The following is a 56,519-nucleotide window of genomic DNA, read 5'->3' on the forward strand; positions in this document are numbered from 1 at the left end:
CTTGCAGGGTTGCGCTGGTGTTGGACACACTTTTCGCACCCTGCTGCTTCGTACGTGACGCTTTCTATGACACGCTCCGTAAACACACGAGATGGATAGGTAGTGCCCAGCCGAACCGTCTGATACTGCGATCGGTCGGTACTCCCGGCTTGCAGGATTCCCGCCCTGAGGTCAACGAGATCGTTCCGGACTTCCTCGAAGTGCTGGAACTCCACCTGTGCGTTCTCCTGCGGAACGACCTGCACCTGATACAGCGACAGCGCGAGGATCAGGAACCCGAACAGGATCACCGTTCCGATCACGACCGACTGGCCTCGACGGTCGCGACTGAAGCGCATTACGAGATGTCGACGTCGGACGGGTATAAAAGCCTCCGTCCGGTCTCTCAGTCGCGATAACCGCCCGTCGGTCGATAGAGGCGTCAGTCATCCAGTTCGGTCACCGCCCATCCGCCGCGCCGTCAGCCACGCCGACGCGACGGCGACGGAGCCGGCGAACCCGCCGAACAACACGGCCTGGGTCCAGTTGAACCCGAGCAGCGTCCCCGCGATCGGCGTGACAAGAAGGAACGTGATCACGAGCGCGCCGATCGATGAGGCGAGTGAGCTAGCGGCGTCGCCGGAGTCGCTCATGCCAGGATCAGCCACTCCCGGGCGATAAACCGGCCGATCGACCGGCGTCGGAGAGGCTGCCGAGAGAGGCGAGGCAGTTGCACTGGTTCCACTATAAATCCCATTCCGCGATATCAAATCGGCTTCACGGGCGCGCCCCGGCGCCCGACCGGTCCGTTTTTGCGCGCGGCGAGTGTGTCCGCGCGTATGGCGAAACAGCCGCACCTGCTGGTCGAGGAGGGCGACGTCCACGAGATCGCGATCATCCCTGGCGACCCGGGGCGCGTCGATCGGATCGCGGACCTGTGTGACGACAGCGAGCTCGTCGCGCAGAACCGCGAGTACAAGGTCGTGAACGCGAGTTACGAGGGGACCGACCTCACGATCTGCTCGACCGGAATCGGCTGTCCGTCGGCCGCGATCGCGGTCGAGGAGCTCTCGCGTGTCGGCGTCGAGACGTTCCTCCGCTGTGGCACCTGCGGCGCCCTGCAGGCCGACATGGAGGTCGGTGACATGGTGGTCGCGACCGGCGCGGCCAAAGAGGAGGGGACGAGCAAGCGCTACGAGTCGGTCGAGTATCCCGCGGTTCCCGACTACGACGCGCTCACCGAACTCGTCGGCGCCGCCGAGGACAACGACGAGGAGATCCACGTCGGGCCGATCGTCTCCGACGACGCGTTCTACAACGAGGACGACGAGTACGTCGAGGACTGGAACGACGCGAACCTGCTCGCGGTCGAGATGGAGGCGGCGACGGTCTTCTCGCTGGCGCGTCGCAAGGGGCTGCGGGCGGGCGCGATCTGCACCGTCGACGGCAACCTCGTCGCGGGCAGCCAGAAGGGCGCGGACTCGGACGACGAGCTGCCGGAGAAGGCCAAGGACAACGTCGAGCGCGCGATCCGGATCACGCTGAACGCGGTCACCTCGCTGTAAGCGTCGATTCCGAGAATCGGTCGTTACCCGTCTTCCGCCCGGAACTCCACCAGCGTCAGGTCCCGGTCGAGCGCGCAGGTGTCGTGCGGCGGCTCGCCGAGCACCTGGTCGATCACCCGTTCGTCGTCGAAGTCGGCGCCGTCGGGGACGCAGTAGCCGTGGCTCGGGCACTCGGTGTGCGGACACGGGCCGGCGAGCGAGACGCGCCCGCCGGCGTACGCCTGCTTGGACGGGACGTTCGCGGGGACGGGCGCGGGCTCGACTTCGACCGCGCGGACCCCGGCGTCGTGGACGGCGCAGTCGAGCGTCTGGGCGTTCTCGCGGATCCCGGTCACGCGGTACCGGGTTCCCTCCGAGAGATTGAGACACTGGCTCCGGTAGGGACACCCCTCGCAGTCGGGCGACTCCCCCTGATAGACGAACTCGCGACCCGTGTCCGCGAGCCGCGTGCCGATGAGCGTGACCGTGGTCATGCCCGGAGAAACGCGCCGGGAGTCCGTAAGCGTCCCGCCTCGGGCGGCGGGGGAGAGGGCGACCGGGAGAGGGTGGCGGGACCGGAGGGCAAGACACATCCGCTCCCCCCGGCAACGACGACCGAACGATGATCGCGGCGCTGGCGCGGGACGCGAAGCGGGAGGCCGAGGCGGCGAACGAGCGGCGCGTCCTCGTGTTCGCCGGCGACCGCGACCGCGGGTTCGACGCGGCCTACGACGCGATCGAGGGGGTCAATCCCACGTCGACCGCTATCGTCTCCACGCGCGACGGGTTCCGGTTCGAGGAGCATCGCCCGCGAAGCGCAGACGAACTGCTCGGCCGCACCCGCGAGGTCGTCGTCCTCGACTGTCACGAGCAGTTCGTCCCGAACGCGCTCGGTCGATGCGTCGGTGCGGTCGACGGCGGCGGCCTCCTCGTTCTCCTGACTCCCGACCTCGACGCGTGGCCGGCGATTCGCGACCGCTTCGACGACTCGCTCGCGGTCCCGCCGTACGAGGTCGACGACGTGACGGGGCGGTTCCGCGAGCGCTTCGTCGAAACGCTTCGATCGCACCCGGGGATAGCGATCGTCTCGCTCGGAGAAGCCGGATCGGAGGGCGACGCTGTCGAACGCGACGGACTCACCGGCCTGCGGGACGGCCCGACCGCGGAATCGACGGCGCAGGCGACCGCGGAGAGACCGACCGCCCCGCCGAACGCGACGTTTCCGGCCGCCGCCTACGAGGCCTGTCTCACCGGCGATCAGGTCCGGGCGGTGAGGGCGTTCGAGTCGCTCGCGACGCCGGGGAACGCGGTCGTCGCCGAGGCGGACCGCGGGCGCGGGAAGTCGAGCGCGGCGGGGATCGCGGCGGGGGCGCTCGCGCTCGCGGGCGCCGACGTGCTCGTCACGGCGCCGGCGTTCCGCAACGCGACGGAGGTGTTCGCGCGGGCGGGAGAACTGATCGAGGGGAACAGTGATAACGGCGAGACAGAGGACAACGCCCACCGACTCGACGCGCCGGGAGGTGGGCGGGTCCGTTTCCTCGCGCCCGCCGAGGCGGCCGATCTCCCCGACGACCCGGACGCGGTGATCGTCGACGAGGCGGCCGCGCTCCCGGTGCGGCTGCTCGAACGGTTTCTCGACGCGCCGGCGGTCGCGTTCTGCACGACGGTCCACGGCTACGAGGGGGCCGGTCGCGGGTTCTCGATCCGGTTCAAAGAGCGCCTGCGAGCGAGCCGGTTCGCGGTGCGGGACGTGCGGCTCGACGAGCCGATCCGATACGCGCGGAACGACCCGGTGGAGGCGTGGGCGTCGCGGGCGCTCCTGTTAGACGCGCGTCCGGCGGTCGACGAGGCGGTCGCGGGAAGCACGGTCGAGGACGCGACGTACCGAAGGCCGTCCCCTGAGGAACTGCTCGCGGACGAGGCCCTGCTCCGGGAGGCGTTCGGGCTGCTCGTCGCGGCGCACTACCGCACGGAGCCGAACGACCTCGCCCGGCTGCTCGACGCGCCGAATCTCACCGCGCGAGCGCTCGTCGCCGAGGGGCGGGTGGTCGCGGTCGCGCTGCTCGCGCGCGAGGGCGGACTCGACGCCGAGACCCGCCGGGGAATGTACGAGGGCGAGCGCGTCCGCGGCAACATGGTGCCGGACGTACTCACGAGCCAGCTCCGCGACGAGAGCGCCGCCGCGCCGAAGGGCGTGCGGACGGTCCGGATCGCGACCCATCACGCACTCAGGGGCGAGGGGTTCGGCACTCGCCTGCTCGACGAGGTACACGCGGAGTTCGGCGGGGAGCGCGGTGGGACCGGCGGGGACCGCGACGGCGACGCCGTCGACTACTTCTCGGTCGGCTACGGCGCGACGCCGCGCCTGCTCCGCTTCTGGCGGCGCGCGGGCTACCGGACGGTTCACCTCTCGACCTCCCGCAACGACGCCTCCGGCGAGTACTCCGCGATCATGCTTCGGCCGACCGACGATGCGGGGCCGGGGGGCGCCCTCCTCGACCGCAACGCGACCGCTTTCCGCGACCGCGAGCGCGACGGGCTCTCGGACGCCCACCGCGACGTGGACCCCGACGTGGTCGTCGGGGCGCTCCGCGCCTGCCCGGCGTCGGTGTCGATCGACCTGACCGAGGTCGAGTGGCGCTCCGTGGTCGGCGCGTCGTTCGGTCCGGGGATGTACGACAGCGCGCCCGGCGCGTTCCGAGACCTCGCGCTCGCGGCGTTGATCGGCGGGGACGAGGGGAACGAGACGGGCGCCGACGCCCTCGACGACCGCGAACAGCGCCTGCTCGTCCGGAAGGTCTTACAGGGTCGCCCGAGCGAGTCGGTCGCCGACGAGCTCGGGTACGTCTCGACCGCCGCCTGTATGCGCGCGCTCGGCGACGCCTACGAACCCCTCGTCGAGCGATATGGGACCGACTTCGCGCTCGAAGAGCGAGACAGGTTTATAAGCGACTGAGCAAGAGGATTGAGTCAGTACTTAAATACCGCTTGCGGTGGCGCGTGCCGACGAACGCCCGGAGGGCGTGAGTCGCACGCGCGAGGTCGCCGGCGCTGCGCGCCGGCCGCCAGAGGGACTTCGGTCCCTCGCTGGAGTCGGTCGCCCGGAGCACCGCGGAGGGCGACCGACGAGGCTGGGGAGGCGTGAGGCTGCTGCCGTGCGGGGGGACTCAGAGGTGCAGCCGGCGAGGCGGACGCAGGCGTTCACGAGAGCAAAGCCCTCGTGAGCCAGTCAGAACGCTTCGCGTTCTGATGACGACGCAAACACTGGAAGGAGCGAGCAACGCGAGCGACTGAAGCGCGCAGCGAGCGTGCGTCCGCCTCGCCGGTTGGGGCTTTGGAGGTGTTCACCACCGATCCATCGGTGGCCATTTATAAACAAGCGACGGAGATCGTAAAGAAGCTCACCATCCGACCAGCGCCAACATCAGCCCAAGAACGCCGATCTAGATCCGGTTCTCGCGGCCGGGATCGACGTCGATCGCGTCGACGGGGCAGACGTCCACACACAACATACAGTCGATACACTGGTCCTCGTCGGCGGGATTCGCCTTCCGCTCGGACTCGGGGTGACCGGGGGTGTCGACCCACTCGAACACGTCGACCGGGCAGTCCTCCAGACACGCGCCGTCGGCGAGACAGATGTCGAAGTCGACCGCGACGTGGGTGCCGCGGATCCCCTGCTTCTCCGGCGGCTCGACGGGCCCCCAGACGGCGACGCCGTCCTCCTCGCCGACCTGCTCCCGGTTCTGTTCGAAGTTCGAGTCGATGGCCATCTTGCCCGTAGTTCCGGGGCTCGCTATTTAACCCCCGCGGCAGGCGGTTGCGAGAACCGCGCGCGAGACACGCGGCGGTTCCAAAGAGGCCGGTTACCTGAATTGAGGCGCTAAGGCCCCTTCCTCAACGAACGAGCGAAGCGAGTGAGTAGGGAGGGGATACAGCGCTGCACAGTTCTCAAACACGTTCATTGCTCGGCCCACAGACCCACGCAATCGCAATTCTTATTTGTGTATTTTGTGTATTATGTGGTGTGGCAACGCGCAAGAACATCTCTATCCGAGACGACCAAGCCGAGTGGGTTGAGGAGAACCACCTCAATCTCTCGTCGTTCGTCCAAGAGAAACTTGACGAACTCATCGAAGAACGCTCGTAGATGAACTACAACAACAGGTATCGACTCCGACCGTCCGACGCTCTCGCAGAACAGTTAGCGTGGACTGTCGATACCTGTAGGCAGGTCTACAACCACTTCCTTCACCGACTCAACCGCACCGACAACACCTCGGCATACAGCGAACAGAAACTCCTGCCGAGTCTCAAGAAGTGGTGGAACGACCTGAAACAAGTTCACTCGAAAGTTCTTCAGAAGGTCGTACAACGGCTGTACGATAACCTCTCGACGCTCCGAGGGCGAAAAGATAACGGCTACCGTGTCGGGACGCTCAACTGGAAAGCACCGGGCGAGTACCGCAGTTTCACCTACAGTCAATCCGGCTTCAAGCTCAAGAACACGAGCGGTCGGACTCGACTGTGGCTCTCGAAACTCGGTGAAATCCCTATCACCCTCCACCGCGACATCCCCGACGACGCCGAAATCAAGACCGTCACGGTCAAACAAGAACCGACCGGTAAGTGGTACGCTATCTTCGGTGTCGAAACTCCGGACGACCCGCCCGCGAAGCCGGAGAATCCCGAGAAGTGCGTTGGCATCGACGTGGGGATTCTCAAGTACGCCCACGACACGGACGGAACCGCCGTCGAATCTCTCGACCTGTCCGACGAGCGCGAACGCTTGGAACGCGCCCAACGCAACCTCTCGCGGAAACAGCACGGGTCTGCGAATTGGGAGAAACAGCGCCGAGTTGTGGCCGAACGCCACGCCGAGTTGAAGAACAAGCGCCGCGACTTCCTCCACAAGTTGTCGAACTACTACGCCCGAGAATACGACCTCGTGGCCGTAGAGGATTTGGACGCAAAGGGGTTGGTCGAGCTACCGGGCAACTCTCGGAACCGCGCAGGAGCGGCGTGGGGGATGTTCCTACGGATGCTCGAATACAAATGCGAGCGCGAAGGCACGCACTTCGTCGCCGTAGACCCGGCAGGAACGACCAAGGAATGCGCGTCCTGCGGTGTTTCGACGGACAAGCCGCTGTGGGTGCGCGAACACTCGTGTCCGGCGTGTGGGTTTGAGGCGGATAGAGACGCGAACGCAGCGTGGAACATTCTTTCTCGCGGTATCACGAAGCGGTTAGGAGCGGGACGCTCCGAATCAACGCCTGTGGAGACTGCGCTCCCTACGGACACCGATTCGGTGTCTGCAAAGCGCGTCGTGGAAGCAGGAAGCCCCACCCTCAAGGAGCGAACCGCGTCAGCGGTGAGCGAGTAGGGTGGGGTAGTTCACGGGTGCGCGTAGTACGCGAGCAGGTCCTCCTCGCCGTTCGGCCCGTCCGGCTCGTCGGTCGCCTCGGGATCGAGCGCGTCGATCCGGGCGAAGCCGACGCGCACGAACTGGACGACCGTGTCGGGCTCGACCTCGGCGAGCGCGGGCTCCGCGATTCCCCGCACATCGCCGGTAACGGTGCGGAGGAGGGTGTCGAGCCCCTCCTCCGCGGGCGCCCAGTGGATCACGTCCACGTCGCCCTCGCGGACCACGTCGATGTCGGCGTCGACGAAGACCAGTTCGTCGCCCTCGTGCCGGACGCAGCCGTACCCCTTGAGCCAGACGCGCTCGCCCTCGCTCGGGAGGTCCGGGGACTCGACGGCGATCCGGCCGGCGGGCACCTCGCGGTCGCCGCGGTCGGCGTGGTCGGGGTGGAGCGGCGGGTGGCCCGCCTCGGGCGCGGGCGCGTCGCCGTCGACGACCGGCAGCTCCACGGCGGGCGCGTCGTCGCGGTCGCGCACGAGGAAGTACCGGTTCGCCTCGTCGTCGACCAGGTCGCGGTTGTTCGCGTACACAGACGACATCGCCAGATCGACGTCGGAGGTGGACATCCCGAGTTCGGTCATCGAGTCGACGAGGGCCTGCCCCTGAATGCCGCGGCGTCGCATCGACCGAATGGTCGGGGCCCGCGGGTCGTCCCAGCCGGTCAGCTCGCCGGTTTCGATGAGTTCCTTGATCGTCGAGGTGGAGAGTTTCACGTCGTACTCGTCGACCTGCACGTGGCCCCAGTGGAGCACCTCGGGGTACTCCCAGTCGAAGTAGTCGTAGACGAACCGCTGGCGCTTCGCGGAGTCCTGCAGGTCGATGCCGCGGATGATGTGCGTGACGCCCGTGAGGTGGTCGTCGACGCCGGACTGGAAGTCGAGCATGGGCCAGCAACGGTAGTCGGCCGCCTCCTCGCGCGGGTGGGGCGTGTCGATCATCCGGAAGGCGACCCAGTCGCGCAGCGCGGGGTTCTTGTGCTCGATATCGGTCCGGACGCGGAGCACCATCTCGCCGGCGGAGTACTCGCCGTCGATCATGGCGTCGAACTCCTCGTGGACCGTCTCGCTGTCCTTCTCGCGGTGCGGACACGCCTCGCCCGCGTTCTTCAGTTCGGAGAAGTCGTCGCCGGAACACGAGCAGGTGTACGCGCCGCCGGCGTCGATCAGGTCGCGGGCGTGGTCGTAGTAGGTCTCCAGCCGGTCGGACGCCCGGAGCACGCGGTCGGGCTCGAAGCCGAGGTACTCGATGTCTTCGAGGATGGCGTCGTACGCGTCCAGGTCGGGCCGCTTCGTCTCCGGATCGGTGTCGTCGAACCGGCAGATGAACTCGCCGTCGTAGCGCTCCTTGTACGTCCCGATGACGGCGGGCATCCGGGCGTGGCCGACGTGCCACGGGCCGTTGGGGTTCGGCGCGGCGCGCATCACGACCTCGCCCGCCTCGGCGTTCGGGAGGTCGGGGAGGACGTGCTCGTCCGCCTCGTCGTCCGCCTCCAGCTCCGCGAGCTTGTCGGGCGCGAGTTCGCCGAGCCGCTCGCGGCGCTCGGCCTCGTCCATACCGGCGACCCGGTTCACGACCGGCGCGACGACGCCGGGAATCTCGTCGCCGTGCGGTCGAAATTCGGGGTTCTCGCCCATCAGCGGACCCATAATGGCGCCCACGTCCGGATCGTTGCCGTGTTTGAGCGCGTTGAACAGCGCGGCGGCCTCGCCGGCCGCCTCGACGCGCTCGCGGAGTTCGTCGTCCATGCCCTTCGGTTATCGGGGTCGGCTCAAAAGCGCCGCGGAACGGCGGCCGAGGAGGCGACTCGGCGAGATGCGGTCAGGCGCGGCCCGGTCCGGTTCGAGCGGGCCGAGCCGGATCGATACCCCGGCGAAGCGGGGCCGCGGCGGAGGGGTCCGCGGGTAGGGGCACGTGTCACCTGCGCGCGAACTGACTTAAACGGCCGAGACCGTTCACGCGGTAGCTCGCCGTTACCGGCGTGAACGGTCGAGAGATTTATGAAGAATGCGAGGCGAACACCCACGGCTGTAGCCGTGGGAGGGTGTTAATAGGGAGCTATCGACCGGACGCTGGTCCGGCTCCGCCGGGTTGATATCGGGGCGAGCCGTGGGTGGCCCATGGACACGGGAGCGATCGGACGGCGAGCGCGGACCGCGGGGGGGTCGGCGTGGTAGGACCCATGTCGGAGGCGGAGCGAAACGCCGGGAACCGGCGCATAAAGGCCGTTATCCTTCTCATCGTGGCGGTGTCACCGCCGCTCATCGCGCTCCAGTTCGGCCCTTCGCCGATCGAGCTGCTCGCCGCGCTCGGCGTCGGCGTCGCACTGGGACTAATCGTCGTGTGGTACCTCGGACGATTGGGGAAGGAGTTCACCGGGGGATCGCGTCGGCCGGGGCGGCGACGCTGAGACGACGACGCTGAGACGGCGGCAGAGAGAGTATCGCCGGTCAGTCCTGCTCGATCCGCGAGGCCGCCGACTCGGGCGTCGCCGGCCCTCCGACGACCTCGCCGGCGCGGTCGCCAGCGATCGACCGCGACGACGACAGCGGCGAGATACTCACCTCGCCCTCGACGGCCGCGAGCCGGTCAGAGCCGGGGTCGTCGGGGACGTCGCCGCGGAGGAACTCCCGCCAGAAGCGGTCGCGGAGCTCCATCCCCATCTCCCCGCGTCGCTCGTTGAACTTCCAGTCTTCGGGGACGTTCTCCTCTTCCGGGGCGTTCCCGCCCTCCGTACCCTCCTCTCCCGGGCGAAACTCGATCACGTCGAAGCCGCGCGCGGGCTCGGTCAGCCGGTAGGTCGGGTCTTCGGCCGCCTCGTCGTCGGCAGCGGGGACGTTGACGTTCAACACGTCGGCGCCGAACGGGAGGGCGAGGTCGACGTCGCCCTCTCCGTCGCCGGTGCCGCGTTCCGCGCGGTCGATCAGGTCGGCGACGGCCTCGCCGGCGACCGCGAAGTCGCTGCTGTCGAGGGTCGGCGGAACGGGGAGGTTACCGCGATCGTACAGCGACACCGCGATCGCCGGGGTGCCGAGGAACGACGCCTCCATCGCGGCGCCGACCGTGCCGGACTGCCCCAAGATATGTGCGCCGATGTTCGGTCCGTGGTTACAGCCGGAGACGACTACGTCGGGGTCGAGCCCGAGCGCCACGTCCGCGACGGCGACGCAGTCGGCGGGAGTGCCTTCGACCGCATAGCCCGCGTCGGTCTCCGTGTACTCCACTGTCGTGTCCCACCACGAACGCGCGCCGCCGACGCCGGATTGGTTGCTCTCGGGCGCAACGACGGTCACGTCGTGCTTGCGCGAGAGCGCGTCGGCCAGCGCCCGGATCCCGACGGCGTCGATGCCGTCGTCGTTGGTGAGGAGGATGTCCGTCATGGCAGTCACTGCGAGGAGACGGGGGAAAACGTCGCCGGTCGCAGTCGGACGGAAACCGACTGCCGAGCGTGGGAAGGGAAACCGCGGGCGTCGGCTCTGTGGTACTCGGGGTGGTCAGCGAGAGGGCGCGATCAGCGAGATGGCGCGGTCAGCGATGAGTCGCGAAGCGCGGGGAAGATAGTGCGTGGGTCCGGGTCAGTCGGCCGCGACGGACGGCGTCGATCGCGCCAGCTCCAGCACCTCGTCGAAGAAGCCGAGTGAGTCGTGCGGGCCGGGGTTCGCCTCGGGGTGATACTGGCGGGTGATGACGTCGAGTTCCTCGCTGTCGAGCCCCTCGACGGTGTCGTCGTTGACGTTCACCTGCGTCACCTCCAGCGGGCCGGTGTCGTCGACCGTGTAGCCGTGGTTCTGGGTGGTCATCACGACCTTCTCGCTCCGGAGGTCCCTGACGGGCTGGTTGACGCCGCGGTGACCGAACGCCATCTTCTCGGTCGAGCCGCCGAGCGCGCTCGTGATCACCTGCTGGCCGAGACAGATGCCGGCCATCGGGAGGTCACCGGCGACGGCGTCGACGACCTCCTGGGCGGCGACGAAGTTCTCCGGGTCGCCCGGGCCGTTCGAGACGAACAGCACGTCGGGGTCCACGTCGGCCACGTCCTCGGGAGTCGCGTCGTACGGGAGGACGTGGACGTCCGCGCCGCGCTCGGTGAGCGAGGAGATGATCGAGCCCTTCGCGCCGCAGTCGAGCAGGGCCACGTCGGCGTCGCCGTCGCCCTCGTAGAACGTCGGCTCGGTCACCGACACCTGCGCGCCGATGTCGACGTGGTCGCTCATCGGCTTGCACGCCTCCATCTCGTCGACCGCGTCCTCGGGAGTCGCGTCCGGGCCGGCTGCGATCCCGCAGGCCATCGCGCCCTCCTCGCGGACGGTGGTGACGATCTCGCGGGTGTCGACGTGGTCGACGGCGGGCACGTCCTCGTCGGCGAGCCACTCGGCGACGTCGTCGGTCAGCTCGCGGGCGATCGCCGCGCGCGGCTGGACCGAGTCGGACTCGAATCGCTCGGATCGGACGCCGTAGTTCCCGATCAGGGGGTACGAGAAGGTGAGGATCTGTTCGGCGTAGGAGGGGTCGGTGAGCGACTCCTCATAGCCTGTGTACGCGGTCGTGAACACCAGTTCGCCGCGGGTGCGCCCCGGCGCACGAGCGCGCGCTTCGAGCACGCGACCGTCGGCCAGCGCGATGTAGGCGTCCGACATTACGAGATACGTACGTGCAAAGGGTAATAAATGCGTCGTTCGTAGCTTCGTTACGATATTCGTAACGAGTAAGTCGCCGGGACGAGAGAGGCGAGTATGGACGACCTCGATCGCCGGATCCTCTCGATACTGCGGCGAGACGCGCGAACCCCCTACACGGAGATCGCGGACCGAGTCGGCACCTCGGAGGGGACGGTGCGAAACCGCGTCGACCGAATGACCGAGGAGGGAATTATCGAGCGGTTCACCGTCACGACTCGCACCGGCAACGTGAAGGCGATGATCGAGATCTCGGTGGAGATGAACGTCGACACCGCCGCCGTCGGCGAGCGGATGGTCGACTGGGAGGAGGTGGACTTCGTCTGGCAGGTCTCCGGCGAGGACGACGTGGTCCTCGTCGTCGACGCCGTCGACACGCGCGCGGTCAACGAGCTCATCTCGCAGGCCCGCGAGATGGACGAGGTCAAGTCGACGAAGACGCGACTCATTCTGGACGAACGGCTGGGATAGACGCAGCGGAGAAGTCGCTCCCCGGTTCTGTACGCCGTAGACACACTGACGGTGACGACTCGTCGGCGTCGGGAGACAGATCAATCCGAGCTGGCGATCGAAAGTTCCGCCCGAACCGCGAGCGCCGATCAGGTCGACTCGGAGCCGGCGGCTTCGACCGATCCCGTCGTCGCGTCGGTTCCCGTCGCTCCGCCGCCCTCGCCGTCGAACGTCCGCCGGTTCCGGACCGTGAACAGCACGAACAGAGCGAGCCCGACACCGCGCAGAGTCACGTCAAGCAGGAGCGCGTTGACGGAGACGGTCACGCCGACGAGCCCGAGTACGTCGAAGACGGACGTAGAGAGCAGCCCCGGCGCCATCAGCAGGAGAGAGCTGAGCGCGAACCCGATCCGACCGACTCGGCCGACGCGGGTGTACAGCGTTCCGATGATGGTCGCACCGAGCGCGATCACGCCGAGGAAGACCCCGACGACGGGGATGATGATCTCGGGCACCGAGTACGACAGCTCGGCGAGGTCCTCGAACCCGATCACGCGGTACCGCTCGCGGAGGGGCAGTTCGGCGGCGTTCGACTTCTCGCGCAACAGGACGATCCCCGGCGCGAGCACGAACGCGAAGGGGACGATCGCCTTGTTCAGCGACAGCGAGAACGCCTTGACGCCGGTCTCGAAGGGATCGGACTTGGCGACCCCGCTCGCGGCGTACGCCGCCACGGCCACCGGCGGCGTGATGTCGGCGACCACGCCGAAGTAGAGGATGAACAGGTGGGCGGCCAAAAGCGGGATGCCGAACTCCACGAGCGGCGTCGCGAGCATCGAGATGAGGATGATGTAGGTGACCGTCGTGGGCATCCCCATCCCGAGGATGATGCTCGAGACGGCCGTCACGAGCAGCATGACCACGATCGACCCGCCCGAGAGCGCCAACAGCAGCGAGGTCAGGTTGGGGCCGAGCCCCGAGACGCTGATGACGCCGGGGATGATCCCCGCGGCCGCGACCGCGACCACGACCGGGACCGCGGTGCGCGCGCCCTGCTCCATCGACGTGACCACGAAGGTGCCGAGCTTGAACGGCTGGCTGTCCTCTAGGTCCCGGTCGGTTCGGTCGCCGATCGTCTCGGCGGTGTCTCGGACCGAGGGGTTGAGTTCGAGCAGCGACGCGTCGAGGTCGGGCTTCGACAGCAGCGTGATCACCCCGGCGAGCATCGCGTACCACTCGATCCCCGCGAGGATGGCGCTGAACGACTCGGCGGGCGGAAGCCCCTGACCGCCGGCCCCGGTGAGGAGACCGACGACGTTCACGCCGGCCACCGCGTGGCTCGCCAGTTCGACGCCGACGATCGCCGTGAAGACCGCGAGGAGGCGCAGCCGCGTCTCCTCGCTGTACGCCGAGACGAGCGCGATCAGCGCCACGAGCGCCACGAGCGTGAACCACGCCGACCGGGAGACCGAGAGCCGCTCGATGATGAGGTAGTACAGGAGCAGCCCGATCGGGACCAGGTAGAACCACCCGCGCTTGAGGTGGTGCCAGAGGTCCACGGTGTCCTCGCCGGAGACGCCGCCGATCCCCTCCTCGACCGCCTTGAGGTGGACCATCACCCAGACGCCGAAGAAGAAGACGATCGCCGGAATCGTCGAGACGATGATGATGTCGGCGAACGGCGTCGCGGTGTACTGGACCATGAGGAAGGCGGCCGCGCCCATCACGGGCGGGAGGATCTGCCCGCCGGAGGACGCGGACGCCTCGACGGCGCCGGAGAACTCGGGCGAGTAGCCCGACCGCTTCATCAGCGGGATCGTGAACGCGCCGGTGGTGACCGTGTTGGCGATCGACGACCCCGAGATCGTCCCCATGAACCCGCTGGCGAGGATGCTCGCCTTCGCCGGGCCGCCCTTCCGGTTCCCGGTGAGCGCGTACGCGAGGTCGATGAACCACTGACCGGCCCCGCTCATCTCGAGGAACGAGCCGAACAGGATGAAGATGTAGATGAAGCTCACCGACACCGTCACCGGAATGCCGAACACCCCGTTCTCGGTGTTGTACCAGAGGTTCTGGACGATGTCCGGCCAGGTGAGTTCCGGGATCGCGAGCAGCCCGAGGAAAGGCGTACTCGAACTGATGAGGTACCCCCAGCGGGCGTAGACGATGAACGTGGCGACGATGATCATCAGCGGGAGACCGAGCGTCCGGCGGGTGGCCTCCAGGACCAGCAGGACGCCGGTCACGCCCAGGATCATCGCGTAGGAGTACTCGCTCACGAACGGGACGCCGCCGAGCAGGGGTTGGAGGAACGCGTACACCTCGGTGACCGGTCGCCCCGAATCCACCCCGAAGACGCGCATGTTCTGGATCTCAGCGAACTCCGTCAGGAAGTAGAACGCCGACAGGAACGCCGCGGCGATGAACACCAGATCGATAGGCGCCACGCGGTCGAGGTCGGGGTCGAGGAACGCCCAGCGGAAGCCCGCCCGCCCCCGTTCGAGCCCCCGTGTGACGGGATTCTCTTCGCCGAGACGCCGGGACGCCGCCGGCACGATTCGAGCGAAGTTCCGCGAGACGATCCCGTCGCCGGTGCTCACCGGAAACAGCAGGAAGGTGAGCACGAGCGCGAAGGCGACGTGGATCGCGTTCGCCTGCAGGAGCTGGAGCGAGATCTGCCAGGGGGCGAGCGAGATCCCCGCGATCTCGACGGTCGGGAGCCAGACCGTGAACGTGAAGCTCCGGGCGGCGAGGAACAGCTGGAAGACCGAAAACGCGATTCCGATGAGCGCGACCGCCACCGCGGCGGGCCCCCGCAGCGAGCGCCGGCGCTCGATCTCCTGTATCAGCTCGTCCGCCTCCTCGCGGGAGATCTCCTCGTCCGTCCCGTCGTCCGGGGGCGTGTCGGAGTCAGAGGCCTCCGGACCATCGCCGGGGCCTGGGTCTCGCGAGCCGCCGTCGTTCGGATCGTCGGTGCCACCGTCCGTTCGGTGAGTCGTGGTCATAGAATCATCTCAAGGAACGACCGTTGTTCAATGTAGAGCGTGACGTCGTTACCATCGGTCACCGCGACGAGGTCGTGTTCTCGCCCGTCGACGATCAACGTGTGACCGGCGATTCGACCCGGAGAGACCGAGAGGCGCTCGAGTTCCGTGATCGGTTCCGCGGGTTCGTACACGAGGGTCCCGTTCACGTTCGTGACGTTGACGCGCGCGGGGAGCCCCCACCCGTACGACTCGAACTCCATCCGCGTGTTCACGAGCGTCTCGCCGTCGACACGGTACTCGTCGTACACGCGGGACTTCTCGACGCTATGGGTGTACTCCAACGCCACGGTGCTCCCGGAGTCGACCGGCTCCGAGAGGTAGTGTTCACCCGTCTCGATGTCCTCGACGACGAGCACGGCCCCGACCGGGGCCGTCGCCGCGACGCCGACGAGAACGAGCACCGCGATCCCGAGGATCGCGGCGCCCGCGGTCGAGTGAGAAAGGTGACCCATATGGTTTCGGGTGATTGTCGTGGACCGAGTTTGAAACGGTTGTGAAACGGTCCGCGGACGAGTCGGGGCGGGCGGACCGATCGAGGCTGTTCGCAGCGAAGCGAGTTAGGCGTCGAAGTACGTCGCCGCGCCCTCGTGGAGCTCGATGGACATCCCGTCCTGCGCGCTGTCGACGGTGATGAAGTCGGTCTTGATCGTGAGCTCGTCGAGGTTATCGAAGATGGCCGCGGTGACCGTCTCGACGGTGTCGGCCGGAACCTCGGCGTTCGTGGCGATCATCGCCTGCACGGCGACGGTGTCGACGTCTTCCTCGACGCCGCTGTAGGTGCCGCCCGGGATGGTGTCGTCCGCGAACCAGGAGGCGTCCTCCTTGACGGCTTCGCGGTTCTCGCCCGCGATCGGGACGATCTCGATGTCGTTCGTGTTCGCGAGGTCCTCGATCGCACCGACCGGCCAGCCGCCGACGACGAAGGCGGCGTCGATGTCGCCGTTGGCGAGCTGTTCGGACGCCTGCGAGAAGCCGGCGTTCTGCTCGTTGTAGTCGCTGACTCCGAGCGATTCCAGGATCTGTACCGCGTTGACCTGCGTCCCCGACCCGAGGTCGCCGGTGTTGATCGTCGCGCCGCTGAGGTCGTCGACCGTGGAGATGTCGTTCTCCGCCAGCGTGACGAGCGTGATCGTCTCCGGATACAGCGTCGCGACGCCCTGGAGGTTCTCGATCGCGTTGTCCTGGAAGGCGTCGATACCCGTTCCGTTCTTCGCGAACGAGGCGATGTCGTTCTGGATCAGCGCGAAGTCGGCCGATCCGTCGGCGAGACTGCCGACGTTCTCGACGCTCGCTCCCGTCGACTGGACGTTCAGCGAGAAGTCGGTGTTCGCTTCGACGATGGTCTTGATCTCGTTCGAGAGCGGGAAGTAGGTCCCGCCGGTTCCGCCCGCGTGCCAGCTCAGTCGGCTTTCGGCGTCGCCGCCGTCGGACCCGTCGCTTCCGTCGTCACCATCGCTTCCGTCGCTTCCGTCGCTTCCGTCGCTTCCGTCGCTTCCGTCGCTTCCGTCACTACCGTCGCCGCCGTCGCCGCCGTTTCCGCTACAGCCGGCGAGTGCGGCAACGCCAGCGACACCGGTTACTTCGAGGAATTTACGTCGTGTTCTGTGTGAAGACATACGTTAACCGAATACGAAGGCGAGTATATATATCTGAGGATGTAGTAAGCGAATATTCACAGATACGCATATGGCTAGCTATAATTTATTATTATCTCTATTTGTAATATATATCTATTAACGATCTCCTATTTTCGACGATAACGCAGTCGGTCGAGACTGGAGCAGCGCTCGGCGGGATCGCCTCGATACCGGGAAAACGAAGATGAGCGCGGTTCGAAACCTCGCCTAGGCCAGCTCGTCGATCTTGTCGACGACGGCCTCGGCGAACTCGCTCGTCGCGAGCTTCTCGCCGCCCTCGATCTGCCGGTGGAGGTCGTAGGTGACCTGTCCGGACGAAATGGTCTCCTCGACGGCGTCGCGCACGAGTTCGGCGGCGTCGGACCAGCCGAGGTAATCGAGCATCTCGCGGCCGGAGAGGATCATCGCGGTGGGGTTCACCTTGTCCTCGCCGGCGTACTTGGGCGCGGAGCCGTGGACGGGCTCGGCGAGACAGCGACCGTGGCCGAAGTTGGCGCCGGGCGCGATGCCGAGGCCGCCGATCTGCGCGCCGGCGGCGTCGGACATATAGTCGCCGTTGAGGTTCATCGTCGCGATGACCTCGTACTCGTCCGTCCGGGTCAGGAGCTGCTGGAGCATGTTGTCCGCGATGCGGTCCTTGACGACGACGGTGCCCTCGGGCCGTTCGCCGTCGTGGTCCTCCCAGAGGTCGTCCTCGGTGATGACGTCCTCGCCGTACTCCTCCTCGGCGACCTCGTAGCCCCAGTCGCGGAACGCGCCCTCGGTGAACTTCATGATGTTCCCCTTGTGGACGAGGGTGACCGAGTCGCGGTCGTTGGCGAGCGCGTAGTCGATCGCCTCGCGGATGAGCCGCTTCGAGCCGAACTCGGAGATGGGCTTGATGCCGATGCCGACGGGGCCGTCGTGGATCACGTCGGCGACCTCCATCTCGTCTTCGAGGAAGTCGCGTACCTGTTCGACGTCGTCGGTGCCGGCCTCCCACTCGATGCCGGCGTACACGTCCTCCGTGTTCTCACGGAAGGTGATCATGTCCATCGCCTCGGGGTTCTTGACGGGCGACGGCACGCCGTCGAGGTGGTAGGTCGGCCGGACGTTCGCGTACATGTCGAGCGTCTGGCGGAGCGCGACGTTCAGCGAGCGGAAGCCGGCGCCGACGGGCGTCGTCAGCGGGCCCTTGATCGCGACGCGGTGGTTGCGGATCGCCGAGACGGTGTCCTCGGGGAGGTTCTCGTCGTACTTCTCGCGCGCGCTCTCGCCGGCGTAGACGCGCATCCACGCGATGGAGCGGCCCGTCGCCTCCGCGGCCGCGTCCAGTACCTTCTGGGCGGCCGGTCCGACGTCGGTGCCGATCCCGTCGCCGTGAATGATCGGGATGATCGGGTTCTCGGGGACGTTCAGCTCGCCGGTTTCCTCGTCGGCGAGCGTGATCGCCTCGCCGTCGTCGGGGACGTCGACCTTATCGTAGCTCATGAACGTCCGTGCGTTGTCGGACCCGCGTAAAGTGCCTGCCGCTTTGCCGCTGGGCGCCAGAGACCCCGGAATCGGGCGTTTTTGCCGGCCTCACGAGGGAGCCGGTCTCACGCGGGAAGCACCTCCACGTCGAACAGCGACCGCCACCGGTAGCGCCGGCCGCCCCAGACGAACGTCCGGCGCGCAAGCGCGTACGCGAGGAACAGCGGCGCAACGAGGACCGACGGACCGGCGAGCAGGAACGTCGCCCGGCGGATCCCGAACCGGGCGTACACCGCGGCCGAGATCGCGGTGACGAGCGTCACGCCGACCACCGGCGCGAACAGACACAGCGCGGCGAACGCGGCCGCGAAGGCGACGTCGAACGCGGCCGCGCGGGGAGCGTGGAACCGCACGATCCGGAAGAACCGGACGAACCGCTCCACCGATCCGCGGAGGGAGCCGCCGCACGGGACGGTCCGCGTCCGGTTCGCGGCCGTCACGTCGATGTGCTCGGTGAGCGTTCCGTCGTCGCTGACGGTCCGGCGGAGGTCCGCGAGGAACGCGTCCTGCCCGTCTCGGAGGTCGCCGCGCTCGAAGACGACCGCGCCGCCCCAGGCGATCCCGCCCGCGAACACCGCGGCGGTCCCGCCGATCGCATAGGCGGGCTCGAACAGCCGAGCGAGGGGGTCCCTCCCGACGAAGACGGGGATCTCCGTCGTGGGTCCCCGTCGCTCGTAGTCGGCGTTGAGCGTCGCGAGCCAGTCGTCCGGATGCGCGAAGTCGTCGTCGGTCCAGACGATCCGATCGTGTGCGGCCGCCTCCATCCCCGCGGCGATTGCGTTCGCCTTCCCGGAGCAGCCCTCGGGCTCGCCGGCGAGGACGATCCGGACGCCGTCCGGCGTCGTCCCTCGGCGATCGGCGACCGGGTCGTCGTCGGTGTCGCAGATCACGAGCAGCTCGTCGCGCTCGCCGAGCTGTCCGGCCACCTCGTCGCAGGCGTCGGCCCAGCGCACGGTGGGGAGGAGGACGGAGGTCGGCTGGCGGTCTCGATCCGTGCTGGTCACGTCGCCCGCTTCGGGCGGGGGACTCATAAGTGGTCACTCGGAAGTGGTCACTCGGAAGTGGTCACTCGGCCTCCCGGTCGCCCTCACCTCACCGACACTTGCGCGTGCCGATCTCCCGAACCCGCACCTCGTCGCTCCCCGAGACGTCGACCGCGACCGACGAGACCGTCACCGATTCCGTCTCCGCACCGGAGAACCCCGCCGCGCGGTCGCAGAGGTGCGCGAGCGTCGCGTCGACGCGATCCGGGTCGTCGACCGGCAGCAGCGAGAAGTGCTTCCGCCACCGGGCGGTGGGGTAGCCTCGGGCGTCCGATGGGGGACGGTCGACCGCGACCGGATCGCCGTACAGCGCGTCGATCCGGTCGCCGTCGGCGGTCGTCGCCGTCGCGAGCACGAGCGAATCGGTCGACGGCGGCCTCGGCGCGAACATGTCCCAGTCGCTCTCGGCCGGGTCGGACACCGCCGCGACGGGCTCCGGCGCGCCGACGACCCCGAGTCCCATGGCGGTCCACGCGAGCAGCGAGACGAGGAGGAGCGCGGCGACGGCGGCGAGGATGCGGTTTCGGATCGCTCGGTCGGGAGCGATCCCGGAGAGCGGGTCGGCGGCGGTCGATATCCGGCCCAGCGACTCGAAGAGCCCCTCGACCGCCGATCGAGATCGTCCGATCGCCGGAGCGGCCGACAACTCGATCCGGTCCCAGACGAACGGCGGCAAGAAGGGCAACAGCGCGGTCGCCGACGCCACGGAGAAGACGCCGATCTGCAGCGCGAGCGCCATCGAGAGGTGGGCGACGACGAGGATTCCGGCGAGCGCCGCCCGGACCCGCCCGGCGGCCGCGACGAGCAGCGGCGAGGCGACGAGCAGCGCGAGCCAGCCGTAGGTGGCGGCCGCGAGCAGGGCCGAGTTCTCGGGCATCAGTCCCCCGAGCGGGCCGTGGAGGTACGTGAGCCGGAAGACGGTCTCGACCGCCTCGCCCGCGGGCCACGCCTCGCCGCGGAGCTTCACGACCGCGTTCGAGACGTAGACCGCGAGGACGACGGCCAGCAGGAGGGCCGAGGCGGGACCGACGAACCGGCCGTTTTCGGGCGGAGGTCGTTCTCGCACTCCTGCCCGCCCCCGGACCGCGTCCACCGACCAGCGCGCGCCGAGGGGACACAGCAGACCGGCCCCGAGCACCTGCCAGAGCAGCGTGTCGCCGGCGTTGAGGACGAACGGGTTCCGCGCCTGCAGCGACGCGAGCAGGAGCAGCGAGACCGCGGCCGCGGCCCGAGTCCGGTAGCCGACCGCGAGCGCGACGGCGGCGAGTCCGGCGGCGAGAAACAGCAGGCCGACGGCCCGCGCGTCGCCGGAGAGCGCGTACAGCGAGAAGCGCGCGAGGGGGTACGACTCCGCGAGCAGCGGTCGGGGGAGCACGCCGGCGTCGGTGTAGAAGGCCGTCAGGTTCCGGGCGCGCAGCGCGAGGTCGACGAGGAGGACGACGCCGAGCGCGATCCGGAACGCCGCGAGCGCGCGCACGTCGATCCCGATACGGCGCCGGAGCCCGGCGCGGAGACGGTCGGGGACCAGGGAGTCGAGCGTGTCGCCTGCGGCGTCTCGGCGTTCGGCCACGATAGTGACGACTCCCCCAGCAGCGTGGATAGGTCTTGCGGCGGCGAGAGGGAGAGAGGTGAGACGCGGGGGCGGATGGACCCCACCCGCTTTCCGGGCGCTTATCCGGACGCCGCGAGACCCCAGCGTATGCGCGTCATCGCTCACGGCGGCGCCGGGGGGAGCCCGGACGAGCCGGCTCCCAGACAGGCGACGCTCGACGAGGCGACTCGCCGCGGCGTCGACGGTGACACTCCCCTCGGCGCGGTCGAGGCGGCGCTCGGCGTCCTCGAGTCGGACCCGCGGTTCAACGCCGGCGTCGGCGGCGCGGTCCAGTCCGACGGCGTCGCCCGCACCGACGCGGGCGTGATGACCTCGGACCGCGAGATCGGCGCCGCCTGCTCGATGCCCGGCGTCGAGCGCGCGGCGAGCGTCGCCCGCGTCGTCCACACTGAGACGCCGCACGTCTTCGTCTCGGGCGAGCACGCGGTCGACCTCGCCGACGGGTTCGGGATCGAGACGGGCGTCGACCTGCTCACCGACGAGACGCGCGAGCGGTACGAGGACGAGGACCCGCCGCGGGGCGGGCCCCGAGAGCACCTCGACTGGCTCGCGACGCGGTTCGGCTCCGGCGACGATCGGGCGGGAGGGGGTTCGGCGGACGGCGGGGAGGGACGCGAGGGCGACGACGGGAAGCGCGACGCCCCCGACCACGACACCGTCGGCGCGGTCGCGACCGACGGCGGGACGTTCGCCGCGGCGACCTCCACGGGCGGCCGGTCGTTCGCGCTCGCGGGACGCGTCGGCGACGTGCCGCAGGTCGGCTCGGGCTTCTTCTGTACCGCGGCCGGCGGCGCGAGCGCGACGGGCGCCGGCGAGGATATCGCGCGCGTGACGCTCTCGCGGCGGGCCGCGGGGTATCTCGACGACGGGCTCGGCGCGCAGGCGGCGGCCGACAGGGCGATCGACGAGTTCGAGGAGATTACGGGGTCCGGTGCCGGCGTGATCGTTCTCGGGGAGGACGGGGCCGGAAGCGCGTTCAACACGGACGGGATGCAGACGAGCATCGCTTATAAGTAGTCAGTGGTGTGCCAGTCGGTCGCTTATAAACGGTCAACACCGCGGTGACCGCCTCCCGAGCCCCAGCCGCGACGACTCGCGCGGCTTGCTGTCGTTCGAGACGCCGAAGGCGTCTCGTGATGACGAGAGAGCGAAGCTCTCTCGAACCACGCTCCTCGTTCAGTCGCTCACGCTCCTTCGCTGCGGTGTCGCCGGCGGCGGAGCCGCCGGCTTGCCGTGACGCCTCGCGCCACGCTGCTTACAGCGCCGTGCTTCGTCCTTCCGGAAGACTCCGTCTCCCGTCTTGTCGCTCTCACCCTGTCGCTGGCGCCGTCGACGCCAGCGACTCCCTCGCGCGTGCTGACTCGCGTCCTCCGGGCGCTCGCAGACACGCGCCGACCGTAAAATCGGTTGAGCATCGCCGACCATTTATAAACGAATCCACTGCGTCCCCTCCGATCCGCCTCGTCGCCCGCGGAGGCGAGGATACAAATCCGCCCGCCGCCTTGCGCCGGTATGGTCACGTTCCTCGCCGGCGGCACGGGGACGCCGAAACTCCTCGACGGGGCGACCCGCGTGTGGGACCCCGCGGAGATCGCGGTCGTCGCCAACACCGGCGACGACGTCGAGCTCGGCGGCCACCTCGTCTGCCCCGACGTCGACACCGTGCTGTTCGCCGGCGGCGACGTCCTCGACCGCGAGACGTGGTGGGGGATCGCGGACGACACGACGGCGACCCACGAGGAACTCCGCCGGCTCGCGGAGGCGGCCGGACTCGAAACCGGCCCCCGCTACCTCGACGACGCGGCGCAGACGGCCGGCCGCGAGATCGCCCGCTGGCGGCGCTTCTCGGGCGTCGGCGAGTTCATGGAGATCGGCGACCGCGACCGCGCGGTCCACGTCACGCGCACGAGCCTGCTCGACGAGGGGAAGTCCCTCACGGAGGCGATCCGGACCCTCGCGGACGCCTTCGGCCTCGACGTCGACCTCCTCCCGATGTCCGACGACCCGGTCGCGACGCTGATCCACACCGAGGCGGGCGAACCGATCCACTTCCAGGAGTACTGGGTCGCGCGCCGGGGCGAGCCCGCCGTCGCCGACGTGGAGTTCCGGGGCGCGGCGGACGCGGAGCCGACCCCTGCGGTCCGTGAGGCGCTCGACGACCCCGTCGTCATCGGCCCCTCCAACCCCGTGACGAGCGTCGGCCCGATGCTCGCGCTCCCGGGCGTCGAGGCGGCGCTGTCGGAGACCCCCGTGGTCGCCGTCTCGCCGTTCGTCGGCGACGAGGTGTTCTCCGGGCCCGCCGCCGACCTGATGGAAGGCGTCGGCCGCGAGCCCTCGACCGCGGGCGTCGCCGACGCGTACCCGTTCGCCGACGCGTTCGTCCTCGACGACGGCGATCCGACCGATCTTCCCGATCGGCACGTCGAGCGCACCGACACCCGAATCGACGGCGCGGACGACGCCGAGCGCGTCGCTCGGGCGTGCGATCGGGCGCTGGCGGCGGTGGCGGATACGGACGCGGAGCCGGAGGTGGCGGAGTGACGGCGACCGACGAGGAGGTCCCATCCCCGCCCCCGTTCCTCGTCGCGGCCAGCCTCAGCGGCGCGGCCGACGCCGAGTGGGCGCGGACCGCAGCCCCGCACGTCGACGCCGCGGTTCTCGGGGGGATCGCGCTCGACCCGGCGAGTCGGGCCGCCGCGCGCGACCTCGTCGCCCGCGACCGCTCGGAGTTCCTCCCCGGGAACCCGCTCGCGTGGATCGACCGCCAGCTCGACCGGCTCGCAGACGTCCCGCTCCGTCCCGGCGTCAACGTCCGGAGCACGACCGTCGACCCGGTCCGGGAGGCGGCGGAGCGCTGCGCCGAGCGCGGCGCGGTCTGCGAGGTGAACGCGCACTGCCGACAGCCGGAACTGCGCGCGGTCGGCTGCGGCGAGTCGCTCCTCCGGGAAACCGACCGACTGGCCGCGTACGTGGCCGCAGCCGCCGAGACCGGCGCGACGACGAGCGTGAAGGTCCGCGCCGAGGTCCCCGGCGCCGACCTCGTCGCCGTCGCGGACGCGGTCGCCGACGCGGGCGCCGACTGGCTCCACGTCGACGCGATGGACTCGGAGGCGGTCGTCGACGAACTGACCGCCGGCAGGGAGAGGGACGGGACCGACCGTCCCCGCGACGACCTCACGGTGATCGCCAACAACGGCGTCCGGGGCCGGGAGACCGTCGCGGAGTACGCCGCGTACGGCGCGGACGCCGTGAGCGTCGGCCGGCCGAGCGAGCGACCGGAAGCCCTCTCGCGGATCGCCGACGCGGTGGCGGCGTGGCGAGAGGGAAAGCTGCTCGCGGAGAGCGAGGCATCCCGGCCGGAGGCGTCGTCGTGACATCGCAGCCCGTCGACGACGCGACGCTCGCGCTCCTGCTGGAAGTGGCCGGGACCCCCAAGCCCGGCAACGTCGACCGGCACCGCGACCTCGACGACCTCCGGTTCGAGGCGTTCCTCGGCGGGGCGGTCGGCGCCCGCGAGGGGCTCGAACTGGCCGCAGACGAGGAGACCGGAGTCGGCCGCGCCTTCGAGCGCGGCGTCGAAGGGATGGCGGCGCGAGCGGGGACGAACACCCAGTTCGGCTGTCTCCTCCTGCTCCTCCCGTTGGTTCGGGCGGGCGTCGAGGGCGAAGGATCCGGCAGCGATCTCTCCCCCGTAGTCGTCGACCGAGTCACCCGAGAGACGACCGTCGACGACGCGGTCGCGTTCTACCGCGCGTTCGAACACGTCGACGTCGCGGTCGCGGACCCGCCCGCGGACGCCGACGACCTCGACGTGCGCCGCGGGGGGGACGCGGCCCCCGCGCTCCGGGAACGGGACGTGACCCTGCGGGACGTGATGGCGCTCTCCGCGGACCCTCCCGATCCCGACAGGGTCCCCGACCGCAACGCGCAGGAGTGGGTCGAGGGGTTCCCGCGGACGTTCCGCGCGGCCGAGTGGATCCGGAGCGACGAGGGGCCCCTGACCGACCGGGCGGCCCGAGCGTTCCTCGGCCTGCTCGCGGCCGGTCCCGACACGCTGATCGCGGCGAACCACGGCCCGGAGGCGGCCCGCGAGGCCAGCGATCGGGCGGCCGCGATGCTCGGTGGAGCGGACGCGGATCCCGACGCGCTCGTCGGTGTCGACGAGGTCGACGCCGCCGCGGTCCACGGCGCCGACCTCGACGCCGCGGAGGAGCTGGCGGCCGCGTTCGTCGGCGAGGGGATCAACCCCGGGACGACCGCCGACATCACCTGTGCGGCGCTGTACGTCGCCCTCCGGCGCGGGGCGGAGGTGGCGCCGTGAGCGACGACCGCGCCGATTCCGCGCTCCCCGGCTGGCCCGTCGCCCTCCGGGGCGTCACCGAGTCGGTCGTGACGACGCTCGGGCCGAACGACCGCTGGAACGTCGCGGCGCTCGGGCTCCACGCGCCGGACGACCCGAGCGACCCCGTCACCGCGCGGACGTACGGGCGCACCCGGACGTGGCGGAACTTCGCGGAGCGCGGCGGCGGCGTCGTCCAGTTCACGACCGATCCGCGGACGTTCGTCGACGCCGCGCTGACGGTCCGCGAGGTCGACGAACCGGTACTCCCGACCGCCGACGCGTGGGTCGAGGTGACGGTCGAGGAGATCGGGAGCGAGACCGAGGGCGACGCGACGGTCCGGACGTGGGCGCTCGATCCGGTCGAGCGCGCGGTCGTGAGAGAGCGCGTTCCCACGGTCAACCGCGGGTTCGGCGCGGTCGTCGACGCGACGGTGGCCGCCTCGCGGTTGGACGTGCCCGGATTCGACGCGGCGGAGCTCTTGGACCGGCTGCGGTACTTCGCGGACGTGGTCGAGCGGTGCGGCGGGCCGGCCGAGCGCGAGGCGTTCGCACGGATCGACGAGGCGACCGGGTGGCGGGAGCGGGCGGGGGAAAGAGCGGGGGCGGGGGGAGGAGCGGGAGACGACGAGGAGCGATGATCGAGAAGGCGATCAGCGCGAGCGCGCCTGCGGCCCGCTCGCGGCGTAACGAACCCTTTTAGTTCGGGCCGGCGGTATCGCTCGGTATGGCCATCAAACCCAAGTACATCAAGCAGCTCGGGAACGTCCTGCTTGAGCGGTACCCCGACTCGTTCAACACGGACTTCGAGACGAACAAGGAGAGCGTCACCGCGCTGACGACCGTCGAGTCGAAGGGCGTCCGCAACCGGATCGCCGGCTACGTCACCCAGAAGAAGGCGCAGGCGGCCCAGAAGGCGTAAGCGGGTTCGAGTTCTCGCCGAGTCGTTCCGTTTCCGTCGAGCCGCCGCTTCGTCGTGATCGTCCCCTGACGACGGTGAGCCGTTACCCTCCCCACGTTTATCCCCGAAGCCGCGGCCACCTCGTCGGGATGGACGCACTCGTGCGACCCGTCGTCGATCCGGGGTTCGCGGCGATGGCGCTGGCGTTCCTGTCTGGGGGCGTCGCGCTCGGGACCGCGAGCGGGCTCGTGCCGGGCCTCCACGCCAACAACTTCGCGCTGCTTCTGGCCGGGCTCGCCCCCTCGGTCTCGGCCGACCCGCTGCTCGTCGGCGTCGCGATGCTCGGAGCGGGCGTGGTCCACTCCTTCCTCGACATCGTGCCCGCGCTCGCGCTCGGCGTCCCGGACGCGGCCACGGCCGTCGCGGCGCTACCGGGCCACCGACTCGTGGTTGCCGGACGCGGTCGAGAGGCGGTCCGGCTCTCGGCGGTGGGGTCGGGGCTGGCCGTCGCCCTCGCGGTCCCGCTGGCCGTTCCGATCACGTGGATCATGATGCGCGGTTACCCCGTCGTCAGGGAGTATCTCCCGCTGCTTTTGGGCGTCGTCGTCGCCTTTCTCGTGCTCACCGAGTCGTCGAAGCGGGCAGCGCTCGGCGGCCTCGCCGCGTTCCTCGCGAGCGCGGCGCTCGGCCTCGCGACGCTCGACGCCGACCCCGCGGCGCCGCTCGACGCCGGCGGGGTCCTCGCGCCGCTGTTCGCCGGGCTGTTCGGCGCCCCGGTGCTCGTCGACGCCGTGGGCGGCGGGGGCGTTCCGCCGCAGGCCGACGCCCGGATCGCGATGAGTCGCCGCGGGCTCGGCGTCAGCGCGGGCGGCGGGTCGCTCGCGGGCGCGGTCGTCGGCTACGTGCCGGGCGTCTCCGCGGCCATCGCGGCGGTCGCGGCGCTGCCGGCGGTCCCGCGCGACGAGTCGGACCGCGGGTTCGTCGTCGCCACGAGCGGCGCGAACACGGCGAACACGATATTCGCGCTGTTCGCGCTCGTCGCGCTCGGGACGCCGCGGACGGGGGTCACCGTCGCGATCGACCGCGCCGAGGTCCCCTTCGCGCTCCCGATCCTGCTCGTCGCGGCCGCGACCGCCGCGGCGTGCGGGTTCGCGCTCGTGTTGCTGGTCGGCGACGCGTACCTCCGCGTCGTCGGGAACGCGGACTACACGCGGCTCTCCGTCGGCGTGTTGGGGCTGCTCGCGGGCATCTCGTACGCGTTCGCGGGCGCCTTCGGAGTCGGCGTGTTCGCCCTTGCTGGGGCGCTCGGGCTCGTCCCGCCGCGGGTCGGCGCGCGGCGAGTCCACCTGATGGGGGTGTTGATCGGACCGCTCATGCTTGGGTGAACCACGGTATCCCGTCTCAGTCGGCCGCACGGAGTGCGGGGGCAAAGAACAACGGTTAAAAGTCGCGCGGTGGTGGTTTACTGTATGAGCGAGAGTGAAACGCAGGGCACCCGGCAGTGTGTCTCCTGTGGCATTCAGGTGGCCGGGATGAACGCCGCGCGATTCTCCTGTCCCGACTGCGGGGAGACGATCCACCGGTGCGCCAAGTGCCGGAAGCAGAGCAACCTCTACGAGTGTCCCGACTGCGGCTTCCGAGGGCCCTGACCATGGGAGACGTCGCTGCCAAAATCAAGGTCATGCCGAACAGCCCCGACGTGGACCTCGACGGCCTGCAGGACCGACTGGAGGAGTCGCTCCCGCAGGGCGCGAAGATCCGCGGCTTCCAGCGCGACGACGTCGCGTTCGGGCTCGTCGCCCTCCTGCCGACCGTTATCGTCCCCGACGGCGCGGGCGGCACCGAGGCCGTCGAAGAAGCGTTCAACGAGGTCGACGGCGTCGAGTCCGTCGCCGTCGAGAACGTCGGTCGCCTCTAGGCGACTTCGGTCTCGTCGTCAACGACGCGAAAATGGCATTTCTGCGTCCGACCGTTCCCCGACCGGAGAGCGGCGGCCGTGCGCTCCGATCAGTCGTTACGCGACGTGCTCTGAGATCCACGCGGTGAGGTCGTCGCCCGGGATGAACCCCTCCGCGCGTCGCGCGACGGGCTCGCCGTCGACGAACAGCACGAACAGCGGGACGCTCCGCACGTCGAACCGCTCGACGAGGGGCGGATCGTCGCGGGGATTCACCGCGGCGACGGCGATATCCAGCTCGCGAGCGACGTTGCCGAGGACGGGCTCCATGCTCGCGCAGATGCCGCAGCCGTCCGTGTAGAACTCGACCACGGCGGCGTCCGCGTCGGCGACGAACGCGTCGAGCGCGTCTTCGTCGGTGAGAGATACCGGCCGGCGAACCGCTTCGGAGGCGCCGTCGGCGGACCCGGAGTTCTTCGATTCGGTCTTGGGCTCCATACACACTATTGTCGCCGAGCGGTGATAAAGCCTCGTGTCGGGGTCGCGACGGTGTCGCCCTCACCGGTCGAGGAGTCGTCGGAGCCGTCGGTGGACGATGTCGGGCGGCCACGAAGCCGCGGTCGTCTCGGTCGCGACCCCGAACGTCTCGACGGTCCGGCGGACGGTGGCGTCCGACGCACCGCTCTGTTCCGCGAGGAACGCGTACGCCGCGATCTGAAGCTCGTACCGCCGGCGCGTCTCGGGGGTCGGCTCGGCCAGAGCGATCTTCGCGTCGGTCACGAACCGCTCCCCGGTCGGATACTCGACGACGAAGTCCGCCCGCCCGTGGATCTCGACTTCGAGATCGCCGACCTCGGCCAGCCCGTCCAGCTGGCGTTCGACGGTGACCTCGGTCGCCGGATCCGCGATCCGGTCCCACAAGTCGGAGTCGAGGAAGTCGTCGAGGACGGTCTCGAAGAAGGCGAACATCCCCTCCCGTTCGGCCTCGTCGACCGGTCCCGGGAGCGCGTTCACGGCCTCGTCGAAGGAGGCACGCACCGCGGGCCCCGCGGTCCGGATCGCCCGTTCGTCGACGCCGCTGGCGACCAGTTCCGTGAGCGCGTCGTGGAGACACGTCCCCACCTCCCCGGGACCGAGCCGATCGAATCGCAGGGGGAGATCGTCGGACACCTCGTTCGTCGTCGTGTGCAGCGGCTCGCCCAACAGGTGGGCGAGCGCGTACCGATCGGCGTCCTCCGTCAGCGGGTACATCGTACTGGGGCTCAGGAACCGGGGAACCCACGGGTCGAGCCGATCGCGGCGCGGCGGAGATCCGGCGACGTGATCGCGCCCGGTCCGCGGAGCCGGGGCGTCGCGTCCGGCGAACAGGTCCGCGTCGTTGACGCCGACTGCGATCGCGTCCCGGTTCGGGTCCGCGTCGAGCCGCAGCTCGTAGGAGTCGGTGCCGCCGCGCGGGAACGCTAGCCCGTCGCGGAGCGTGTCGAGCCACCGGTCCCGAGCCTGGTCCGTCTCCGCGTCAGAGCGGGGGAGCGGAACGACGAGGTGGTCCCGAGCCCGGGTGAGCGCCACGTACAGCAGCCGCCACGCCTCGGCGCGCTCGTTTTCCGCCACCCTTCGGAGCCGGTCCGGGCCGACGAGCGCGTCGCGATCCGCGGAGTCAGACGCAGAATCCCGCCAGCGGGCGGTCGCCCAGCGGAGCCCGGCGTCGCGTCCCCAGCCGTCCCCGGCGCCGTACAGCCCGCCGTCGAACGGGGGGAGGACGATGTCTTCGGGCACGTCCGTGTTCGTCGGCGGGGCGAGCCCCGCGATCGGTCCCTGCGTGATGAACCGCCGGGCGTGAGGGCCGCGTGACCAGACGTCAAACCCGGGGTCGGCGACGACGACGACGTCGTCCTGGTCCCCTTTCGCCCGGTGAACCGTGCGGAACTCGACGTCGTAGGCGGCGCCGGCCGCGCTCGGCTGCGTCGGGCCGACGCCGGGCTCCTCGCGGAACGGTTCCGCGAGGTCGATCAGCTCCGCGGGCGGGTAGCGGCCGTCCCCCTCCCACTCGGAGAGCGTCTCGACGAGCGCGTCGAGGTTCGCGACCCGCTGGTCGGGATCGGTCTCGGCGACGCGTTCGTTCGAATCGGGACCGGTCTCGGCGACGCATCCGTTCGGGTCGGCTCGCAGCGCGAGCGCCTCGATGACTTCTTCGACGTAGACGCTCGCCGGGAGCCGCTGAAATACGTCGCTACGGTCGCGGAGCCGGACGAGTCCGCGGAGGGTCTCTCGCTGCGCCTCTCCGACGGCGCCCGGTCCGTCGTCGAGCACTCGATCGAGGTCCCACGAGCGGGCCTCGAAGGGGGCCGCATCGAACGCGGCGTTCAGCGGGGACTCGGTGAGGAGCTCGGCGGTGCGCTCCGGGGAGCCGGGCGCGATCAGCCACTGGCAGACGGCGAGCACCACCTCGACGGCGGGAGAGTCGAACAGCGCGTCGGTCGCGGTGCGGACCCGAAGTCCCTCCGCGGTGAAGGCCGCCTCGTACTCGGGCATCCGCGTCCCGCGGCGGAACAGCACCGTGACGCCGAGCGGGTCGCCGTCGTCGTCGCAGAACGTCCCGTCGGCGAACCCCCGCGAGACGTGAGTCGCGAGCATGTTCGCTTCCCCGACCGCTCCGTCGGGGTTCGCCCACATCGCGGAGCCGGGACGGCCGACGCCGGCGAACGAGGAGACGTGTACCGCCGCCCCGTCGTCGCCGTCGCGAGCCGCGTCCAATCGCGGGTACGAGGCGTCGAGATCGCCGAGATCCCCGCGGGCCGGGTCGTCGAACACCGGCTCGGCGATGGCGTTGATCCCCGCGGCGATGTCGGGGACGCACCGGTAGGTGGTGGTCGCCGTCCGGTTCTCGTGGGTGTCCCAGTCCACGCCGAGGTACGTCCCCTCGGTCGTCGCGGCGCCGAACCACCGCGGGTCGGCGTGTCGCCACAGGTAGATCCCCTGGAGAACGTCGCCGCAGGCGAACACGCGAGACCCGTCGGTCACGGCGTGCGAGAGCGCGGCGTGCTGGACGGCCGAGACGTCCTGCGCCTCGTCGAGGACCAGGCTCCGGATCCGCGACCGATACGTCCGGAGGACCCGGTCGCGGTGCGAGTCGTCGATCGATCGGAGCGGCTCCGGGAAGCTCGATCGGTCGCCCGGCCCGTCGAAGTACGCGTCCACGAGGTACGCGACGTCCGTGTGCGAGACCGCACCGTACTCCCGAACCGCGGTCCGGTAGCGGGCGCGGTACGCCGAGAGGACGGCGCAGAAGTCGTCGATCCGCGCGTCCCACGCGTCGTACAGCTCGCGGTCGGCGTCGAGGAGGCGCGCTCGGTCCGGGGCGGTCACGGCCTCGCGGACTCGGTCGCCGGCTTCTCCGTCACCCGTGTTCCCACCGCCCGTTCCGTCGCCATCGACGAACCGCTCGACGGACCGCACGATGTCGTCGAACGAGTCGGGTCTCCCGTCGGGATACGTCGAGTCGCGCGTCCGCGCCAGCTCCGATCGGAACGCCTCGGTCGAGAGGCGCCGATCGCGACAGTACGTCAGCGCGTCCGCCAGCATCTCGTCGACGCCGGCGTCGTACTCGCCCTCCGGATACGCGGCCTCGAGGTTGCGGAGCCGCCGGCCGTGCTCCGGGTCGTCGCGGAGCGACCCGTAGCAGTCGCGGTGGACCCGCTTCAGGAGCGCGTCGTTCCCGACCGACGGCGTCTCCTCGAAGCCGATGTCGCCGGCGAACTCCCGGAAGATCCCGCGCAGAAACCCGTCGATTGTGCCCGCGTAGGGGGCCTGTCGCGTGCGCTCCCGGAGGTATCGCAGCTCCGCCTCGGAGACGTCGGCCGCCGCGGGGACGAGTTCGTGTTCGACGATCTCCCGCAACCGGTCGCATATCGCCGGCACGATCTCCGCCGCCTCGTCGCGGTTGAACGAGACGACCGCGACGTGCTGCTCCGGGGTCGGGTCCCCCGCCACGTATCGGCGGAGAATGTCCTCGGCGGCGACGTGGTGAGCGACGACCGATTTGCCCGCCCCGGGAACGCAGTCGAGGGTGAACAGCCCGGCGTCGGACTCGAAGTACGCCTCCTTGATCTCCCGCTGTGCGCCCCGCAGCCTGAGGGGGTCGCCGTCGTCGGCGTCGCGGTCGTTACTCACGATCGCCCTCCGTCCCGTCGTCATCACCGTTCGGCCCGCCGACGACGATATCCCGCAGTGCCGGCGGAAGCTCCCGGTCCGCCCCGACCAACCGCCGCCTGGACTCCTCTGAGACCCGCCGCGTCTCGACGTGGTCGAGCAACGGGGAGCGGGCCACCTCGTCGCCGCCGGGGGACCGGGTGTGGCGGGTGACGACGACACAGTCCCCCGCCGCCCGGAGCGCGTCGACGAACTGGTCGCGGTCGCGGCCGCCGACCCACGCCGGCTGCGGCGCCAGCGCTCCGGTCGCGCCCTCGCCCCGGAGGACCGCCTCTCGGAACTCCGGCGGCAACGCGGACTGCGACGGCCGCGGCCACTCCTCGGCCGTCAGTCCGACGGCGATTACGTACGGGACTTCGAGTGCCCAGAGGTCGTTCGCCTCGAAGACGTCGAGGGCGCGGGCGTTCGAGTGTTCCCGGCGACCGGGGCGCTGCGTGGCGATCACGCCGGCGAGATCGGCGACCGCGCTCCACGAACGCTCCAGCGTCCCCGCTTCCAGACGGTCGGCGAACTTGTGCCGCAGCTGCCGAACGAGGGTGCGAACGCGGACGATCGCACGCGCGTCGGTCTCGGTATCGAGTAGCGCCGGCGAGTCCGCACTCTTCGTCTCCGGGACCGCGCGTTCGGCGTATCCCTCGATCGCCTCGCCGAGCAGCGAGGTGACCGACGCCGGCTCCGGGGACGGGGCGGCGTCGATCCACTCGGCGAACCGTCGGAGCCGATCGTCGGCGCCGTCGACCGAGTCGAACAGTTCGATCCACTCGGGGATCGGTCGTGAACCGTCCGGGAGCACGTCCCTGGCTCGGTGTACCGCCTCGGCCTCCATCGGCCACTCCGCCGACAGGGAGGGCGATCCGTCCGGGAGCGGCGGGTCAAGTGGATCACCCGAGGTCGGCGGCGACCACCGGAGTTCGAGCGGCCGCAGCAGCGCGTCTCGGTCCACGGCGTCACCGGCCAGCACCTCGCACACCGACTCGACGAGGGCGTACGGGCGGGTCTGCGTCACGCGGAGCTGCGTCCAGAACACCGGTGCGATCGCGTACTGGAGCGCCGCCCGGAACAGCGGCTCCTCATACGGGTCGAGGTCGCGGACAGCGACGGCAACGTCCCGTATCGGAACGCCGCGGTCCCGGAGCGAGGCCGCTACCGCCATCGCGCTACGCGCCTCGTCCCGGCGCGTCGGAGAGGCGATCTCGATCATCGGCACGTCGGGCGCGTCGATCGGCCCCGAGAGCGCGAGCCGGTCGGATCGAGTCATTCGAACGCCTCCGTTCCGGGCTCGGCGATGGAAAGGAGGTCGGGGACCCGGCGCCGGAGGTACTCCCCTGTCCCCTCCCGGAAGTGGATGTGGATCTCGACGGGCGTGGCGACCAACAGTCCGTGGACGAGGTCGGTGTGCGGCGCCGACAGGCCGCTGAGACCGAGGAGCGTGAGGCGGTCGATAGCCGGGTACGCTTCGTTCCACACCGAGCCGCTCGTCGCTGTGATCGACCGGGTCGCGCGACGCAGAAGAGCCGTCTCGGAGACCGCCTTCGCGGTCCGGCCCCGGAGCTCACGTTCGATATCGAGTCCGGCGTGGAGGAGTTCGTCCGCTTCGTCGTCGATCGGCTCGTCGATCTCGGCGGCGGTGTCCGCCCAAGCCGCGATCCGCTCCGGGTGGAAGTTGGTGACCGTTTCAACGTCGGTTCGGACCTGTTCGACCCGCTGCGGGTCCCTCGAAGCGGCCCCGGTCGGAAGAGAGACTCCGAGCGGCCCGTCAGGCCCCACGGATTCGAGGATCGACCGGATCATCGAGAGGCGGTCGATGCGGTCGACGGCCGCGGTCGGACGGCCCGCCGCCTCCAAGACGCGGATACAGATCCCGACCGGGTCCGCGAAGCGAAAGGCGTCCTTCGGCAGCCGCGCCTCGCGGAGCCGACGCTGGACGTTCCGCTGGTGAAGTTCGACCGGGGACACGACGAGTTCGTTCGGGTGTGAACGGGGTCGAGCCCGCTCGAACAGCCGCCCTTCATCGCCGACGTGAAGACTCAGTCGGTCCGGAGTCTCGTCGTCGAGTGCGCGCGTTCCTTCCATTGTCGATACCGACGGTTCGTCGGTCCCGACCTTACAGCGTCCTCCCCCGAACCGTTGTCGGTCGCGGGTGTCCCGGTTGCAGATCGGTCCGACGAGAGCGACCGGCAGGCCGCTCCCAGCTACTCCTCTCGGTCGGCCGCGTCCAGAAGCATGACGGCTCCGCCGAGCAGCGCGACGTTCTTCAGGAAGTTGATCTTGTTGTCGTGGCGTGCCTTCCCCTCCATCGTCCAGAAGTCGTGGATCGAGGGGGTCGTCCCGAGGAAGAACACGATCAGCGCCCCGGCTGACGCGCGGGGGAACCGCCAGAGGACGACGCCGAGGTTGGCGACGAACAGCATCCCGGTGACGAGCGGCACGAGCACGTCGGGCATCGGGACGCCCTTCTCCTCGGCGACCGCGACGCGCTTCTCGTTGTTCTTGAACCCGTCGACGGCCATGTACGCGAGGACGCCGCCGTAGAGGGCGCGTCCGATCGCGGACGGCGGGCCGGCGGTCGATTTCGGGTCGGCGGCCGACTCCGGACCGCCGGCCGACTCGCCGTCGCTCACGCCGACACCACCTCGATGCGGCTGACGTTCGCGTCGACGCGACCGACCGTCTCGTACGCGCCGCCGTCGGTCCGACGCATGATCCGGCCCTCGACGTCATCCCGCTGGTCCGGCACGTCGAACAGGCCGGAGCCGCAGATCACGTCGCCGTCGCACACGGCCCACGTCTCGACGATCTCGTGGGGCTCGCCCGGGAACGGGACCCGCTCGAAGTCGCGACCGAAGTTCGTCGACTCGAACAGCGCGACCTCGTGGTCGTCGTTCACCCACGCCGGCGGCGCCTCCTCGCCCCCGCAGAAGAAGAGGGTGCCGTCGTGGACGAACACGCGCCGGACGTACGAGAACTCGTTCCCCGTGTCGATCCGCGTCCACGACTCGCCGGCGTCGGTGGTACGCCAGAGGCCGCCCTCGCCGACCGCGTGGCCCAGTCCCAGGTTCTCCAAGTCGTGGTCGAGGTACCCGGTCGCCGCGAGCCAGACGTCCTCCGAGATCGGCAGGATCTGGTGAACGTCGTCGACGATTGTGTCGCGTCGATCGGTCCACGTCTGTCCGGCGTCCGCACTCAGGTGGATCCCCCCCGCCTCGACGCCCGCGATCAGCCGGTCCGGGCGTCCGGGAACCGCTTCGAGCGCACGCAACCGGGCGTAGTGCGGGTCGATCGGCGACTCCCAGTGCCCGCGCGACGAGAGGTCGCGGAACCCCTTCAGCTCCGTCCACGTCTCGCCGCCGTCGACGGAGCGGAAGACGTACGGATCGTTCGTCCCGGCGTAGAGCGATCCGTCCGCCGTCGCGAGGACCGACCAGACCTCGCTTTGCCCCGCGTGCCAGAAGCGGTCCCCGAGGGGAACGCCGAGGTCTGCCCACGTCTCGCCGCCGTCCAGCGAGCGGTACGCCCCCGTCGAGGACGCGACGAAGACGCCTTCGGTGTGGTCCCAGGACGTCACGGCGGTGACGACCCCGCAGTCGAGCACCCGTTCCGGATCCCCCCGATCGAACGGCACGGCCTCGGTGCGGTAGAGTCCGTCATCTGTCCCGATCAAAAGTGTCATACACACGTACGTGAGTCGAACACGTACTAAAGTTTTACCAAGCCGTAAAACGCTAAGTAGCAGCGGTCTCAACCGGTAGTCGACGCCAGTCGCCGCCCCTATCCGGCGGCGACGACCCCACTCATGACAACGCCTCACCCGACGAAACGACCGACCGACGCGACGTACCTCGCCGACCGGGACACGGCGGAGGAACCGCCAGATCTCCCGCGAGAGTTGTTGAACCTCCCGTGGATCGACATCCACAATCACGCGCACACGCTCTCGTGGGACGACCGGGAGCGGTACGCCCTGTCCGGCTGTCGCTCGATGATGATGGTCGCGTCGGGGTACCACTGGACGCCGTACAAGCCGGTCGAGGCCGACGACATCCGCTTTCTCTGGGACGACGCGATCAACCGGCGGGAAGCGATCGAGCGCAACCACTTCTTCGAGGCGAAGCTGGGACTCGGCGTGCACACCGGCGTCCGCATCGAGGACCCCGACGAGCTGTTAGCGGCGATGGACGCGTACTGCGCGCTCGACGAGGTCGTCGCCGTCGGCGAGACGGGCGTGGTGCCGTCGCAACACGTCGAGCGGTGGGGCGTCGACGAACAGCAGGCGGTCGTGCAGGCGCAGATGGAGCTCGCCGACGACCACGGTCTCCCCGTGCTCCTCCACACCCCGAACACGTCGACCGAGTCGAAGCGGTCGTACCGCGACGGGCTCGGCGTCACCCCCGGCTACGAGAAGAACGCCGGTCTCGGCGCCGACCCCGTCCTCGACGGCGACAACCCCGCGCTGGAGTCCGTGAAACGCGACGTGGCGGCCGCGCGCGACGCCGGCCTTCCCGAGGGGCGCGTCGTCGCCTCCCACGCCGACCGCAACAACACGGAATACCTGATGGAGGAGACCGACTGCTACCTGAGCTACACCATCGGCCACTCGTGGCTGGTCGGCGTCGACGCCGCCGACGTGGCGAACGCCATCGACGAGTACGGTCCCGGGCGGATCATGGTCGACACCGACTGCGCGAACGTGCTCCGGACCGACCCGTACGCGCTGAAACGCGCGATCTTCGAGCTGTACCGGTACGGGATCGACGTCGACGAGATCCGGCAAGTGGTACTGGAGAACCCCCGCGAGGTCTTCGACTTCGAGCAGTAGTCCGCGATTCCAGCCCGTACGATCCCGACGACACCATTCGGTCAGTATAAAGAGCCGACGTCGTCGCTACGCGCCGTCGAACGCGAACTCGTTGGTCAGCTCCCCGATCCCCTCGACGCCGATCGTGACGGTGTCGCCGTCCTCCAGCAACACCGGCGGCTCGCGGTAGACGCCGACGCCCGGCGGCGTGCCGGTGAAGAGCAGATCGCCGGGCTTCAGCGTGAACGCCTGACTGCAGAAGGAGACGAGGTCGTCGATCCCGAAGATGAGGTTCGCGGTCGTCGACTCCTGGAGGCGCTCGCCGTTCACGTCCGCCCAGATCGCGAGGTCGTGCGGGTCGGCCACCTCGTCCGTCGTCACGATCTCCGGGCCGATCGGGGCGAAGGAGTCGAGGCTCTTGCCGCGGACCCACTGTCCGTCGCCGTGCTGGAGGTCGCGCGCCGAGACGTCGTTACCCACGAGGAACCCGGCGACGTGGTCCATCGCCTCCTCGGGGTCGACGCGGCGGGCCTCCTCGCCGATGACGGCGACGAGTTCGGCCTCGTAATCGACTTGTTCGGTGAGATCCGGGTCCCACGAGACCGCGTCCTCCGGCCCCGTCACCGAGGTGGGGAACTTCGAGAAGAGCACGGGCTCGTCGGGGATCGGGTTGTCACCCTCCTCCGCGTGGTCGCGGTAGTTGAGCCCGACGCAGACCACTTTCCCCGGGGCCGTCACCGGAGCCGCCCGCGAGACGGCGTCGGCGTCGTGGACGCCGACCCCCGTCTCCTCGGCGTACTCGACCGCTAGCTCCGCCTTCCGTCGCCACTCCCAGTCGGAGAGCAGTCCGGTCGTTTCGTCGTCGATGTGGACCCCGGCGGCCGCGCCCGCCGCTGGGAGGTTGACGATCGTCTCGTCGCCCGTCGCGACGCCGCACCACGGCGATTCCGCGTCCGTCGTTCGGTATTGTCCGATTCGCATTGAGATGTGTGAGATTCGTACTCTGTAGTTTATAAGTCGATGCCGGCCTCGTCGATCAGCCGCTCGCCGGAGGCGACGAACCGGTCGAACTCCTCGCGGACCTTCGTGTTCGTCAGCTCGCCGTCGCGCTTGACGGCCTCGCCGTCAACGAGGACCGTGTCGATGTGCGAGGGGTCCGACTGGAAGACGACGGTCTGGACCGGAGAGTGGCAGGGGGCGGTCATGAAGTCGTTCGTGTCGAAGAGAACGAGGTCGGCGCGCTTGCCGGGCGTGATCGTCCCGATCTCGTCGTCTAACCCGAGCGCCTTCGCGCCTTCGATCGTCGCCATTTCGAGGGTGTCGCGCGCGGAGACGCTCACCTCGGTGACCTCCTCGTCGCCCTCTAGGACCGCCTGGTTGTCGAACATCCGCTGGAGCTGCATCCCGATCCGCATCTGGCTGCCCATGTCGCCGCTGACGTTCGAGCAGACGTCGACTCCCCACGCCGGGCGCCCGCCCGCTTCCAGCACCTTCCCGGTGACGGGGATGCCGTGGCCCATCTGCATCTCGACCTCCGGCGTCGACGAGAAGGAGACGCCCTGCTCGACGGCGTGGTCGACGTCCTCCTGCGAGAAGTGGTTCCCGTGGGCGACGTTGACGTCGGGGCCGAGCATGTCCTCGATGGCCCCGAACCCCTGGTAGTCGTCGCCGTACACCGACGACGGCCACAGCGCGGCGCCCATGTGGACCGTCGAGAGCACGCCCAGATCCCGCGCCAGTTCCAGGTCCGCCCGGGCGGTCTCGTCGGTACAGAAGTCGGGGCCGCGGAGCCCGAGCGCGAGGGTGAGTAGGTCGTCATCACGGATCTTCTCCTCGCGGAGCTCGCGGACGTTCTCCTCGGGGAGGCCCACGTCGCTCTCGTACCACCACTTCGCCGCGTCGTCGCCCGGCGGCCCGTAGGTGTACACCGCGCGCAGACCGGCGTCCTTCAGGGCGTCGACGGCCCGTTCGCCGTGTTCGAGCGTGTTGGGGTACGACCAGTCGAGGGCGGTGGTCGTCCCGGTGTGGAGCTTCTCGAACGCCCCGTAGAGGCCGCCGAGGTACATGTCCTCGGGCCGGTAGAGCCCGGTGATGTTGCCGAGCATGTGATCGAAGTACTCTCCCATGAGCGACCAGTCCCCGGCGATGCCCCGGACCTGGGTCTGCGCGAGGTGGATGTGCGAGTCGACGAACCCGGGGACGACGATCTGGTCGGAGGCGTCGATGACCTCGGCGTTCTCCGCCGAGAGCCCGCGGCCGACGTCGGCGATCTCACCGTCCTCGATCAGCACGTCCGCCCCCTCGAGGTCTCCGATGTCCGGATCGAGAGAGACGACCGTCCCGTTCCGGATGATCTTTCGTGTCATGTGTGAGTGTACCGTTCGACCATGAGGTTAAAAATTTACTGTATGGTAAATTCATGGTGGCTGGGAGCGGGAACGTCGGCCTATCGGGTGGGATCGCTTATATGTCTCACCGGCGGAGAGGCTCGTATGAGCGACTCCCGCGAGACGGTCTCCTCCAAGGACACCGAGGAGGTGATCATGGAGGCCACGTTCCGTGCGCTGAGCAAGCACGGGTACAAAGACCTGCGGATGCGCGACATCGGCGAGGAGATGGACCTGACGCGGCAGGTGATCCACTATCACTTCGACGGCAAGTACGACCTGCTGTCCGCGTTCCTGGAGTACGTCATCGATCAGTACGAGGGGAGCGTGGAGGTAGACGGGAACGACGACCCACGCTCGGAACTCGACGCGCGGATCGACCAGTGCCTCTTCGGCCCCGAGTTCGAGGAGTTCAGCCACTGGGAGCGGATGAAGGTGTACCACGAGCTGTACACCCACGCGCAAAACGACGGCGACCACCGAGAGATATTCGACGAACACTACGACCGCATCCGCGGGAGCATCGTCGAGGTCGTCGAAGACGGGATCGAACAGGGCGAGTTCGCCCCCGTCGACGCCGAGCGGATGGGACAGCTCATCACCGACGTAATCCACGCCGCCCGTGGACGACGGATGGCGCTGGGTCACACCGACGCGCCCGAAGAGGCCCGCAAGGCGATCGACGACTTCATTCTGGGCTCGCTGTACGCCGACGACTGACCGACGGTGGCTGACCGACGACAACTGACCGCCGACTCGGTCAGGCCCGGACCGACGACACGCATCACTCCTCGGAGCGGGGTGTCGACCGCGGCGTCGAGGACCGCGACGGCGCCGGTAGGACGATCCGCACGACGGTCCCCTCCGGGTCGATCTCGCCGAACTCGATCGTCCCGTCGGAGGCCTGGATGGTCCAGTAGAGGATCCACAGTCCGAGGCCCTGCGTGTGCGCGAGGGGAGTCTCCTCGGGGAGCCCGATCGCCTCCCGATCGGAAGCGGGTATCCCCGTCCCCGTATCGCTGATCTCGAGTTTCACCGTCTCGTCGGGTTGCAGTTCGGCGCTCACGTCGACCGACACGTCGGCGGCGTTGTGCTCGACGGCGTTCGTTAGCGCCTCTCGGATCGCGAGCGGCAGCGCGGAGTGAGCGATCACCCGGCAGTCCGCCGGGAGCGTCGAGCTGAACGTCGCAGTCGGGTACTCCCGACGCAGCCGGCGTATCTGGTCGTCGACGACCGACGCCAGATCGTGTTCGGTCTCGTCGGCGGTGTCCCAGATCGACACGATCTTTCTGGTCCGGTCGGTGGTTTCGAGGAGCGCCTCAAGGTGGTCTCGGATCATCCTGAGGTCGTCGTCCACATGTCCCCCGTCGGTCGCGTCTTCGATGTTCTCGAGGTGTCCGAGCACGACCGACAGCTCGTTGCGGAGGTTGTGCCGCAGGACGCGCTGGTTGATCTTGAGGAGCTTGGTGAGCTCCCGCGTCTCGGTGAGCCGCTCGTTGGACTCCACCGCGTAGAGACTGCCGCGGGCGCCGACCGCCGCCCCGAGCGAGGCGGCGAAGGTGAGCAGAAAGGACAGCTCTCGGTGGAGCCCGTCGATCGACCACGTCAGCCAGACCAGAAACGCGAGCGCCGCGAACGCGAGCGCCACGAGGACCGTCAACAGCAGCGCTTTCCACCGCCCGCCCGTGGATATCGATCGCTCCGGGAGTTCGTACCCCGTGTACAGGACGATGGTGGACACTCCCGCGATCATGAGGAGCTCGAGGGCGGTCTCCAGCCCTCGCGCTTCCAGTTGGTAATGGACGCTCCCGATCCCGAAACAGGTACACCCGAGGGCGTAGAAGCCGTGTCCCGGGCGGATCGTTTCGGTAGACGACATGTGCGTCCGTACGACCTCACTGTTAAACCCTTTTGTTGTTCGCGATCTGCGCTCGAGGAGGGTTTAAAACCACAAGGGACCGGAAACAGTGACAGTTCGGTCGGTTCGGGCGGAGAGTTCGGGCGGTTCATAGACGTTTGATCGGCGACGTGTTTTTATACGTCCGGTGAGCGTGATACGCTAACACCATGCCACGCGAACAGTACCAAACGAAACTGGAGGGGCTTCGCGACGATGTCCTCTACATGAGCGAAATCGTCGCCGAGCGGCTTCGCATGGGTCTCGACGCCCTGGAGCGACAGGACGGCGAACTCGGCGAGGAGGTCATCACCGGCGACGCCGAGATTAACGACCTGTACCTCGAACTGGAAGGGCAGTGTACGGACCTCATCGCACTCCAGCAGCCGGTGGCCGGCGACCTGCGGTTCATCGCGGCCTCGTTCAAGATCATCACCGACCTCGAACGGATCGCCGACCTCGCGACGAACCTCGGCGAGTACGCCAAGCAGGCCGACCAAGAGGTGTTCCCCGACGTCGACGTGCAGCGCATCGGCGACGACACGCTGGCGATGCTCGACGACGCGATGGCCGCCTACGCCGAGTCGGACCCCGAGCGCTGTTTCGCGGTCGCCGAGGCCGACGACGAGGTCGACGCCGCCTGCGAGGCCGCGAGCGAGCTCGTCGTGCGCGACCTGATCGAGCGCGACGAGCTCCGCGAGGAGGCGGACGTGGAGGGGACGATGCGGAACGTCTCCCGGCTCCTGCTCACGATCCGGGACCTCGAACGCGTCGGCGACCACGCGGTCAACATCGCGGCGCGCTCCCTCTACATGATCGAGAACGACGACGAGCTGCTGTACTGACCGCCGTGAACAGCTACACCACCGAGATCGACGTTCGTTTTCGCGACATCGACGCGATGGGCCACGTCAACAACGCCGTGTACGCGACGTACATCGAGCAGGCGCGGACCACCTACTTCCGCGACGTGCTCGACGCCGACATCTCCTCGCTGGCGACGGTGTTGGCGTCGCTGTCGATCGACTTCCGATATCCGGTTGAACTGACTGACGAGACCGTCACCGTCGAGATCGAAATCGCCAATCTCGGTAGCTCCAGCGTGACGATGACCCACGAGGTCCGTACCGGCGGCGAGGTCGTCGCCGAGGCGGAGGCGACGCTCGTGAGCCTCGATCCGGACTCCGGCGAGCCCGCCCCGATCCCGGACGAGTACCGGTCGACCATCGAGTCGTTCCACGGAATCTGACGGGCGGGGATCGGCCCTCTCTCGCGGCCGCCGCCCGTCACGCACCGCCCTCCCGCCGCCGCCCGCCACGCACCGCCCTCCCGCCGCCGCCCGTCACGCACCGCCCTCCCGCCGCCGACACCCTACCTTCTTGCCGCCGCGCGCCGATCGGTCGGGCATGTCCGTCCGACTGTACGCCCTCGACGGGTGTCCCTACTGTGAGGCGGTGTCCGACGCGCTCGACGACGCCGGCGTCGCGTACGAGACCGAGTGGGTCGACGCGCTTCACTCCGACCGCGACGAGGTGAAGCGGGTCAGCGGCCAGCGCGCCGTCCCGGTCCTGATCGACGAGGACCGGGGCGTGACGATGTCGGAGAGCGCGAACATCGTGGAGTACGTCGAACGGAGCCTCGCATGACCATCTACACCGGACGCGGCGACGAGGGCGACACCGACCTCCGGGACATGAGCCGGGTGTCGAAGGCCAGCCCCCGAATCGAGGCGTACGGGACCGTCGACGAGGCGAACGCGCTGATCGGGACGGTGCGCCCGACCGGCCACGACGACCTCGACGACCTGCTCGAGACGGTGCAGAACCACCTCCACGTCGTGCAGGCGGACCTGGCGAACCCGGACCCCGACCCCGACGACCCCGCGGTCGAGCCCGCGCACGTCGAGACGCTCGAAGAACAGATCGACGCGCTCGACGAGGAGCTGGAGCCGCTGCGCTCGTTCATTCTCCCCGGCGGCGGCGAGGCGGGCGCCCGACTCCACCACGCCCGCACGGTGACCCGCCGAGCGGAGCGTCGAGTCGTCGAACTGGCGCGGTCGGAGCCGATCAACGAGGCGGTCGTCACCTATCTCAACCGCCTCTCGGACCTGCTGTTCACGCTCGGTCGCGTCGCGAACGCGCGCGACGGCGAGGCCGAGGAGTCGCCCTCGTACTGACGCTCCCGCGCAGTTCTCCCCGATTCGCCCTCGAAGCCGATCGGAGAGCGACGGCGATCGAGTGGTGGCCCCCAATCCTGTTGTCTCGAAGCAGCCACAAAGAATATATCCGTCGCCTTCCAAAGAACAGATATGAGCAAGCACTTCGAAGACGCACGGTACTACCTCGGTCGCGCGGCGGAACACGCGAAAGCGGGCGTGAAAGAGGAGTTGGAGCCGGTCGAAGCGCGGGTGAAGGACCTCGTCGGCATTGAGGCCGATGAGGAACCGGAATCCTCGCGGCTCGACCGGCTACAGGCCGACTTGAAGAAGCTGGAGGAGCGCGCGGAGGGCGAGGCCCGCGAGGCGGTGGCGTCGGCGCGCGAGCGCGTCGCCGAGTACCGGGGCCACGACGCCGCGAAGGAGGAGTAGGGAATCGGCCGCGATCACCCGCCGCTCTCGTCTGACCCTTTTTCGAACTCCCCGCCCTCCGGAGCGAGCCGCTCCGCCGCCGGCACCACGGCGTACTCGACGCCGGCGCGCTCGAACAGCGCCCTCACCCGTTCGATCCCGATTTCGGCGTCGACGTCGGTCGCGCGGTAGTGCTTTATCGGGTGGCGGATCCACGAGGGCTCCCAGTGGGCGTACACGTCGGTCGTCTCGCGGTCCTGGCCGACGAACAGGGCGAGGTGGAGCTGGCTGTCGCTCGCGAGCGCCCCCTCGGGGTATCGGACCCAGCTCGCGACTGACGTTTCCGGCGGTGCGGCGTAGTCGCGGAACTTGAGCGACGAGACGAGGTTGCGGACGAACCCGAGCCGGTGGAGCCGCGCCTCGACGATCGGGTACGGCTCACGGAGGGTGAGCGCGTACTGGTCGCGGGGCGTCTCCCGCTCCGCGTAGAGACCGATCGCCGACAGCGGAAGGTGGAGCAGGCCCGTCGCGTGTTGGCGGAGGCGTTCGAGGAACCGGAGCTCGTGAGTCATGGCGAGTCGGTTCGCACGCTCGGCCGATGAATCTTCGCCGTAAGGTAACTCTTAAGTCCGGAGGTCGGATACTTCGACATGAGCGGGTTGGTGGTCTAGCCAGGTTATGACGGCTCCTTCACACGGAGCAGGTCGGCGGTTCGAATCCGCCCCAACCCATACGTAGTACGCACGGACTGTAACCGTGCGATTTCTTCTTTCTCAGACTTTCTAGCGCCCGAATCGTGATTTCGGGCCGCGTTTTCGGGGGGTCGGAAACTTCCTAACTCAACCGGTTGCCGTATGCTGGTCGCCTCCGTCCGGGAATCCGGTTATATGACTCGGATCGATGCATAAGTATCTGGTGGCGTCGCGGACCTCCGCGCGCGCCGGTCAGAGCGTTCACCCGGAAGTGATCCTGCTGACCGGTACTGGCCTCGAAAGCGAACGCGGCAGGGGAATCCGTCAGCGACTGTCGATACTAAGGAGTACTGTCGAGAGAATCGGAGTTGGGGCCTTGGCAGAGAGACTGAGGGCCGAAATCTCCGAGTGGACCGATCCAACTCATCGACAAGGGAGAGCGGGGCAATAGCGTTTCCATGGATTGTGACCCCAGTGTGGTCATCAGCTTCAACAGAGCAGTTCGTTCCGATTCCGTATTCACGAGTCGCTATTGGGCGTGATCAGATCGGACAGCTCGAAGAGCAGGACGTCGTCGCGCGTGTCAGCGGTCCGTTCGACGTCGTCGGTGTACCCGGACCGACTGAACAACACGTACAGGGTCTCTCCGTCTGCGGGTCCTTCTGCCCACCGTACTTCTGACGCTGTGCGTTCGAGATCGGTAAGCACGCCTTCGCTCACGGGTTGAGACGTGAACTTACACTCGCCGGCGACGAGCCCCTCGTCGCTGAGGCCGAGGACGTCCAGCTCGTGTTCTTTGAACCACCATTGACCGACATCGCGGAACCGGCGGTCTACGAGATCCCAGAGTGCCTGCTGACAGAGGCGTTCGAACAACGGGCTCACGTAATCAGCTAGGTCGGGGGCGACGAGTTCGTCGTACGCGTCGTCGCCGAGCATTCGAAGCTGGTCCTGATTCCCGTACACGAACCGGAACCAGAACCGGAACAGGGGTGCGGCGATGCGGTACCGACCGCGCTTCGAGGCCGTCGATGATTCCGTCACGGGGATGTGACGCTCGACGAGCCGGAGCCGACGGAGTTTCTGAAGATACGTGCTGAGCGACCCGGACTCCACGCCGGCCATGCCTGCGATCTCGTTCGGGGTGCGACGACCGTGAGCGAGCGCGCGAAGGATACTGAAGTACGTGTTCGGTTGCCGGAGTTCGGTTCGAAGCAGGAACTCCGGCTCGGAGTACAGGAGCCCGCGCTCTGACAGGATCGCCTGCTGGACGTTCGCTCCTAACGGCCGGTCGGGGTCGATGGTCTGGAGGTAGTACGGTGTCCCGCCGTAGATCGACCACGCGGTGATGGCTGTCTCGGGGTCGTACTCCGAGAAGAACTGACGCGTGTCGGCCACGTCGAGGGGTTTCAGATCGATCGTCGCCGTCCGGCGACCGTAAAGCGGTGCGCTTCCGGAGAGGACCTTGTCCTCCATGACGCTGATCGACGAACCGACGAGCACGAGCGTCATTCCCGTCTCCTGTAGTTCCATGTCCCACACTCGCTGGATCCGTGACGGGAGGGATTCGTCCTCCTCGATGAGGAACGGGAACTCGTCGATGACGACGACGGCGTCTTGCTCACCGAGTGTTTCGAGGAGTACCTCCCAGTCGCGGCGGACGTTCCGTAGTGAAGGGAACTGTGCGGTGGCGGTGTCGACGAACTGTTCGAGTTGGTTCGGTGCCGTGGACTCGACCGCCTGATAGTACACCGCGTCGTCCCGATCGGCGATCGACTGACGGACGAGCTCGCTTTTTCCGAGACGACGACGCCCGTAGATCACGACGAAGTCCGCCGTCTCGGATTCGTAACAGCTCGTAAGTTGATCGAGTTCGACGTCCCGATCAACGAATCGTTCCATACCCCAAGTCCTCGGTCCAAATAGATAGAACTCTCGATTTCGGAAATTTCGATTTCGGAAATTGCGATTTCTAAGATCAGTTCCAGAGAACAAAGCGGTCGTGTCGGGAAGACCAGTCAGAGACCGCCGATACTGAGGAGCACTCCGAGCAAGACGAGGACGCCGACGGCGACCGCGCCGACGGCGAGCGGTGTGTTCTCCATCGCCTTCTCGTAGAACGGCATCGCTTCGTACTCCTCACGGAACGCGTCTCGGTTCTCGTCGTCGTAGAAGTACTTCGTTTTGAACGCGAACCGCTCGGTCACCGCGCACCCAGTACAGACCGGCGTTCCCTCTAGGCGCTCTGTTTTGATGTGCGAGTCGCAGTTAATGCTCCCGCAGTTCGCACAGTACGTGTAGTCCTCGTCAGTCCCGGCCATGTCGCAGTGGACACACCGGTGAACCCCGTCCTCGCTCGTCACGCGCGACGGCCCCGCCGCGAAGTACTCGTACGGATACGTGTACTCCCCTAATTCAGTCGTGTGCCGAACTTGCGGCACGTACACTGGTTCGATCGATCGGACCGAGACGTCGGAGCGCTTCGGCTCGCACGTCTTCGTGTACGTGACGTTGTTGTCTCCCGTGTAGGAGACCGTCGTCGTGTGGCGTTCTCTGAGTCGGTCGACGGCCCATTCTTTGTACTCGGTCTGCGTCTGCCCGAACCGTCGCTCCTCGGCCGCGTCGAACTGATCTTCGAACCGGTCCGCGTCGAGTTCGACGGTCGCGTGGAGGTTCTCTGTCACGAGGTTCGAGACGTCACCGGTCGCGGCCTCCGGGCGGCCGCGTTCGGCGTGGACGACGAACCGAGACCGGTCGTTGACCCGGTGAATCACGCCGACCGACGTCTCGAACACCGCGTTCGTGTCCGCCGTCACGTCGACGACCGGGCGGAACGTGACGCGAGAGTGCGGCGCGGGAAGGTCCGCCGACTCGATGTTGTCGATGTCTTGGAACGCTTCCTCGACGGGTGCGGCAACCGACGTCGCCGGGTCGAACGGTCGAAGCGTCTCGTCGCACAGGATCTCGATCCGACCGTTGTACAGGTCCAGCCCGATCTCGTCCGCGATCTCGCGCAGGCCCTCGCCGTCGATCAACTCGATCGGGTACGGGTCGTCGTTCCGCCGGAGCCGCTCGGCGTACTCGACGGCCGGGCCGGTGAACCGACCGGTCGTCGCCACCATCCCGCGTTTCGGCCCGTTGAAATCGAACGTCGCAATCGCCGAGTGGAGCTTCTGTACGACCGGCCGCCCGACCGTCCCCGTGTGCTTACACTCGACGACGACGCCGCGCCGCGTCCCGTCGACGACCTCTTCCATCAGTACGTCGCGTCCCTCGTCGGCCGTCCGTTCCGCCTGCCGGACGTTCTCGTATCCGAGGTTCCGGAACACGTCCTCCATCACGTCCTCGAACTCGAATCCGGAGAGGTCATCCAGGACGGGCATCGGACGCACGCCAATTGTGTCAGTCGCGTAATAAAGGCTCTATTGAAACTTCCAAAGCAATCTGTCCACGCGAATGGGACTCCCGGATACGGAAACGACCCTTTCTGTTGTAGTGTTCGGGTACAGTACGAAGTACCTCTGAATCCCATGCCGGGATAGGAGTAACGGCTGATTGGCACAGCCAGTAGCCGTCACCGAGACAGCTACAAACCGTAAACACCCCAAACCAGCGGTTCGGAGCCGTGGGAATCTTCGCTCTTCAGGGCAGAGAGGATGTCAATCCGGCCGCATTTCTTCGATAGCGTGGTGGACGAGCGTGTCGATGGTGGTGATGATCTCGTCGTGCGAGTTGCTGTCTCGGTCGGTGTCGCGGAGTGTGTCGAATGCGGCGGCGAGGTCGTGGACGGTTGCGTCGGGCAGGGCTGCAGGGTCGATGACGGGGAGTTGTTCGAGTTTCGTCAGGCTGATTTTCCACAGCGTGCCGCTGCGCATGTACCCGTACTCGCGGGAGATATCCCGCATGACGGTGCTGTTCAGGTACGCGAGCACAGCTTTCCGCGCAGCGCCAGTCACCGCGAGTTCGACCCCGTAGAAGCTGTTCGCGGTTCGGGCGGCAGCGTCGTTCACGGTGAACCGGTGTTTATTCTGCGTGGCGTTATTAACGAGGATCGGAGCAGGGTTGTGTCCGGTCCGGCGGTACCAACACCGGTCGTCCGATTGCGTCTCAGTTCCTTGTAGGTCGCCGTCGCGGATGCGATCACGCAAGTACCTGAACAACCCCGAATGCTCGTTTCCAGCATCGCTCCCGGTGAGGGTCCCGGCGTCGTACTGCTTGACGAACGCATCGGGCGTGTCCGGGATCTCGATGCTCGGAACCGGGTCAACTATCCACCCGTCACCATCGCCATCACGCGTCACTCCCTGGTCTCTATCACGTACCACGTACCCGAGCACGTCCGATGGGCGTCGCACGAATCGAGTCAGGTGTTGCCGGCTAATCTCGTACGCTGCGACGTCCGCGTCAATCACGTGGAACGGGTCGTCCTCACCGACCGGGGGAATAGACCAAGCCGTTCCGAGGTCCGACAGCTCCAATAAGTGATCCGTGTCTACCTCGACCGGGTCGAACTGCGCTTGCCAGTTCCGGTTCGGGTCAAGGGATGACTGCGGGACCGTGTTGGTACGACCCCAGTCTCTGTCGTCAGACCCGGTACTATCCATTACAGCTCGGACTGCGGTGAACGTCGGGTCGGTGACGGTGATGAACTGCGTGGCACTCTCCTTGTCCGGGGTGCTGTCGAACTCGACGACGGTGATGACGGCGGTCGTGTCCGCTGCCGGGAACACTGACGCGCCGTCCGGGTCTAATCGGATGAACGATTTAATATCGGCTCGTTCGTTGAGGAATCGCTTGACTGCAGTGCCGTACTCCGTGCCGAAGAAGCTTTCAGGCGTCAGGAATGCTGCCCGGCCACCATCTGGGAGCAGCGTCTCCGCGTGGAACATCACGTACGCGTACAGCGGCGAGAATTTGCTGATGTCGTACCCGGTTTGCTGTTCCGCTAGCTGATTCCACTGGGTTTTCTCGGGTTCTGGTATCCGGGAGTGCCCCGCGTACGGCGGGTTGCACACCACGACGTCAGGCTCGCCTGGCAGTTTCTCGCGCGTCAACTCTCGCACATCCGTGACAACCGTGGTGTGCGCTTGGTTGGTGAGCGTTAATGCTGTCTCTCCGAGGAGTGCGGCGAGCGGGCTTCGATCGACGCCGATGACTTCGCGCGGTTCGTCGAACTGGTGCCACGTTGATTGGATCGGTGTCGACAACGCGCCGGGCCCGATACCCATGTCAAGCATCGTGTCACCGTTACCAGCCGCCCACGTCTGTATCGCCCGGCCAACCCACTGCGGTGTCCTGAATTGACTGAGTACTTGCCGGGCATCGCTCGGCATGATGGCAGCGTACAGTTCACCGAGATCCGCTGATGGGGCCGTTGACACGGTGAGTTTGTGCCGCGCTGCAAGCACCGGTTCGAGCTCCGCAGCGTCAGCGAGCCACGCAATATCATCGAGTACGCACCACGCCACCGACTCACCGGCCGCCGCCGCCGCACGGAACGCGTTCTCCGCGGTCTCCCGCGTCAACATCTCGTCCGTCTGCGCGTCGAATATCACGGCGCGCAGCAGCACAGCAAGCGCCGCCTGCCGCGCAACGAGCGTCTGCGCGGACACGCAATCCACTTCGTCAAGCCCACGCGCAGCAACCCAGTCAGCTGCGCGGCCGCACAGCGCCGCCGACGCCTTCAGCGAGAACGCATCCTCGATTGACTCCCCAGCCGCTATGAGTTTCTCTTTCAGCTCCTCGATATCCGCACGGACACTAAGAGGCAGTGTCGGGTCGGCCGAACTGTCCTTGCTGGCCTCTGGCAGGGTGATGCTGATCGGCACGCGCGGACCAGTAACTCCGACCGGTGAATCGACCTGAGCCGGTGTTGGAGACGGGTACTGCGTTGATACATCGGTTCTTCTGATCGCCGTCGTAGAAATGCGGTCCAGCATTCGCCTAACTATGTAGATTGAACCTCACGCTTTTGAATACTTGCGTTGAGATTCTCACCGAGACACCGGAGAAACCCCGGTACAGCGGCGGCCCGACAGTAAACACGCGGTTCCGATGCGAGGACTGGGCAGCCCGGCGCAACCGAACCACACCGCGAAAAATTGTGTTCCGCAGCTCCAGTCCTAGTAGATTCTGCTGTCACCCGCGCACTTGATGATACGGATCGGCGGCCCGTCACCGGGTTCTGGAGGTTTCATAATCCTACACTCAGGACCCGACATCCACTGCGCCCCCCGGCTGACACTCCCATTTCAATCAATGAATTCTGAATAACCTCAGTACCCCGTGAGGGTGGAATAGTAGAGGAACGACTACAGTTAGCACGTAACGTTGTGTGTTATTTATTGACAGTATCTACTTCACTAGCCGATCACCTCTCGTGTCCTAACAGATCTTTCGCTAACATTTTCCCAGTCACCTGTAAGAATCACCCCAAGGGCACTCGTTTGTCGTATCAAGACTCCATATGCTCTATCGCATCCCAGATGCTAATTATCCGAACTCGACCGTCATAGAACGTATTATGAATCACACCGGAAATTGCTCGTTCGGCGTTTCGGTCGTCAATCAAAATCCCGACAGACTCATGCGGGGTTGACCCAAGAAGCATTACCGCCGCTGCTGGGAGCTCCGAATCTGTTTTCCGTAATTCATCTGGGGGCGTCTGCTCGAACTCTGCCAGTCGCTCGTGGACACGATCCATCACCTCCCCAGCACGCGGCCCGTCATGAACCCGGACTCCCGGCTGTACACCATCAAGGAGAGTGATCCACTCCGTCGTATCTGCCCGGTCCACCCAGTCAATACTGATGTATCCACGTTGCTCCGAAACCTCCTCCACGACCCCGGGAGTCAGATACAACTGAACGTCCTCCGCTTTGACGTACTGAATGAAGATCTGATAGGCGTCACTCTCAGTGCCACCGATGGTTCTGAGAAAGCTCGTATCCAGGAGAAACGCTGTTGGGAACGGCGACGGGTGTTCCTCACTCATCGGCGCGCTCGTACGGACCCTGCTCAATCGCTCGCTCGTGGACATCTACCTCGAACGTAACGTCGCTGAGTGTCGGGTCGAAGTCCTTCACGACGACAAGGACTCGCTCAATTGCTTGCGTGACCGCAATGGCTTCGACAGCGGGAACACCAAGGTCGTCGGCAACACCGCGACGGGTCGTCTCGCCCTGCAGGTAGTTGATCGTGCCCATCACCGCCGGTGCTAGCGCCGCCTTCCCGTGACGGTCAACGTAGAGTTCGAGGTCGTCGTCAACGCTTGTTGCGCCGTAGACGGCGATGATGGCGGGGCCGAATTCAAGAGTGATCTCATCGGTCCAGTCGCCACTCACGGGTTCGGCACGCCAGAGTGCTGAGCCGTCCTGGTGTTCGTCCAGCTCCTCAGCGACGCCCAACTCCTCCAGCATATTGGCGTACTTGTACGCGGTACTCTTGGAGAACTCCTGACGCTCACGGGCTGCCGTGATTGTCGTTGGGGTGTTGATCAGTAGGTCCGTGTAGAACCGCGCGAGTTCTGGGGTGCCCAGTAGCTCCTGAATGGCGAAGAACCGGTGGGCAGTGTGTCCTGCGTCCGGTGGCTGAACGGAGGCGGGGGCGTTCGACATAGTCCATAGTACACGAACTATGTACTAAGTGTTTTGGGTCGCTCAGACAGAACTACGACCCACAAATAAGTCTCCAAACCGAAATTATTCTCAAGGGGTATATTTTGAGTTTGCCCGATACTAGAGTCCGGAATCCAACGAAGATCGTGTTCCAATAGCAAATTCGACTAGACACAGACATTGCTCGGCCGACAACCGAAGAGGGTTATCTCTCGAATCGACAGATCCCTATACTACGACGTGTGATGTCCTGGTGGGATATTATGGGTCTCAAAACACGACCCGTTCTCACATCCTAATACCTACTCGACTAACTGAGGGCAATCGCTTATGACTCACCACAGAATTGATTAAACCACGAATATGGGTAAGACCCCCACGAGCAATCATACTGACGCTAGTCCTCCCGAGAACGCGCCAGAGGATGGGAAATATCGAACCCCGATGGAACACGCTCCGTTCCCGCAGAAAGACGGGTACGACCCAGGGGAACGCAAGTACGGAGCGGTGGAAAAACGAGGATTCGATATTCACGTCTCCTCACCCGTTGACGATGTGGAAGAGTTGTCGCGGCGCACTCACCTCGCCGCTCAATTTCACGTGAATAACCGTCCGTACTGGGAGGAGAATTCTCGGTTCATTAATGACGGTGGAATGCTCTATGACAGGGCCGTCTTGGACCTATTCGAGGAGAAACTGAACTGCGAAGGCATCAACCTGTCCGATCCAGACATCGAGATTCCGTTGCCTCGGCTGAAAGCACTCTTCTTGCGGAAAGCACGCGAACAGTCCGGCACCGACTTCCATGAGTACTTGACGGATACACAGGCCGCCGGGTTGCCAACTCTTCAGAAAACCGGGTACGAGACGCGAAGTGAGGTCCCGAGCTACCAGACATTTCAGCGCACGTACAACACGCTCCACGGCGAAGATACAGACACGATTGACGGGGATGCGTTCGAGGCTGCCGTAACCCGGGCCGTCTACGCTGTTTACCGGGCAGGAATCGTGCCTCCGGATGCTGTCAAACAGGAATACGGCTTCGACGCGCTCGAACCGCCCCTCAACGAGAAATACGTCTCTCGGGACACTGAGAAAGCGGAGCTTCGGGAGTTCGTCGAACTCCTGTTCGATCTCACGACCGAGCCGCTCACTTTCGGCCGGGATTCAGAACAGAGCAAACACGACATGCAGGCGTTTATCGGAGCGCTCGCCGCCTCTGCCCTCACCGGCGCAGGTCTGGAAGGGCTGAAAGACGTCTGTGACTGGAATCACCCGCGTGACCGAATTCCTGGCGGTGCCTGGTTGGACAACTACGTTTCTGGGCTCCCGATCCACGCCGAGGAGATGTCCGAGTCCCAGTTCGACGGAGCCGCGGACTCGATTTCGACGATCGATGAGCAGTTCAATGCTGTCCATCGCTTGACCCTACAGTTTGCGAAAGCGCTCGGGTTCTGGTCGAAATCAGACCCGTTCAAGGTCGGTATCGATATGTTCCGCGTCGATTGGGCTGGCGAATCGTTGGACGTGACCATCGGCAGGCCTCCCAAAGCCGACAATGACGCCGTTACTGAACAGTGGACGTTCGTTATCGCCGGCGGTGCGGAACCCGAAAATCGATTCATACTCGGTGGCCGCTGGCTGCAGACCCTACGTGACTATCCCACCGCAGTCCGAGATATCCTGTCGAACGCTGTCCCGCCTGCTGCCATCGACACAGTCCTCATCGATTCCGAAATCGTCAGCGGGGAACTCATCGATACGCTCTGGGAGTTCGTCGGGGAGGACTGGATCATCAGTGCGCCGGATAGTGCAGTCGTGACGGGGCTGAAACGTCTCACGCCTGCGAATCACGTCGGGTACGCCCCAGAAATACGGTGGAACACCGACTCAAAGCCGAACCTCGTGACGTATCCGACAGAGGGAAACAACCCGGATCCAGTGTTAGTTGACCCACGGGATATTGCGTTGGAAGCAATACAGGAGGAGGGAGACGACGACAAGATAGCGATCCCACTCAAACACCGTCTTGAGGATGATACCCCTCGGCCAACCTCTTTGGAACCGGATCCGGACGTTCCACTTCTTATCGACGCAGTAGACGACTTGGAGGCAGCCCCTGGCATCGGTAGTGAAGACGGACTTGCTGCGTATTTCACTGGCCGCTCCCTCCAGAATCGTTCTGGCTCCGGGATTCGTTTTCAATACGTGCAACGGTGGAGTATCGAGAAAACTGTCGATCAATTAAAAAATGATTTTATGCCGACGATTAATAGCCGGGACCCGAAGAAGCGCCTCTACGCGATGCACGTGGCTATCCTACTGTACAACTGGCACACGCTGATCAACCGATGCCTGTCTCCGAACGGAATTCGGCTGGACATCACTCACCAGGAACTCCTACAGGCGATTCAACACGTCGCATTCAACGACTCCTCAAGCGAGGAGTAAGTGAGGATCACCGGCTACGGTACCGTCTCATTCGCGGTCAGACGGCGATACTGACCATCTGTCTCGGTCCCGGCATCAGTAATCGGCTCTGTTGAACCCCTTTCTTCAGACATTTCTGAAGATTCCACCACCCCTATCTGGCTTTATCACGGATTGGGTGCGCTATTTTTTATTCACCGGCGTAACAGGATTTCTCTAAGAGGTAAGTCACCAGTGCTGACCGGAACCGGGGTAGAACGTATCTCTTTCTGAAGATTTCAACAGAGCCGTTTATTCTTCTTTTTGCGAATCAGATTCTTCCGAAAGCGGGGTTCCGAGTGACCGCTGTTTATCCTCCTGAACGTCTGGTTCTTGCACTAATTCGTACATGCTTTTGTTACCATATCTTTGAGCGACTCTCTTGACTCGCCCCTGCGTACTCTGAAACGAATCATCGAGATATGATTTTGTGCGCTCAAATCCACTCACATACCGCTTCCCTTTCTCCGTTTCTTCGACGTCTCGGGACTGTCCCTCCTCATCCGTTTCAACGATTCCCATGTCGATGTACCGTTTGATACTTCGTGAGAGACCTTCGTTGAACGGCCCTCGCTCTTTGAGGACGGAATCTACATCAGTATCACCCGGTTCACGACGGTAGCGATCGAGCAGTTTATGATACTTTCCGCGGCCTTCGATCTCTCCACCCGTCTCGTGTAAGAGGAGTAACTCTGGATGGTGGTCCTCGTCACTCATAGGTACTCATCAAGAGTTGTCGCTTCAGTGTGGATACGGTACAGGAGACGCCGTTGAGTGTGCGGGAGCGCCGTGGTGGGGAGACGTCGGGTGAGGACGAGGGCGAGTCGGGTGCGGGTGATGGGGCGTGACGGGGTCGGAGTCCGGTCTGGAGCCCGGTGGTGATGGTGAACCAGGCGCGTTGGTGGCGGCGTTCCGGCACGACGTACACAAGCTTCGGGGGAAGCAGCACGCGTCGGCTGATCAGGAGGTGTGCGGGGTGCGGGTGAATCAGTCGGTGCCGTGCGGTGCGGATGGGGATGCGGCGGTGTTGAGTCGCCCGTCGGGTGAGCCGGAGGAAACGGTGGCGAATCACGTGTCGCCGGCACGGCTCTCACTCGTGACGGGGGCGACGGTCGCGGATCCCGTGGACGTGCCGGCCTCAGTGGCGGCTGTGCGTGGGCTGGTCAGGCCGGGGTGTTCGGACCCGGCGCGACTCCACGCTGAGTGGTTGACGAGTGATGTGGCGGCGCGGTTCAACGAGTCGGTGTACGTCCCGTACACGTCGTTGAAGTTCCACGTGTTGCTGGTGGCGGCGCTGCTCGATAATTACCGATCCGGGTACGCGTTCGAGGATCTTTGTCTTGTGGCGGAGTGCCCGGCGCGCGGCCCGCCGACTGGCGACGGCGATGATGGTCGTGTGGCGGCGGCGCTTGACGCTGAAGTGGTGGTGCCGTGCCGGACGGTGTTGTGGACGTCTGAACTGGCGGTCCGCGTGACGGGTGACGCGCCTTCGACGGGGGCGGTGGCGTCGCTTGGGGCGGGGCCGGCGCGGTCGTTTGCGGATACGTGGTCGCGGTTGTCGGCGCAGCCGCTGGATGTGGAGCGGAAGTGGCTGCGCGTGGTGGATGCGCAGTTGCGTCGCATCCGGTCGTTTTCGACGGCGCTGCAGTACGTGGAGGATGTCGTGGAGAGGGATGTGGGTGCTGCGGTGCGTGGCGGGGTGGGGAGGTGATCCGGGTGGGCGGGCGGGGTCGGCGCGGCGGACCGGTTGTGGGGAGGCGACGTGGTCGTGGGTCGGGGCTGCGGGTTGTGGTGGGCTCGCAGCCGCGACGGGTGCGTGCCGCGGGTCGCGG

52 protein-coding genes, 1 tRNA gene and 1 pseudogene are annotated in these 56,519 nt (G+C 67.1%); 25 read left to right on the forward strand and 29 right to left on the reverse strand.

All coding sequences use genetic code 11. The features are described 5' to 3' along the window. Window positions 1–338, reverse strand: a pseudogene (locus FGL94_RS11305) (hypothetical protein); the annotation flags it as partial. Between the two features lie 87 nt (window positions 339–425). Beyond that, on the reverse strand, window positions 426–632 hold the full coding sequence (locus tag FGL94_RS11310; protein WP_144925059.1) for a hypothetical protein: 207 nt from the start codon (window positions 630–632) through the stop codon (window positions 426–428). A gap of 186 nt (window positions 633–818) precedes the next feature. Between FGL94_RS11310 and FGL94_RS11315 the strand changes: the two genes are divergently transcribed. Next, the gene (locus FGL94_RS11315) at window positions 819–1,544 is read left to right on the forward strand and encodes a nucleoside phosphorylase (RefSeq protein ID WP_144925061.1); all 726 of its coding nucleotides are present in this window, start codon (window positions 819–821) and stop codon (window positions 1,542–1,544) included. Between the two features lie 23 nt (window positions 1,545–1,567). Here the strand turns inward: FGL94_RS11315 and FGL94_RS11320 are convergent, their stop codons facing one another. After that, on the reverse strand, window positions 1,568–2,017 hold the full coding sequence (locus tag FGL94_RS11320; RefSeq protein WP_123620344.1) for a UPF0179 family protein: 450 nt from the start codon (window positions 2,015–2,017) through the stop codon (window positions 1,568–1,570). Window positions 2,018–2,145: 128 nt separating this feature from the next. Between FGL94_RS11320 and tmcA the strand changes: the two genes are divergently transcribed. Further along, window positions 2,146–4,479: a tRNA(Met) cytidine acetyltransferase TmcA gene (gene tmcA, locus FGL94_RS11325; protein ID WP_144925064.1), complete on the forward strand. Its 2,334-nt coding sequence runs from the start codon at window positions 2,146–2,148 to the stop codon at window positions 4,477–4,479. Between the two features lie 487 nt (window positions 4,480–4,966). Here the strand turns inward: tmcA and FGL94_RS11330 are convergent, their stop codons facing one another. After that, window positions 4,967–5,296: a 4Fe-4S dicluster domain-containing protein gene (locus FGL94_RS11330; protein WP_004047088.1), complete on the reverse strand. Its 330-nt coding sequence runs from the start codon at window positions 5,294–5,296 to the stop codon at window positions 4,967–4,969. Between the two features lie 254 nt (window positions 5,297–5,550). Here FGL94_RS11330 and FGL94_RS18825 point away from each other — a divergent pair, with 254 nt between their 5' ends. Together FGL94_RS18825 and FGL94_RS11335 are read left to right on the forward strand one after the other, a co-directional pair. After that, the gene (locus tag FGL94_RS18825; protein ID WP_004975901.1) at window positions 5,551–5,673 is read left to right on the forward strand and encodes a hypothetical protein; all 123 of its coding nucleotides are present in this window, start codon (window positions 5,551–5,553) and stop codon (window positions 5,671–5,673) included. After that, complete coding sequence (locus FGL94_RS11335) at window positions 5,674–6,906, forward strand: RNA-guided endonuclease InsQ/TnpB family protein (RefSeq protein ID WP_144925065.1); 1,233 nt, start codon at window positions 5,674–5,676, stop codon at window positions 6,904–6,906. It abuts the gene before it with no gap. Window positions 6,907–6,917: 11 nt separating this feature from the next. Here the strand turns inward: FGL94_RS11335 and FGL94_RS11340 are convergent, their stop codons facing one another. Then, window positions 6,918–8,690, reverse strand: coding sequence for a glutamate--tRNA ligase (locus FGL94_RS11340; RefSeq protein ID WP_144925068.1), 1,773 nt, complete (start codon window positions 8,688–8,690; stop codon window positions 6,918–6,920). Between the two features lie 434 nt (window positions 8,691–9,124). Between FGL94_RS11340 and FGL94_RS11345 the strand changes: the two genes are divergently transcribed. Next, the gene (locus tag FGL94_RS11345; protein ID WP_144925071.1) at window positions 9,125–9,352 is read left to right on the forward strand and encodes a hypothetical protein; all 228 of its coding nucleotides are present in this window, start codon (window positions 9,125–9,127) and stop codon (window positions 9,350–9,352) included. A gap of 40 nt (window positions 9,353–9,392) precedes the next feature. Here FGL94_RS11345 and surE read toward each other — a convergent pair whose 3' ends face one another. Then, a complete protein-coding gene (gene surE, locus FGL94_RS11350; RefSeq protein ID WP_144925073.1) occupies window positions 9,393–10,322 on the reverse strand; it encodes a 5'/3'-nucleotidase SurE in 930 nt (309 codons plus the stop codon). 195 nt (window positions 10,323–10,517) lie between these two features. Further along, the gene (gene carA, locus FGL94_RS11355) at window positions 10,518–11,579 is read right to left on the reverse strand and encodes a glutamine-hydrolyzing carbamoyl-phosphate synthase small subunit (RefSeq protein ID WP_144925077.1); all 1,062 of its coding nucleotides are present in this window, start codon (window positions 11,577–11,579) and stop codon (window positions 10,518–10,520) included. A 96-nt stretch (window positions 11,580–11,675) separates the two neighbouring features. On the opposite strand from carA, the gene FGL94_RS11360 reads away from it, so the two are divergent. Then, window positions 11,676–12,089 carry an Lrp/AsnC family transcriptional regulator gene (locus FGL94_RS11360; protein ID WP_144925080.1) on the forward strand — a complete coding sequence of 138 codons (414 nt, stop codon included), beginning with the start codon at window positions 11,676–11,678 and terminating at the stop codon, window positions 12,087–12,089. A 128-nt stretch (window positions 12,090–12,217) separates the two neighbouring features. Here the strand turns inward: FGL94_RS11360 and FGL94_RS11365 are convergent, their stop codons facing one another. From FGL94_RS11365 to FGL94_RS11390, 6 genes are all read right to left on the reverse strand, one after another. Then, window positions 12,218–15,073 carry a TRAP transporter permease gene (locus tag FGL94_RS11365; RefSeq protein ID WP_144925083.1) on the reverse strand — a complete coding sequence of 952 codons (2,856 nt, stop codon included), beginning with the start codon at window positions 15,071–15,073 and terminating at the stop codon, window positions 12,218–12,220. Continuing rightward, a complete protein-coding gene (locus FGL94_RS11370) occupies window positions 15,070–15,567 on the reverse strand; it encodes a DUF1850 domain-containing protein (protein WP_144925086.1) in 498 nt (165 codons plus the stop codon). Before FGL94_RS11370 ends, FGL94_RS11365 begins: the two co-directional genes overlap by 4 nt. Window positions 15,568–15,672: 105 nt before the next feature. Then, on the reverse strand, window positions 15,673–16,731 hold the full coding sequence (locus tag FGL94_RS11375) for a TAXI family TRAP transporter solute-binding subunit (RefSeq protein WP_144925089.1): 1,059 nt from the start codon (window positions 16,729–16,731) through the stop codon (window positions 15,673–15,675). Between the two features lie 228 nt (window positions 16,732–16,959). Further along, a complete protein-coding gene (icd, locus tag FGL94_RS11380) occupies window positions 16,960–18,222 on the reverse strand; it encodes an isocitrate dehydrogenase (NADP(+)) (protein ID WP_144925092.1) in 1,263 nt (420 codons plus the stop codon). 107 nt (window positions 18,223–18,329) lie between these two features. Continuing rightward, window positions 18,330–19,295 (reverse strand): glycosyltransferase, encoded by a 966-nt coding sequence (locus FGL94_RS11385; RefSeq protein WP_144925096.1) that lies wholly within the window; start codon window positions 19,293–19,295, stop codon window positions 18,330–18,332. Window positions 19,296–19,356: 61 nt separating this feature from the next. Further along, window positions 19,357–20,877 (reverse strand): HTTM domain-containing protein, encoded by a 1,521-nt coding sequence (locus tag FGL94_RS11390; RefSeq protein WP_241659163.1) that lies wholly within the window; start codon window positions 20,875–20,877, stop codon window positions 19,357–19,359. Between the two features lie 129 nt (window positions 20,878–21,006). Here FGL94_RS11390 and FGL94_RS11395 point away from each other — a divergent pair, with 129 nt between their 5' ends. From FGL94_RS11395 to FGL94_RS11435, 9 genes are all read left to right on the forward strand, one after another. Then, on the forward strand, window positions 21,007–21,936 hold the full coding sequence (locus FGL94_RS11395) for an isoaspartyl peptidase/L-asparaginase (RefSeq protein ID WP_144925099.1): 930 nt from the start codon (window positions 21,007–21,009) through the stop codon (window positions 21,934–21,936). A gap of 495 nt (window positions 21,937–22,431) precedes the next feature. After that, window positions 22,432–23,460: a 2-phospho-L-lactate transferase gene (cofD, locus tag FGL94_RS11400; protein ID WP_144925101.1), complete on the forward strand. Its 1,029-nt coding sequence runs from the start codon at window positions 22,432–22,434 to the stop codon at window positions 23,458–23,460. Then, window positions 23,457–24,293, forward strand: coding sequence for a tRNA-dihydrouridine synthase (locus tag FGL94_RS11405; protein WP_144925103.1), 837 nt, complete (start codon window positions 23,457–23,459; stop codon window positions 24,291–24,293). Before cofD ends, FGL94_RS11405 begins: the two co-directional genes overlap by 4 nt. Beyond that, a complete protein-coding gene (locus FGL94_RS11410; protein WP_144925106.1) occupies window positions 24,290–25,240 on the forward strand; it encodes a triphosphoribosyl-dephospho-CoA synthase in 951 nt (316 codons plus the stop codon). The genes FGL94_RS11405 and FGL94_RS11410 overlap by 4 nt, the downstream gene beginning before the upstream one ends. Next, the gene (locus FGL94_RS11415; RefSeq protein ID WP_144925109.1) at window positions 25,237–25,899 is read left to right on the forward strand and encodes a DUF447 domain-containing protein; all 663 of its coding nucleotides are present in this window, start codon (window positions 25,237–25,239) and stop codon (window positions 25,897–25,899) included. Before FGL94_RS11410 ends, FGL94_RS11415 begins: the two co-directional genes overlap by 4 nt. A gap of 86 nt (window positions 25,900–25,985) precedes the next feature. Then, a complete protein-coding gene (locus tag FGL94_RS11420; RefSeq protein ID WP_008007028.1) occupies window positions 25,986–26,180 on the forward strand; it encodes a 30S ribosomal protein S17e in 195 nt (64 codons plus the stop codon). A 128-nt stretch (window positions 26,181–26,308) separates the two neighbouring features. Continuing rightward, complete coding sequence (locus tag FGL94_RS11425; protein WP_144925112.1) at window positions 26,309–27,544, forward strand: tripartite tricarboxylate transporter permease; 1,236 nt, start codon at window positions 26,309–26,311, stop codon at window positions 27,542–27,544. 84 nt (window positions 27,545–27,628) lie between these two features. Then, entirely contained in the window at window positions 27,629–27,808 is a 180-nt protein-coding gene (locus FGL94_RS11430; protein ID WP_004047107.1) for an HVO_2753 family zinc finger protein, read from the forward strand. A 2-nt stretch (window positions 27,809–27,810) separates the two neighbouring features. Then, window positions 27,811–28,077: an elongation factor 1-beta gene (locus tag FGL94_RS11435; RefSeq protein WP_144925115.1), complete on the forward strand. Its 267-nt coding sequence runs from the start codon at window positions 27,811–27,813 to the stop codon at window positions 28,075–28,077. Window positions 28,078–28,173: 96 nt separating this feature from the next. On the opposite strand, the gene FGL94_RS11440 is transcribed toward FGL94_RS11435, so the two are convergent. From FGL94_RS11440 to FGL94_RS11465, 6 genes are all read right to left on the reverse strand, one after another. Beyond that, window positions 28,174–28,554: a thioredoxin family protein gene (locus tag FGL94_RS11440; protein ID WP_144925118.1), complete on the reverse strand. Its 381-nt coding sequence runs from the start codon at window positions 28,552–28,554 to the stop codon at window positions 28,174–28,176. A gap of 60 nt (window positions 28,555–28,614) precedes the next feature. Then, on the reverse strand, window positions 28,615–32,250 hold the full coding sequence (locus FGL94_RS11445) for a UvrD-helicase domain-containing protein (protein ID WP_144925120.1): 3,636 nt from the start codon (window positions 32,248–32,250) through the stop codon (window positions 28,615–28,617). After that, a complete protein-coding gene (locus FGL94_RS11450) occupies window positions 32,219–33,523 on the reverse strand; it encodes a PD-(D/E)XK nuclease family protein (RefSeq protein ID WP_144925123.1) in 1,305 nt (434 codons plus the stop codon). The genes FGL94_RS11445 and FGL94_RS11450 overlap by 32 nt, the downstream gene beginning before the upstream one ends. Continuing rightward, window positions 33,520–34,338, reverse strand: coding sequence for a hypothetical protein (locus tag FGL94_RS11455; protein ID WP_144925125.1), 819 nt, complete (start codon window positions 34,336–34,338; stop codon window positions 33,520–33,522). The genes FGL94_RS11450 and FGL94_RS11455 overlap by 4 nt, the downstream gene beginning before the upstream one ends. 119 nt (window positions 34,339–34,457) lie before the next feature. Next, complete coding sequence (locus tag FGL94_RS11460; protein WP_144925128.1) at window positions 34,458–34,886, reverse strand: DoxX family protein; 429 nt, start codon at window positions 34,884–34,886, stop codon at window positions 34,458–34,460. Further along, window positions 34,883–35,935 (reverse strand): WD40/YVTN/BNR-like repeat-containing protein, encoded by a 1,053-nt coding sequence (locus FGL94_RS11465; RefSeq protein WP_144925130.1) that lies wholly within the window; start codon window positions 35,933–35,935, stop codon window positions 34,883–34,885. The genes FGL94_RS11460 and FGL94_RS11465 overlap by 4 nt, the downstream gene beginning before the upstream one ends. Window positions 35,936–36,058: 123 nt before the next feature. Between FGL94_RS11465 and FGL94_RS11470 the strand changes: the two genes are divergently transcribed. Beyond that, window positions 36,059–37,081 carry a TatD family hydrolase gene (locus FGL94_RS11470; RefSeq protein WP_144925133.1) on the forward strand — a complete coding sequence of 341 codons (1,023 nt, stop codon included), beginning with the start codon at window positions 36,059–36,061 and terminating at the stop codon, window positions 37,079–37,081. 66 nt (window positions 37,082–37,147) lie between these two features. Here the strand turns inward: FGL94_RS11470 and FGL94_RS11475 are convergent, their stop codons facing one another. Then, window positions 37,148–38,041 carry a fumarylacetoacetate hydrolase family protein gene (locus tag FGL94_RS11475; RefSeq protein WP_144925135.1) on the reverse strand — a complete coding sequence of 298 codons (894 nt, stop codon included), beginning with the start codon at window positions 38,039–38,041 and terminating at the stop codon, window positions 37,148–37,150. A 29-nt stretch (window positions 38,042–38,070) separates the two neighbouring features. Further along, window positions 38,071–39,426 (reverse strand): amidohydrolase family protein, encoded by a 1,356-nt coding sequence (locus FGL94_RS11480; protein WP_144925138.1) that lies wholly within the window; start codon window positions 39,424–39,426, stop codon window positions 38,071–38,073. Between the two features lie 126 nt (window positions 39,427–39,552). On the opposite strand from FGL94_RS11480, the gene FGL94_RS11485 reads away from it, so the two are divergent. Further along, window positions 39,553–40,167: a TetR/AcrR family transcriptional regulator gene (locus FGL94_RS11485; protein WP_144925141.1), complete on the forward strand. Its 615-nt coding sequence runs from the start codon at window positions 39,553–39,555 to the stop codon at window positions 40,165–40,167. A 64-nt stretch (window positions 40,168–40,231) separates the two neighbouring features. On the opposite strand, the gene FGL94_RS11490 is transcribed toward FGL94_RS11485, so the two are convergent. Next, window positions 40,232–41,326: a sensor histidine kinase gene (locus tag FGL94_RS11490; RefSeq protein WP_144925144.1), complete on the reverse strand. Its 1,095-nt coding sequence runs from the start codon at window positions 41,324–41,326 to the stop codon at window positions 40,232–40,234. A 188-nt stretch (window positions 41,327–41,514) separates the two neighbouring features. Here FGL94_RS11490 and phoU point away from each other — a divergent pair, with 188 nt between their 5' ends. The 5 genes from phoU to FGL94_RS11515 all read left to right on the forward strand — a co-directional run bounded on the left by phoU (window position 41,515) and on the right by FGL94_RS11515 (window position 43,931). Further along, window positions 41,515–42,189: a phosphate signaling complex protein PhoU gene (gene phoU / locus FGL94_RS11495; protein ID WP_144925147.1), complete on the forward strand. Its 675-nt coding sequence runs from the start codon at window positions 41,515–41,517 to the stop codon at window positions 42,187–42,189. A 5-nt stretch (window positions 42,190–42,194) separates the two neighbouring features. After that, window positions 42,195–42,593, forward strand: a complete 399-nt coding sequence (locus FGL94_RS11500; protein WP_144925150.1) for an acyl-CoA thioesterase — start codon at window positions 42,195–42,197, stop codon at window positions 42,591–42,593. A gap of 157 nt (window positions 42,594–42,750) precedes the next feature. Continuing rightward, the gene (locus tag FGL94_RS11505; RefSeq protein WP_144925153.1) at window positions 42,751–42,990 is read left to right on the forward strand and encodes a glutaredoxin family protein; all 240 of its coding nucleotides are present in this window, start codon (window positions 42,751–42,753) and stop codon (window positions 42,988–42,990) included. Continuing rightward, window positions 42,987–43,520: a cob(I)yrinic acid a,c-diamide adenosyltransferase gene (locus tag FGL94_RS11510; protein ID WP_144925156.1), complete on the forward strand. Its 534-nt coding sequence runs from the start codon at window positions 42,987–42,989 to the stop codon at window positions 43,518–43,520. The genes FGL94_RS11505 and FGL94_RS11510 overlap by 4 nt, the downstream gene beginning before the upstream one ends. 132 nt (window positions 43,521–43,652) lie before the next feature. Beyond that, complete coding sequence (locus tag FGL94_RS11515) at window positions 43,653–43,931, forward strand: DUF7553 family protein (RefSeq protein ID WP_144925159.1); 279 nt, start codon at window positions 43,653–43,655, stop codon at window positions 43,929–43,931. Between the two features lie 14 nt (window positions 43,932–43,945). Here FGL94_RS11515 and FGL94_RS11520 read toward each other — a convergent pair whose 3' ends face one another. After that, the gene (locus FGL94_RS11520; protein ID WP_144925162.1) at window positions 43,946–44,482 is read right to left on the reverse strand and encodes a hypothetical protein; all 537 of its coding nucleotides are present in this window, start codon (window positions 44,480–44,482) and stop codon (window positions 43,946–43,948) included. Between the two features lie 84 nt (window positions 44,483–44,566). Between FGL94_RS11520 and FGL94_RS11525 the strand changes: the two genes are divergently transcribed. Beyond that, a tRNA-Val gene (locus FGL94_RS11525) sits at window positions 44,567–44,641 on the forward strand. A gap of 480 nt (window positions 44,642–45,121) precedes the next feature. Here FGL94_RS11525 and FGL94_RS11530 read toward each other — a convergent pair. The 5 genes from FGL94_RS11530 to FGL94_RS11550 form a co-directional block, all read right to left on the reverse strand. Beyond that, window positions 45,122–46,504: an ATP-binding protein gene (locus tag FGL94_RS11530; protein WP_144925164.1), complete on the reverse strand. Its 1,383-nt coding sequence runs from the start codon at window positions 46,502–46,504 to the stop codon at window positions 45,122–45,124. A gap of 116 nt (window positions 46,505–46,620) precedes the next feature. Beyond that, complete coding sequence (locus FGL94_RS11535; protein WP_144925167.1) at window positions 46,621–47,985, reverse strand: restriction endonuclease; 1,365 nt, start codon at window positions 47,983–47,985, stop codon at window positions 46,621–46,623. A 276-nt stretch (window positions 47,986–48,261) separates the two neighbouring features. Then, on the reverse strand, window positions 48,262–50,430 hold the full coding sequence (locus FGL94_RS11540) for an Eco57I restriction-modification methylase domain-containing protein (RefSeq protein ID WP_186313399.1): 2,169 nt from the start codon (window positions 50,428–50,430) through the stop codon (window positions 48,262–48,264). A 626-nt stretch (window positions 50,431–51,056) separates the two neighbouring features. Next, complete coding sequence (locus FGL94_RS11545; RefSeq protein WP_144925173.1) at window positions 51,057–51,596, reverse strand: hypothetical protein; 540 nt, start codon at window positions 51,594–51,596, stop codon at window positions 51,057–51,059. After that, the gene (locus FGL94_RS11550) at window positions 51,589–52,218 is read right to left on the reverse strand and encodes a DUF7437 domain-containing protein (RefSeq protein ID WP_206664919.1); all 630 of its coding nucleotides are present in this window, start codon (window positions 52,216–52,218) and stop codon (window positions 51,589–51,591) included. The genes FGL94_RS11545 and FGL94_RS11550 overlap by 8 nt, the downstream gene beginning before the upstream one ends. A 363-nt stretch (window positions 52,219–52,581) precedes the next feature. On the opposite strand from FGL94_RS11550, the gene FGL94_RS11555 reads away from it, so the two are divergent. Next, entirely contained in the window at window positions 52,582–54,669 is a 2,088-nt protein-coding gene (locus FGL94_RS11555) for a hypothetical protein (RefSeq protein ID WP_206664920.1), read from the forward strand. A gap of 270 nt (window positions 54,670–54,939) precedes the next feature. Here FGL94_RS11555 and FGL94_RS11560 read toward each other — a convergent pair whose 3' ends face one another. Next, window positions 54,940–55,404 (reverse strand): hypothetical protein, encoded by a 465-nt coding sequence (locus FGL94_RS11560; protein WP_144925179.1) that lies wholly within the window; start codon window positions 55,402–55,404, stop codon window positions 54,940–54,942. Window positions 55,405–55,531: 127 nt separating this feature from the next. Between FGL94_RS11560 and FGL94_RS11565 the strand changes: the two genes are divergently transcribed. Continuing rightward, a complete protein-coding gene (locus FGL94_RS11565; RefSeq protein ID WP_241659165.1) occupies window positions 55,532–56,398 on the forward strand; it encodes a hypothetical protein in 867 nt (288 codons plus the stop codon). Window positions 56,399–56,519: the final 121 nt, after the last annotated feature.

Source organism: Halorubrum salsamenti (assembly GCF_007671685.1).
In the GTDB taxonomy this organism is placed as follows: Archaea; Halobacteriota; Halobacteria; order Halobacteriales; family Haloferacaceae; genus Halorubrum; species Halorubrum salsamenti.

Excerpts from the sequence above, each read along its gene's own strand:
- FGL94_RS11310 (WP_144925059.1), bottom strand. The coding sequence starts at position 632 with ATGAGCGACTCCGGCGACGCCGCTAGCTCACTCGCCTCATCGATCGGC.
- FGL94_RS11315 (WP_144925061.1), top strand. The coding sequence starts at position 819 with ATGGCGAAACAGCCGCACCTGCTGGTCGAGGAGGGCGACGTCCACGAG.
- FGL94_RS11320 (WP_123620344.1), bottom strand. The coding sequence starts at position 2,017 with ATGACCACGGTCACGCTCATCGGCACGCGGCTCGCGGACACGGGTCGC.
- tmcA (WP_144925064.1), top strand. The coding sequence starts at position 2,146 with ATGATCGCGGCGCTGGCGCGGGACGCGAAGCGGGAGGCCGAGGCGGCG.
- FGL94_RS11330 (WP_004047088.1), bottom strand. The coding sequence starts at position 5,296 with ATGGCCATCGACTCGAACTTCGAACAGAACCGGGAGCAGGTCGGCGAG.
- FGL94_RS11335 (WP_144925065.1), top strand. The coding sequence starts at position 5,674 with ATGAACTACAACAACAGGTATCGACTCCGACCGTCCGACGCTCTCGCA.
- FGL94_RS11340 (WP_144925068.1), bottom strand. The coding sequence starts at position 8,690 with ATGGACGACGAACTCCGCGAGCGCGTCGAGGCGGCCGGCGAGGCCGCC.
- FGL94_RS11345 (WP_144925071.1), top strand. The coding sequence starts at position 9,125 with ATGTCGGAGGCGGAGCGAAACGCCGGGAACCGGCGCATAAAGGCCGTT.
- surE (WP_144925073.1), bottom strand. The coding sequence starts at position 10,322 with ATGACGGACATCCTCCTCACCAACGACGACGGCATCGACGCCGTCGGG.
- carA (WP_144925077.1), bottom strand. The coding sequence starts at position 11,579 with ATGTCGGACGCCTACATCGCGCTGGCCGACGGTCGCGTGCTCGAAGCG.
- FGL94_RS11360 (WP_144925080.1), top strand. The coding sequence starts at position 11,676 with ATGGACGACCTCGATCGCCGGATCCTCTCGATACTGCGGCGAGACGCG.
- FGL94_RS11365 (WP_144925083.1), bottom strand. The coding sequence starts at position 15,073 with ATGACCACGACTCACCGAACGGACGGTGGCACCGACGATCCGAACGAC.
- FGL94_RS11370 (WP_144925086.1), bottom strand. The coding sequence starts at position 15,567 with ATGGGTCACCTTTCTCACTCGACCGCGGGCGCCGCGATCCTCGGGATC.
- FGL94_RS11375 (WP_144925089.1), bottom strand. The coding sequence starts at position 16,731 with ATGTCTTCACACAGAACACGACGTAAATTCCTCGAAGTAACCGGTGTC.
- icd (WP_144925092.1), bottom strand. The coding sequence starts at position 18,222 with ATGAGCTACGATAAGGTCGACGTCCCCGACGACGGCGAGGCGATCACG.
- FGL94_RS11385 (WP_144925096.1), bottom strand. The coding sequence starts at position 19,295 with ATGAGTCCCCCGCCCGAAGCGGGCGACGTGACCAGCACGGATCGAGAC.
- FGL94_RS11395 (WP_144925099.1), top strand. The coding sequence starts at position 21,007 with ATGCGCGTCATCGCTCACGGCGGCGCCGGGGGGAGCCCGGACGAGCCG.
- cofD (WP_144925101.1), top strand. The coding sequence starts at position 22,432 with ATGGTCACGTTCCTCGCCGGCGGCACGGGGACGCCGAAACTCCTCGAC.
- FGL94_RS11420 (WP_008007028.1), top strand. The coding sequence starts at position 25,986 with ATGGCCATCAAACCCAAGTACATCAAGCAGCTCGGGAACGTCCTGCTT.
- FGL94_RS11425 (WP_144925112.1), top strand. The coding sequence starts at position 26,309 with ATGGACGCACTCGTGCGACCCGTCGTCGATCCGGGGTTCGCGGCGATG.
- FGL94_RS11430 (WP_004047107.1), top strand. The coding sequence starts at position 27,629 with ATGAGCGAGAGTGAAACGCAGGGCACCCGGCAGTGTGTCTCCTGTGGC.
- FGL94_RS11435 (WP_144925115.1), top strand. The coding sequence starts at position 27,811 with ATGGGAGACGTCGCTGCCAAAATCAAGGTCATGCCGAACAGCCCCGAC.
- FGL94_RS11440 (WP_144925118.1), bottom strand. The coding sequence starts at position 28,554 with ATGGAGCCCAAGACCGAATCGAAGAACTCCGGGTCCGCCGACGGCGCC.
- FGL94_RS11445 (WP_144925120.1), bottom strand. The coding sequence starts at position 32,250 with ATGACGACGGGACGGAGGGCGATCGTGAGTAACGACCGCGACGCCGAC.
- FGL94_RS11450 (WP_144925123.1), bottom strand. The coding sequence starts at position 33,523 with ATGACTCGATCCGACCGGCTCGCGCTCTCGGGGCCGATCGACGCGCCC.
- FGL94_RS11455 (WP_144925125.1), bottom strand. The coding sequence starts at position 34,338 with ATGGAAGGAACGCGCGCACTCGACGACGAGACTCCGGACCGACTGAGT.
- FGL94_RS11465 (WP_144925130.1), bottom strand. The coding sequence starts at position 35,935 with ATGACACTTTTGATCGGGACAGATGACGGACTCTACCGCACCGAGGCC.
- FGL94_RS11470 (WP_144925133.1), top strand. The coding sequence starts at position 36,059 with ATGACAACGCCTCACCCGACGAAACGACCGACCGACGCGACGTACCTC.
- FGL94_RS11475 (WP_144925135.1), bottom strand. The coding sequence starts at position 38,041 with ATGCGAATCGGACAATACCGAACGACGGACGCGGAATCGCCGTGGTGC.
- FGL94_RS11480 (WP_144925138.1), bottom strand. The coding sequence starts at position 39,426 with ATGACACGAAAGATCATCCGGAACGGGACGGTCGTCTCTCTCGATCCG.
- FGL94_RS11485 (WP_144925141.1), top strand. The coding sequence starts at position 39,553 with ATGAGCGACTCCCGCGAGACGGTCTCCTCCAAGGACACCGAGGAGGTG.
- FGL94_RS11490 (WP_144925144.1), bottom strand. The coding sequence starts at position 41,326 with ATGTCGTCTACCGAAACGATCCGCCCGGGACACGGCTTCTACGCCCTC.
- phoU (WP_144925147.1), top strand. The coding sequence starts at position 41,515 with ATGCCACGCGAACAGTACCAAACGAAACTGGAGGGGCTTCGCGACGAT.
- FGL94_RS11505 (WP_144925153.1), top strand. The coding sequence starts at position 42,751 with ATGTCCGTCCGACTGTACGCCCTCGACGGGTGTCCCTACTGTGAGGCG.
- FGL94_RS11510 (WP_144925156.1), top strand. The coding sequence starts at position 42,987 with ATGACCATCTACACCGGACGCGGCGACGAGGGCGACACCGACCTCCGG.
- FGL94_RS11515 (WP_144925159.1), top strand. The coding sequence starts at position 43,653 with ATGAGCAAGCACTTCGAAGACGCACGGTACTACCTCGGTCGCGCGGCG.
- FGL94_RS11520 (WP_144925162.1), bottom strand. The coding sequence starts at position 44,482 with ATGACTCACGAGCTCCGGTTCCTCGAACGCCTCCGCCAACACGCGACG.
- FGL94_RS11530 (WP_144925164.1), bottom strand. The coding sequence starts at position 46,504 with ATGGAACGATTCGTTGATCGGGACGTCGAACTCGATCAACTTACGAGC.
- FGL94_RS11535 (WP_144925167.1), bottom strand. The coding sequence starts at position 47,985 with ATGCCCGTCCTGGATGACCTCTCCGGATTCGAGTTCGAGGACGTGATG.
- FGL94_RS11545 (WP_144925173.1), bottom strand. The coding sequence starts at position 51,596 with ATGAGTGAGGAACACCCGTCGCCGTTCCCAACAGCGTTTCTCCTGGAT.
- FGL94_RS11550 (WP_206664919.1), bottom strand. The coding sequence starts at position 52,218 with ATGTCGAACGCCCCCGCCTCCGTTCAGCCACCGGACGCAGGACACACT.
- FGL94_RS11555 (WP_206664920.1), top strand. The coding sequence starts at position 52,582 with ATGGGTAAGACCCCCACGAGCAATCATACTGACGCTAGTCCTCCCGAG.
- FGL94_RS11560 (WP_144925179.1), bottom strand. The coding sequence starts at position 55,404 with ATGAGTGACGAGGACCACCATCCAGAGTTACTCCTCTTACACGAGACG.